Below are 57,671 nucleotides of genomic sequence, written 5' to 3'. Positions count from 1 at the left end.
TTGCGGCCACATGGCGTTCAAGTTCGGCAATGTTCTTGCTGACTGCGGCGGGCGACAAGCCCAACTGGCGCGATGCCGACGCGAAGCCGCCTTGTTCCACGACCTGCCGGAACACCTTCAATGCCGTCAGATGATCCATTGATTATTCACCATCAGTGAATGATATTGCGATTGGAATGGATATTATCGTATCGACCGGATTCAATTAGCCTGTGGGAATGGATCCGGCAACGCGAAAAACGGCGCCGCCCCCTTAACGACTGGACACTCCCATGAGCCGCAGTTCCGACCTTCTGCTGACCGCGCTGGCGCCCGCCATCTGGGGCAGCACCTACGTCGTCACCACCTTGATGCTGCCTGCGGACTATCCGTTGACCGTCGCCATGCTGCGCGCGCTGCCCGCGGGCATCCTGCTGCTGCTGGCGGTGCGTCAGTTGCCGCACGGCATCTGGTGGCTGCGCGCCTTCATCCTGGGCGCGCTGAATTTTTCGGTGTTCTGGGCGCTGTTGTTCGTTGCCGCGTACCGCCTGCCCGGCGGCGTGGCGGCCACATTGGGCGCGCTTCAGCCGCTGGGGGTGATCCTGCTGGCCCGCGCGCTGCTGGGTTCGCCCATCCGCAGCCTGTCCGTGGTTGCAGCGATCACCGGTCTGGCTGGCGTGGCGCTGCTGGTCCTGACGCCCAGGGCGGCCTTGGATCCGGTGGGCATTGCCGCCGGCTTGGCCAGCGCGGCATCGATGGCGTTGGGCACCGTGCTAAGCCGGCGTTGGCAGCCTCCTGTGTCGGCGTTGACATTCACATCCTGGCAGTTGTCCGCGGGCGGGATCCTGCTGTTGCCGGTGGCGTTGCTGGCCGAGCCCGCGTTGCCGCCGCTTACCGCCTTGAACGTGACGGGCCTGGCGTATCTGGGGCTGATCGGCGCCGCGTTGACCTACGTGCTGTGGTTCCGTGGCGTATCCAGGTTGGAACCCGCGGTGGTGTCGTCGCTGGGGTTTCTCAGCCCGATATCCGCAGTGTTGTTGGGCTGGAGCATATTGGGTCAAAGCCTGAGCGCCGCGCAAATGGCCGGCATGGCGATCGTGGTGGCCAGCGTCTGGTTAAGTCAGCGCGCGCAACGGCTGCCCGCCGCGCCGCTGGCCGTCAGGCCTGCGCCCTGAGCCGTGCGTCCCGGCCTGCGGATCAGGGGACGCACCCGCAGCGCCTGTACTGCTTTTTTTGTAACTCGCAACCCCGCATCGCATCTGAACTGATGGCTTTTCCCCTATGGCGGGTCGTGAAACCGCCTGCATTTCATACAACTGATCCGCTTTTTTAAGCGTTTTCTGAATCTGTACTAAGCAGTCTCCATATCCTAACTTCGTGCGGTAGGTTCAACACCCGCCTGCGCATGCCGTCTTGTGACGGTTGCCCGCGCCGGCGACGAAGTCAGGAAGACCGCTATGGATAGCGACGCGCTATTGCTTGCCCGAATACAGTTCGGCTTCACCATTTCTTTCCACATCGTTTTCCCCGCGATCACCATCGGGCTGGCCAGTTATCTGGCCGTGCTGGAAGGTCTGTGGCTGAAAACGCAAAAAACCGTCTATCGCGACCTTTACCATTTCTGGACCAAGATCTTCGCCGTCAACTTCGGCATGGGCGTCGTGTCCGGTCTGGTGATGGCTTATCAGTTCGGCACCAACTGGAGCTTCTTTTCCGATTTTGCGGGCAGCGTCACGGGGCCGCTCCTGGCCTACGAAGTGCTGACCGCCTTCTTTCTGGAAGCCGGGTTCCTGGGCGTGATGCTGTTCGGCTGGTCGCGCGTGGGCCCCGGCCTGCACTTTTTCTCGACCATCATGGTGGCGCTGGGCACGCTGGTGTCGGCCACCTGGATCCTGGCGTCCAACAGCTGGATGCAGACGCCCGCGGGCTACGAAATCCTGGACGGCCGCGTGGTGCCCACCGATTGGCTGGCCGTGATCTTCAATCCGTCCTTCCCCTACCGCCTGGCGCACATGGGCATCGCCGCCTTCCTGGCCACCGCGCTGATGGTAGGCGCGTCCGGCGCGTGGCACCTGCTGCGCGGCGACCGCAGCCCGGCCGTGAAGAAGATGTTCGCGATGGCAATGGGCATGCTGCTGCTGGTCGCGCCGCTGCAAGCCGTGGTGGGCGACATCCACGGCTTGAACACGCTGAAGCACCAGCCCGCCAAGATCGCGGCCATCGAAGGCCATTGGGAAAACGAGCCGGACGCGGGCGTGCCGCTGACGCTCTTCGGCATTCCCGACATGGAGCGCGAGGAAACGCGATACGCGGTGAACGTGCCGCGCCTGGGCAGCCTGATCCTCACGCACAGCTGGGACGGCCAGTTCCCCGGTTTGAAGTCGTATCCGCCCGAAGACCGGCCGAACGCGACCGTGGTGTTCTGGTCGTTCCGCGTCATGGCCGGGCTTGGCACGCTGATGATCCTGCTGGCGGGCTGGGCGCTGTGGACTCGCTGGCGCGGCCGGCTGTATGAATCGCGCGCGCTGCAACGCTTTGCGCTGTGGATGGGACCGTCTGGCATCGTGGCGATGCTGGCCGGCTGGTATGTCACCGAGATCGGCCGCCAGCCCTGGATCGTCTATGGCGTGATGCGCACGGCGGACGCGGCTACCCCCCACGGGCTGGGCGAACTGACACTGACGCTGACGTTGTTCGTGGTCGTGTACCTGCTGGTGTTCGGCGCCGGCGTGTCCTACATGCTGCGGCTGATCCGCATGGGTCCCAGCCCCGCGCCCGGCCACGCGCCGCTGTCCGGCGGGCCGGGCGAACCGCGCCAACCGTCTCGGCCGTTGTCCGCCGCATCCACCCTGGCGGGCGCCCAGCTCGCGCAACGCACGCAATCAGGAGTCTGAGGCCATGGGCATCGATCTTGCACTGATATGGGCCGTCATCATCCTGTTCGGCGTGATGATGTATGTGGTGATGGACGGCTTCGACCTGGGCATCGGCATTCTTTTCCCACTGATCCGCGACCGCGATGAACGCGATGTCATGGTCAACACGGTGGCGCCGGTGTGGGACGGCAACGAGACCTGGCTGGTGCTGGGCGGCGCCGGCCTGATGGCGGCATTTCCGTTGGCCTATTCCGTCATTCTCAGCGCGCTGCACCTGCCGCTGGTCTTCATGTTGCTGGGCCTGATCTTCCGCGGCGTGGCCTTCGAATTCCGCTTCAAGGCAGACGAACATCACCGCGCCTGGTGGGACCGCGCGTTCGTGTTCGGTTCCGTCTGCGCCACGTTCTTCCAAGGCGTGACGCTGGGCGCCTACATCGAGGGCATCCCGGTGGTTGATCGCGCGTACCACGGCGGCGCGTGGGACTGGATCAGTCCGTTTTCGATATTCACGGGCGTGGGTTTGCTGGCGGGGTACGCGCTGCTGGGCTGCACCTGGCTGATCATGAAGACCGAAGGCCGGTTGCACCGCCACATGTGCGATATCGCCCGGCCGCTGACGCTGGCGCTGCTGGCCGTGATCGCCGTGCTTAGCGTCTGGACGCCGCTGGCGCAGCCACAGATCGCGCAGCGGTGGTTCAGCCTGCCGAACATGTTCTGGTTCTTCCCGGTTCCGCTTCTGGTGGCGGCGGCCGGCTTCGACCTGATCCGCCGCGTGCGCAAGCTGCCTGCCGCTGGCCCGTTCCTGCTGTCGCTGTGCCTGGTGTTCCTGGCCTACAGCGGGTTGGGCATCAGCATCTGGCCCGCGATCATCCCGCCCGACGTATCGATCTGGGCGGCGTCTGCGCCACCGCAAAGCCTGGGCTTCGCATTGGTGGGAGCCTTGCTGATCATTCCCATTATCCTGATGTACACCGCCTGGTCGTACTACGTTTTTCGCGGCAAGGTCCGTACCGGCGAGGAGTTCCACTGATGAACGCGATGAACCGCCCCGCCCCCGCGCCGTCGTGGCGCAGCCGCCTGCTGTGGCTGGCGGCGATCTGGGCAGCCAGCGTGGCCGCGCTTGGCGTGACCGCCTACGCGCTGCGCCTTGTCATGCGCGCTATCGGGATGTCGCTCTGATTCCCATGAACACGGCCACAAAGAAACGGAGCTTTCATGAAGCGCTATGAACGCCTGACAGAAGACATCACCGCCTCGATCCGATCGGGGCTGCTGCAAGTGGGTGACCGCTTGCCCTCCGTGCGGCAAACCAGCACCAGCCGTGGGGTCAGCCCGTCGACGGTGTTCAAGGCCTATTACCTGCTGGAGGCGCGCGGGCTGATCCGGGCGCGGGACCGCTCCGGCTATTACGTCCTGCGCGACCCGCATGGCGCCCTGCCCGAACCCGACGCCCTGTCAACCGCCAGCGCGGGCCGCCACCCGGTGGATGTCAGCGACAACGTGCTGCAGGTGCTGAACGCCACCTTGCGCCGCGACATGGTCCCCTTCGGCTCGGCCTTCCCCAGCCCGTCGCTGCTGCCCTACGGACGCTTGGCCAAATTCATGGCGTCCACCGTGCAGCGGCTGGATCCGTGGGGGTCCATCGACGACCTCAGTCCCGGCGACGCCGCGCTGCGACGCGCCATCGCGCTGCGCTATCTGGCGGACGGCGTGTCCGTGCCGGTCGACGACATCATCATCACCAACGGCGCGCTGGACGCGTTGAACCTGAGCCTGGCCGCGGTCACGAACCCGGGCGACGCGGTGATCGTCGAATCCCCCACGTTCTACGCCGCGCTGCAATCGCTGGAACGCAATCAGCTGCACGCCATTGAAGTGGCGACGCATCCGCGCGAAGGCATCGACCTGCAAGCGCTGGAACAGGCCATTCTGCGACATCGGCCGCGCGCCTGCTGGCTGATGACGACCTTCCAGAATCCGCTGGGAAGCCTGATGCCCGACGGCAAGAAAGAGGCGCTGGTCAAGCTGCTGACCCGGCACGGCGTGGCCCTGATCGAAGACGACGTCTACGGCGAACTCTACTTCGGCGAAACGCGGCCACGTCCGGCCAAGGCCTTCGACAAAGAAGGCATCGTGATGCACTGCTCGTCGTTTTCGAAGACGCTGGCGCCGGGGTATCGCGTGGGCTGGGTGGCGGCCGGGCGCTACACGCGCAAGATCATGCGCAACAAGCTGACCACCAGCCTGGCGACCGCCGCGCCCACGCAAGCCGCCATCGCGGCCTATCTGGAAAAGGGCGGCTTCGACCGCCATCTGCGCCAGTTCCGCCAGGCGCTTGCCTTGCAGCAAGGCGAACTGCTGCAAGCCGTGGCCCGCTACTTTCCGAAGGGCACGCGCGCCACGCGGCCGTCCGGCGGCTATTTCGTGTGGGTGGAACTGCCGGCGCACATCGACACGCTGAAGGTTCACCGCGCCGCGCTGGACCATGGCATCAGCATCGCGCCCGGCCCGTTGTTCTCGTCGTCGGGGGCGTTCGGGAATTTCCTGCGACTGAACCACGGCCATCCGTGGAGCGTGGACCTGGAGCAAGGGATGGCGACGCTGGGCAAGCTGCTAGGCAGTGCGTGAGTCAGCTGATTAACAGGTTCAGGACATGAAATTCCGATTCTTGATACAGATCGAAACGGGGCCCAGCACAGCCATCCATTAGAGTTCGAGGCCTTTCATTTTCCAGCGGTGCCGCGTTGCGGCCCCTTGCCTATGACCGCCTCTTATCCTCGTGTTTTGCCGCGCTATGCGTTGGGCTGCTACGCCGGCGCGTTCGCCCTGCTTTACCTGTTCAGCGCCCAGTTGCTGGCCGCGCTGGACATCTGGCTGCTGCCTCGCAGCCTGTTGATCGAGATGCTGCGCTACCGCGCCATGTGGCTGGTCTTCTTCCTGACGCTGCCGGCCGTCGGCTATCTGCTGTGGCGCGGATCGGACCTGGTGGCCTGGTGGCGCGCGCCAGATGCACTGACGCTGGACAGCCACGCGCTGCACATCGGCCCACGCCAGCTGGCCTATGCCGATGTGGCGTCGATCCGCCATCAGCACAACCGCGACCATCTGGTGCTGACCACGCGCGCCGGCGAACGCGTGCGCATCCGCCTGGCGATCTGGGAAGACGGCTACGGGCTGGCCGACCAACTTGAAGAATCGATCGGCGGCAATCTGGAGGCCGTCACGCTGCGCCGGCTGCAGGCCCAGGACACCGTCGGCTTCGGCCCGCTGTCCATGAACGCTTCGGGACTGACCTACAAGGGCCAATTGATTCCGTGGGCCGCCATCGATTCCATCCGCACGCAGTCCGACAGTGAAGGCATGGAAACCGACGAGACGCTGATCATCGTCGCGCGCGGCAAGACGCACAAGATCGACCGTTCCAAGATCGTCAACGAACCGGTCATGCTGGCCTGTCTGCGCCAGTACCTGCCCGGCGCATAAGCCAACGTGCTTGCCGGCGTTGCGCCGGCCACGCATCCCATCATCTTCTTTCGTAGCCTCGACATGGAAATCTACAGCTCTACCGCCCGGCAATCCGAAACGCTTGCGGATCGACCGGTGTACTTTTCTCGCAATCGCCTGATCGCTGGCGCCGTCGTGTGGTTGCTGGCCACACTGGCCTTCGGCGCATTGACGTTGAATGCGCGCGGCAACACCGGCGGGATGGCGTTCTTCGGCGCCATCACCGCCATCGCCATCTGGCTGGTCGTCAAATGCCTGAAGCGCGCGTTCGGCCCCGCCACGCCGGTCATCACGTTCACCCGCGACGGCCTGAAACTGACGGACGGCACCGTCATTCCGTGGGGCGCCATCACCGAGAACACCTACGTCAACCAGAACTACGTGGGCATTCCGACCGCCAAGCAGATCCAGTTGAAGACGTCCCTGCCGGACAGGAAGCGCGTGCTGATTTCGGCGATGGCGCTGGAGATCGACGGCGACGAGTATCTGGCGCTGTGCGACGCGTATAAGGCGCGGTAACACCGACCGGCGGATAGAACGCCAACCCGGTGTTCCACGGCGCGCCTATCGCGCGGTGGGCGCAGAGGCGGCGCGTGCCACCTCGACCTCGCGCAGCAACGAGGCCGCATCCGGCCGCAGGGGCAGCACCAATCTGCCCTGGCGGTCGATCGCGCCCCACTCGCCGCCCGTCATGAAGCTGTGTTCGCCATCCGGCGTGAACGCCTTGCGGCAGCCTTCGCACACCACGGCCAGCCCGCCGCTGAACCGGTCGACCCATTCGTAGGGCGTGGCCAGCACGCGATTCAGCGCGGTGTCGTAATAGGCCATGCCGCCAGACCACGGGCCGCGCGTCAGGCCGGCTTCGAAATCATCGGCGGAATTATCGTAGGTCAGCACCGGCACCGACTTGCCATCGGGCCGCACCCAATGCCAGGACTGGTGCGCAAGCAGCGGCGACAGTCCGTCGAGGTTGAAGTCCATCGACCGCAGGATCTCGGGCCGGAGCACCAGCGCATCGCCGTCCAGGCGCGCGCAATGTTCGGCGGATTCGAGCATTCCACCGGTGTCCTTGCGGGCGTAGTAGCAAGTTAGATCAAAGGTGGCGGCATTGCCCGGAACAGCCGCCAGCAGCGAGAACAGCAGGGTCGTCAACATGCCGGGAATCCTAGCATGCGGTGGCAGGCAGCCCGGCGAGGGGCCGCCTGTCGCGGAGCCTCAATTCGCCGTCGCGCCCGAGTTCTTGACGGCTTGCGCCCACGTGGCGATTTCGGACTGGATGAACGTACCGAACGCCGCGGTGTTCACGCTGGACGCTTGCGCGCCCTCTTCCATCAGGCGCTGTTTGACCGCAGGTGCGGCCAGCGCCTTGCTTAGCGCCGTATTCAGCGTGGCCACCACCGCATCCGGCGTGCCGGCCGGCGCGACGATGCCATGCCACGATACCGCCTGGAAACCCGGCAGGCCGGATTCCGCCATCGTCGGCACGTCCGGCATCGCCGGCGAACGCTCGGGCGAGGTCACCGCAAGCGCGCGCAAGGTACCTGCCTTCACGTGCGGCAACACGCCGGGGATGGTGGTGAACATGAAATCGATCTGGCCGCCAATCAGGTCGGTAATGGCCGGGCTGCCGCCCTTGTAGGGAACGTGCGTGAATTGCAGCTTGGCGGCGCTCTTGAACATCTCGCCGGCCAGATGGCCCGGTGTGCCGGCACCCGCCGACCCCATGTTGATCTTGTCGCCCTGCGACTGGATGTAGGCGATCAATTCCTTGACGCTGGTTGCCTTCACGTTGGGGCCGATGACCAGCACGTTCGGCACGGTCGCCAGCAGCGTCACGGGCGTGAAGTCCTTCACCGCATCGTAAGAGATACGCGAATACAGGGATGGATTGATGCCGTGCGTGCTGGCGGTGGCCAGCAGCAGCGTGTAGCCGTCCGGTGCGGACGAGGCTACCTGCTTGGCGGCGATGGTGCCATTGGCACCGCCCTTGTTGTCGATGACGATGGTCTGGCCCAAGGTCTTGGCGGCTTCGGCCGCGATCGTGCGCGCCAGAATATCGGAGGTGCCCCCGGCCGAATGCGGCACCACCACGGTGATCGGCTTGACGGGGAAGGTTTGCGCCTGCGCGGCCGGCAGAGCCGGCGCCAGACAGGCAGCCAGCGCAACGCGCGCCAGCAGTCGGGTACGGAACATGAATGTCTCCTGGTTTGTATTCGAATGCGGCGCTTTCAAGAGGCGCCGTCATGCCCGCGATGGACGGCTCCGCTTAGTCGGATCCGAGTTGCAGTTTGTTGGGCTGGCGCTTTTCGATGGACCACTTCAGCAACGCCGCGCTCCGGTAGATGCCGTGCGCGAACTTGCCGTAAGGCAGCGTCAGGAACAGCGCCATCACCACGCCCAGGTGGATCGCCAACAACAGCGCCATCGCACTGCCATCGCGTCCGGCAAGCAGCGCCAGGCCCGTGGCGCTGGTCAGGAACAGCAGCATGATGAAGCCGCGGTCCATCGGCTTTTGCGCCGCGTCCCCTTGCTGCGGATGGCGCTTGAAGTTCAACCACAGCAACCCCGCCGGACCGATCAAGAGGCCGATGCCGCCCGCCGTGCCCAGCAGGACCGGGGCGCTCAGCAACGGATAGGGCGCCTGCTGGCCCAGCAGATAGTGGTAGAGCGTGGCCACGCAAGTGGCGGCAAAGCACAGCATGAAGCCGTAGAACGTGAAGTGGTGGAAGCGGCGGCGCCACAGCGTGAAAGCGTCGTCCGCGTTGTTGCAGCCCTTGCCGTGCCCGCCGTCCAGATAGCGCAGGCGCAACGCGTCGTGCGCCGCTTCCGCCACCGCCGCGCCCGAGGCCGCCCCCGGGCTGACGTTGCGCCAGAAGCGCGTAACGCCCACCCCAAGCGCCAGCATCGAAAACCCAAACACCACGCCGAACATCAGCGCCAGCGTGTTGTGGGGGAACACCGCGTAGAAGTTGCCGGCCATTGGTTCGTGGAACAAGCCGCCCGCCATCAGCACCGCCAGCACCAGGAACAGCGCCAGCCCGCCGGCCGTGGCCAGGGACAAGGCCAGGCCGTTGCGCTTGTACAGCGTGCCCAGCGCGGCGGGCCAGGCGTAGTCGGTATAGGTCTGCATGCGAACGCGGGCCATCGACTGCGGCACATTCACCGCGAATTCATGCGGCGGCGCATACTGACAGGCGTGCAAGCAGGCGCCACAGTTGTGGCAAAGATTGGCCAGGTAGTTCAAGTCGGCCTTGCCGAATTCCAGTCGGCGCGTCATCGCCGGGAACACCGCGCAGAACCCCTCGCAATAGCGACAGGCGTTGCAGATCTGCATGACGCGGGCAACTTCCGTCTCGTCGGCGGTCAGAAGATCGGCCTGGGGCGTTGCCTGCTTGCCGAGCCAGCGCACCGGCTGCTCGGCCATGGCGGGCGTGGCCTCGGCATGCGGGGTGGAAAACGACTGCGCTTCGCGAGCCAGGGCTTCAAGCTGCTTCATATCGTGCTCTTCGCAAGGGTCTGGGCGCGCGCGGCGGCGGCGGCCCGGGTGCCGGCAATACGGCCGAACGCGGTGCCGATGGACATGCCCACCCCCGCCGTGTAGCCCTTACCCAGCACATTGCCGGCCATCATTTCGCCGGCAACGAACAGGTTGTCGCTGGGCACATCGTTGAACCGGACCGCGGCGGTGTCGTCTACCTTCAGGCCCAGGTAGGTGAAGGTGATGCCCGGGCGCAGCGCATAGCCATAGAACGGCGCGGTATCGATCGGCCTGGCCCAGTGGGTCTTGGCGGGCGTTACGCCTTCGGTATGGCAATCGTCCAGCGCGGTATGGTCGAACGTGCCGACGCGGCAGGACGCGTTGTAGTCGCGCAGGGTTTTCTCGAACGTTGCCGGGTCCAGGCCCAGCTTGGCGGCCAGCTCCGGCAGGGTATTGGCCTGCACGCCCGGAAACACGGGCGGCATGAAGCGCCCGATGGCCTTTGCGTCGATGATGGAATAGGCGATCTGCCCGGGCTGCATGGCCGTCAGGCGGCCCCAGATGGCGTAGCGTTTGGGCCAGAAATCTTCGCCTTCGTCATAGAAGCGCACGGCGTCGCGGTTGACCACCACGCCCAGCGACACGCAGTCGATGCGCGTACAGATTCCGCCGTCGTACAGCGGCGCGCGCGCGTCGATCGCCACGCAATGCGATTGCGACGGATCGCCAATGCTGTCGGCGCCCGCATCCAGCATGAACTTCAGCAGCACGCCCATGTTGAAGCGCGTGCCGCGGATCAGGAAATTGTCGGCCGGCCATTCGCCGCGCTCGTTCTGGCCCCACGCTTCGCGCAGCCATTCCCGGTTGGATTCGAAGCCGCCGGCCGCCAGCACGCAGGCGCGCGCCTCGATGCGTTCCGCGCCGATGCGGGCCGCCTTGAAACGCCCTGCCTCCAGCTCCAGCGCATCGACCGGCGCGTTATAGCGGATTTGCACGCCCAAGGCCTCGGCGCTGCGGTAATAGGCGTTCACCAGCGCCTTGCCGCCCCCCATGAAAAACGCATTGGTGCGCGCCACGTGCAGCGCGCCCGACAGCGGCGGCTGGAAGTTCACGCCGTGACGGCGCATCCAGTCGCGACACGTCGACGATTCGCGGATGACCAGCCGCGCCAGATGTTCGTTGGTCAAGCCGCCGGTGACCTTGAGCAGGTCTTGCCAGTATTCCTCTTCGGGATAGGCGTCGGTCAGCACATCCTGCGGCGCATCGTGCATGCAACGCAGATTCCGCGTGTGCTGCGAATTCCCGCCGCGCCATTCCCGTGGCGCGGCTTCAAGCAGCATCACGCTTGCGCCGGCCTCGCGCGCCATCAGGGCCGCGCACAGCGCCGCATTGCCCCCTCCCACCACCAAGACGTCCACCATGCCATCGTCCCCAAATCAATGGGGCGACTGTACTCAGCGGCTGGCAGTTGCGATATCAGGCGGGCGTCAACGGGTGTTCACGATTCGTGAAGGGCCACGACCGCCCATTTTCCGTCGCGCGCCAGCGTGCGCGACACGTCCGCCAGCACCAGCCGGGCCGCCAGCCCGGCGGGCGAGAGTTCGTCGTCGGACAGGCTGGCCAGCAGATTGGGGCGAAACAGATGCGCGTCGTCAATGCGCGCCATGTGCAACTGCCCGGGCGCGATCCGCGCGGTGGCCGAGCTGGGCTGGATGGTGGCGGCATTGCCCAGCTGCACCACGTCCATCAGCAACGACAGACCGTCGACTTCCGCCACCACGCGCGGCGTCTGCCCCAATTGCTGGAAGGCATTGTTGACCAGCGCGCGCAGGCCGTGGCGGCCGCTGGGCAACACCAGCGGCAGATGGGCAATGGCGTCCAGCCGCGTCGTGTCGCCATCGGGCACACCCGGCATGTCGCGCCGGGCACAGAGGTACAGCGGTTCATCCAGGAGCGGCATGATGCTCCAGCGCCGCGCGGACTCGGCATGGAACACGATGGCCAGATCCAGCAGGCGGCCGTTAAGCATGTCGGCCAAGTGACCCGACAGGGCCTCGACCAGATGCAGGCGGATATCCGGATAGCGCTCGTTCATGGCTTGCAGGAAGGGCGCGCCAAGGATGGCCGCCGTGGTCGACGGCAGCCCTACGCTGACATGGCCGGCCAGCCGCGCCTGCTGGGCCGCCGTCACGGCATCGTCGGCGTGCCGCAAGGCAAGCTGGGCCTGCCGAAAGAACGCCAGCCCGGCGTCCGTCGGCACGACGCCGCTGGCGCTGCGTTGCAGCAGGCGGGTCGAGAGCTCGCCTTCCAGCCGGCTGATCTGCTGGCTGAGCGCGGACGTGACCATGCCCAGGGACATGGCCGCGCGGCCGATGCTGCCCGCTTCAACGACGCGGACGAAGTAACGCAGCTGGCGGAGTTCCATGGCGGCTGTTTGTCCGCGCCGTTATGCGGCCGGGATCGTCAGGCCCTTCACCACGGCCGGGCGGGCGACGAAGGCCTCGAGCACCCGAGCCACATTCTTGAACTGCGAGAACTCGACCAGATCGCCGGCGCCGTAGAAGCCGACCAGGTTGCGCACCCACGGCAGGATCGCGATGTCGGCAATGGTGTATTCATCGCCCATCACCCAATCGCGGCCTTGCAGGCGCTGGTCCAGCACGCCCAACAGGCGCTTGGACTCGGCCACGTAGCGGTCGCGCGGACGCTTGTCTTCGTATTCCTTGCCGGCGAACGTATGGAAGAAACCCAACTGGCCGAACATGGGCCCGATACCGCCCATCTGGAACATGATCCATTGCAGCGTCTCGTAGCGCCCCGCGGTGTCAGCCGGAATGAACCGTCCCGTCTTGCTGGCCAGGTAAATGAGGATGGCGCCGGATTCGAACAGCGCCAGCGGTTTACCGTCCGGGCCATTGGGGTCCAGGATGGCCGGAATCTTGTTATTCGGACTGATCGACAGGAATTCGGGCGTGAACTGGTCCTTCGTGTCGAAACTGACGCGGTGCGGCTCGTAGGGCAAGCCCAGTTCTTCCAGCAGGATCGAGACCTTCACGCCGTTGGGCGTGGGCAGCGAATACAGCTGGATGCGGTCGGGGTGGGCGGCGGGCCACTTCTTGGTGATGGCAAACGAATCAAGCGAGGTCATGCGGGGTTCTCCAGGCGGGCGGATGCTCTGCGGCGGGATGTGCGCGGTAATCCTAGCGCAAATCCCGGCGATTTCGCGAGATTTCCGGGTGGCCGGCCGGCTCAGCGCCGGCCCTTGCCCCTAGCGCAGCCGCCGGCCAGACAGGCGCCACAGGGCGGCCCGAAGCGCCGCCACGCCCAGCGCGATCGGCAGCACCAGCCGCCACTGCCCCAGGAAGAGTTCCCGCGTCGCTTCGCCAGGCGCCCAGGTATTGCCGAAAACCTGCGGCGAAGGCGGCGCCAGGTACACGGCGACCAGCGCGGCGGCCAATCCCGCCCCGGCCCGCCACGCGGCCGACTGGGGCGCCTTCATTCCCCGTTCGGCCGCGATCAAGGCCAGCAGGCCCGCCAGCCCCGCCAACACGGCGTCGGCATAGAAGTCGCGCGGTTCATAGACGTACGGCGCGTCCGGAATCACCCAGCCATAGGCGTCGGTGGTCAGCACCGAGGTCAGGCAGGCGCCAAAGATCGCCGCGGCGGCGGCCAGCAGCAGAAAGTCGCAAACACGGAGCAGGAACGTGGACATGGCAGGACGGTGTCGCCGCGCGGGAAAATGGATCGGCCGCAGCATGCCACAGGTCGCGGTCCGGCGCAGGCCTAGCACGTGGGCCGCTAGCGCAGCAGGCGCGCCTGGGCCTAACGCAGGTCTTCGGGGTTGATGGATGCGTCGCGCACGTACGGGTCGCCGGGGTCCGGCGAAAGCGACGCTGCGATGTCGGCGGGAAACGCCGGAATCCGGCTGGTCCGCATCACCGCCCACCGCATGAGGGTGTGCAGGCAGTTGAAAGGGATCATCGTGATGTACATCAGGGCGGGGCTTTGCGCGTCGTTGGCGAAGACCCGTTCCTTGCTGAACGCGAAGCTCTCGCGCCTGCCGTCCACCGGCATGCAGAATGTGACCTCCTGGATCACGGCCTGCGGCCCTTCCTCCATGTAGCGGCGCAGGAATTCCCAATGGGAATAGGCGTTCTCCTGCCGGCTGGTGGCAATGGCGAAGGCGAAGGTCTCGCGGACGGTCTGGCCGTCATCGTCCAGCACCAGCCCGCGAATGTCCCAGTTGAACGCACCGAACGGTCCCTTACCTTTTCCCAGCGTGAAATAGATTTTGTCCCACGGCGCCGACAATACGGTGCCGTCCAGGCGAAACACGTGCACCTGGCGATGCTTGCGATCCAGCATGATGGGGTAATGCGTCCAGCGGAACATTTCCTTGCCGGCCAACCAGGCCCCGGCTGCCGCCAATGCGGCCAGCATCGCCATGCTGATGAAGACCGCCTCCCAGAGGCCGTTCTCGTTGGGCAGGTCATCTACGACCAGGATCCAGGCAAGCATCAGAATGCCCCCCAGCCCAAAGCCCACCCCTATCGCGCCGAGCAACGCCACGAAGCCGCGCCATCCATACCAGCGGTCCACCGACACCAGGCTATTGGCGTTCATCGTCACGACGCAATGCTGGGCCAGCAGCGGAACATCCAGGCGCACTTTCTGGGCCAGGCGATGCTGCCGATCGAAATCCCCCAGTGGCCGGTCGTTCTGGAACGTTGAAATGAAACCGGTGAAGTCCATTGCGCGCGGCCCGGTTCAGTACCGGAAATAGCGCATGCCGTAATCCTTCCCATCGCCTGCGCGGCGCTTTTTCCTGGATATTTCACGCAAATTGATGCCGCCGGGATCGGCCCAGCCGAAGCCTTTGAAGATCGTCTCGGCCACCTGCGCGAAACCTTCCGTCTTGCGGCCCCCGCGCCACGCCAGGAAGCCGAACACCAGCACCAGGCCCGGCAGCAGATACATGGCATAGATTCCATAGGCATCCAACTGGTTCTGGATGCTGAACGTGCCCTTGAACAGCGCCAGCACCGCATCCAGGCACATCATGAAGATGAAAATCGCAGCGACGACAATGCCCCAGAACCGGAACGTAGACCGGTAGTGCGACCGGCGTCCCTCGATACAATGGGGATACACCGCCACCAGGGCATCGGCATCGCGCCGGACGCCATACGCCGTCCAGGCTTGGCCGTCGGGTTCCGCCACCACATCGACCGCATCGCCGTCCTGAAATGGAAACCGCCAGAACCAGCCACGCACGGATTCGCCGTTGACCTCGAACTCTACGAAATCCGCTGTTTCCGAAGTGTCCATCGTGGCGATGGCGATCCCCGCGCCCCCCATGTCTGCCAGGCCCGCCGACACGGCGGACGCGCCAACATCCTTGCCCATCTGGCTAAGGACGAAATCCCGATTGCGGCGCGACTTGCTCAGGCCGCTGATGGTTCCCGTGATCTTGCGGAGGGGATCGTTCGATTCCTTGGTCATCGTATTCCTTACACCACGTCAGCCAGGGCGGCGACGAAACCTTCTTCCTGCTTCTTGGGGTCGTCCACGGGCGTGCCGAAAGTCCGGCGGCCGAAAGCGCTGGTTTCGCACCACTCTTCCAGGGTGTCGGGCGTGAAGTACCACGCCAGCAACTGTATACCGACCAGCACCACCGCGATTTCCCAGCCCACCAGCAGACCGAGCACGCGGGCGACGGATGCGACGGCAACCCGCGCGGCGATGCCGTCCACCGCGATCACGACGACGTTCAGCCCCAAGCGCCGGCCCACGATCTTCAATAGGGGCGCGGAAGTGGCGATCGCCGTGATCACCGCAGCGCCCGCGGCGGTAAATCCAAGCGCTGATTTTATGCCGACCAGCACCATCAGCTTGTATTGCTTCTTTTCCCTGCGTTCGGTCGCTTCGTTGAAATCGATCGACGCAGTGATGAACGAGGCCCCTGCCCCGAGCATGCCGCCCATCAGCTTCCACTTCTGGAACCCGAAGGCTTTCTTTCCGGCCAATTGATACGGCACGATCGCAATGTCGATCACGGCAGCGCTCAACGTGGCGGCCGATGCGATCAGCTTCGCATACGTCGTGGTCGTCTTGTCGGTCGACGCGATGAGCTTCGTGAAATTCACGAGTTCAATCAAGCCGACCACGACCGTGATCCGCATGGTGGTCGCGCCATTGCGCCCGTTCGCGGGCCGAACCTTGCTCCACATGTCGCGCATGGCCTGGTGGCCGGGCTCTTTCGCAATGGCCTCGTTGGCCTCGAGGAATGTGCGTGCCGTGCGCAACCGTTGCAGCGCGACCTGGCGCGCCACTCCGTCGTAGCGGGCCTGTTGGCGCACCAGCGCCAGGGCGTCCGCGTCGCTGATGCCCGTGGACATCAGGAATATATTCTGGATGATCTTCTCGCCAACGTAATCGCCCAGGCCGTTCAGGCGCAGCCAACGGAATACCGTGTCCCCGGCCGTCATCATCAGCTTGTCGACACCCGCGTTCTTCATCGCGCGCGGCAAGGGCCCCAACTTCTGCGCATTGCTTTCGCCAACCAGCGAAACCGCTCGCTTGTAGTAGCCGGCAAAGGTCTTCAGGTTATTGGTTGCTCGTTCGACAATCGCCAGGCCCACGGACAGCAGCGTCTGCTTGCCCTTGACGGCCTCATCCACGGCGGCCGTGACCTGCGGTTTAAGCGCTTTCTGGTTCGCGGCCACCGCCCGCCAGAAGAGCGACCTTCGATCGCTGGCGTCCCGCCGCACTTCCACCAGCGTCTTCAGGTAGCGCGCCCCCGCTTCGCTGGCGCCGATGCCTTCCGTCATGTCGGCGACGACTTCAATGAACTCGTGGCCATCGTCTTCGACGTCTTCGCTGTAGTCCTCCAGCGTATCGAACAGAAGATCCCACTCCAGCCACTTGATCAGTTCCACCGTCCTGGCGTTTGCCAGCGTCGTCGCCGCCTCCTGGAACCTGTCGTAGTTTCCCTTGAAACGCCGCAGCTTGTCCCAATCGATATTGTCGTTGTAGCGATCCCAGGCTTGCCGGACGCGGTCCTGGCGATAGTTCTCCAGATTCTGGTCGCGCGTGCGGTCCGCCAGCGCGATCTCGGCGTCGTAGGCGTTGAAGTCCGCCTCTGCCTGCGCCCTGCCCGCCGCCGGCACGTACTGGTCCAGCAACAAGCCACGGCGGCGCTGGTACTCGGCGTTGGATATCACACCGTTCGAGCGCTCGTTCTCCAAGCCCGCAAGCGCCTGCTTGCCTGGCATATCCTGCACATTCTGGTTGATGATCTGATTGCGGCGCATCACCTCGTAGTGCCGGCTTCCGCTGCGCTGGCCAAGCTGCACGGCCTCGGCCGTGCGCCTTGCCGCGTCATCGGCCTTGCTTTCCAGCGCCGCCTTCGCACCCTCGATATTGCTGATTGCCGTGATCTCCAACGCGCGCTCTTCGCCGTACCGGGCTATCGCGCCCAGCGCATCGTTGCAGTAACCGTTGAGTTCGTCGGCGATGCCGATGGCGTCCCAGAGCGCCAAGGCCATCGGCCAGTAGCTGACGCCCATGGTGGGGTCGCCGCACTTGTCCAGCATCTGCGCCAGCAGCTGCTGAAGCACCAGGTCTTTTCGGTCGCCCACCGGCCGATTTCGGGGATACCAAGGCGTCTTCGTGAATTGCTCCGTCAACAACGCCTCATCGTAAGACCCGTCCGCCCGGCTCAGGACGCGCACGCGATCAAAGCCCGTGCATGGCAGTGCGGGCGGCTCTCCGGTCAAGCTGCTGAATTGATGGTCCCCGTACTCCAGAATTTTCTTGAAATTCGATTCGACGGCAAGGATGGACTGATGGTTCTTGGCCTCGCAGGTGCCCTGGGCCCAAACGGAAGGCTCGATCGCTTGCATCCGCGATGCGCGATGCGCGGGCGTGGCATAGCGCGCGCGCGTTTGAGGGCTCCATTTGTGTTCACTGTAGGCGAGCCATACCGTGCCGCACTGCTCCGGCTTTTCGATGACGATGTAATGCATGCGAAGCGGGTTGTGCCCCTGGCTTGCACATTTCATCGAGGGTTCGAGCCGGGCGCTGTCCGCATCGTCGCAGCGCCACAGCGTGCCGTCGGCGGTTACCGAATAGACTTCCCAGTAATTCGCCCCCTGCGGGCCTTTTTCATAGAAAAGGTACAGGAACCCCTGCCGCAGCGTGCGCGTCACGTATTTGTAGCGCGACGCGTCCAACTCCACGCCGGTCACGCGTTCACCACTGAAGTCGCTCAGGTCGGCCTGTGGAAAACTCGCCGGCACCACCGCATACCGCGTGGGAAGAATCGGCAAGCCGCCCGCCTGGCATACGCTACAAGCATTACTCATTCGTGTGTCCTAACCTGGAATGTGCGCGCGACTTGGCTGCCGGCAGTCATGCGCGATCGCCGCCCAGTCCGCATCCGTCAACGCCATGACAAGCCGCGAAAAGCCGATATCGCCGGGCCGGGCAGCCAGCATGTCCGCCACCGTCGGATGCCGGTCGAATTCGGGATGCACCGTCAGCGCGCGCAAGGCGATGGCCTCCCAATCGCGCAGATCATGCAGCCCGGCTTCGGCGCCTCGGCGCACGCAAGCGACGACCTGCTCCAACGTCTCTGGCAATATCTCGCCGGCCCTGGGCGCCACCGCGCGCCAGGCGCGGTTGACCGCGGCGAAAGTCCGGACCGTCCGCCATTGATCACCGTCCAAACGCATGGCCGAGCCCGTACGCGGCTCGTCGATGTCGTACCGGGCCAGCCGCCTCCAACGGTCGACATTCACCCAAAGGCCTGCCGGACCCAGCAAATCGGCTTTCTGCCGCCGGGAAGCCTGACGCCAGACCAGATCCAGCACCGCCGGATCGTGCAGCCGCAACAGGGTTCTTCCTCCGTCCGCACGGACCGCCAACAGGGTGCGCCCCAGGTGGCCGGCCAATGCCGTTGCGTCGCCCGCCCCGAATATCCATCCCCCTATCCGTCTGCCATCGCCCCTGCCCAAAGCGGCGGGCTCCCAATCGCTGATCGCCATGCCTGCGGCGGCGCGGCTGATGTCGGCATCGCGCGGACGCGCCAAATCCAATCCAATCAGGCGCGGCCATACGCGCGAGTCGATATCCGGGTGCGCCAGCCGCACCGGCGTCTCGCGCGCAGCCAGTTCGCCCGCCAGCCCTTCCCACTCCGGGTCGTCGGCGGGATCTCGCAGCAACGGGTCTATCAGCAGCAGGCAGCGGGAATCCCCACGGGAGGCTGCAAGCCGCTGCAAGGTCTCCGCCAATTCGATGCCCGACGTATAGGAATCCATGTTTGCGCATCCGTCCTAGAGATCGACCACGGCCGCGCCGGACGCCGCTGCGCTTTGCATCTTCAGTTGGCAACCTTGGAAGTCCCCCGAAGGCAGCATGTCGGGGATCGGCGCGGATTGCGGCCCGACCCAGTTATGCACGCCCGCCTTCAGTTCCACCTTGCCCGGGGCATGCAACTGGATGCCGCCCCCCTCGATGCGCAGATAGGCGCCGCCCGCCGTGGCCAGCACGCGCTTGGCCGCCTGGACCGTTACGCTGGCGTCCGCCGACGCGACGGTCACGGCCTTTTCGGCCGTCAACGTCATCTTGGCGTCCTGGCTATGCACCCGCAGCTTGCCGCCCGCCGCGTGCAGTCGCAGCCCGCTTTCCTTGACGGGCCGGCCGCCGGACGCCGCAAGCCCCATGGTGTACAGGACCGCGCCCGCGGCCACGCCCATCGCCAGATTGGCGCTGCTGGCCCAGTTCACGTCCGGCGCCACCTGGGCGAAGGTCTTGCCCGCCACCAGGAAGGCATCGGCGGGCGTGTACTGGCCGATGCCGCTGGGCGCGCTGACCTGGATGTGCGGCTCTCCATAGGCCGCCACCGCCACGCCGGCCGTGTTCGGGTCGTCCTGCGTGGTCTCCACCACGTCCAGGATGTGGGCCAGCGCCTCTTGCGCGGGCAGTGTCTGGGGGTCGTCCTTCAAGATCGCCTTTTGCCTGACCGCGGTCTCGGCAAGCTCTTTGGCGGCCGTCATCGCGGTCTTGACCTGTTTGGCCGCTTCGGCGCTGTCCAACAGCGCGCCATCGGCGTTTTCGCGCAGGTCGGCGCTGATCAGCAGGCCCGAGCCGCCGCGCACCGCCACCGCTTCCTTGGTGGACAGTTCGGCGCCGAAGCCCAGATCATCGAGCCGCTCGTTGTCGCGTTGCTGTTTGATATGGCCCAGGTTCAAACGGCTGTCCGCCTGCGTGGTGGACGCGGTCAACCGCGACTGGCCCGGCGTATCGTCCTGGAGCAGCTGGTTGTATCCCCCCGTGCCCGTCCCGCTGTCGGACAATGCCTGGGTCTTGAACCCGGACATCACCACGTTGTGCGCATGGCCGTCCTGGCCCCCGGCGAACCACGCGGGCGCGTTGCCCGTTGCGTTGGCGCCGCCCGCTTGCACCTGATTGTGCGGCGCGTCTTCGGCGCCCTCGCCGTTGTACAGCGCTCCCACCACGACGGGCCGGTCGATATCGCCGTGCAGGAATTCCACCAGCACCTCTTGCCCCACTCTGGGCACGAAATGGCCGCCCCAGTCGCCGCCGGCCACCGGCTCCGCCACGCGGACCCAGGTGCCCAGCTCGTCCTTGGCGGGCGCGTTTTCGTCACCTGACGGATGCGCCAGACGGCTGCTGGAGGCTTTGCCCCGTTGCCAGTGGAACTGCACTTTGATCCGATGGTCGCGATCCGTCAGCACCGGGGCCTCAGCGCCCACCACCAGCGCCGTCTGCGCGCCGAACACCGTGGGGCGCGGATGCACCCGCGCGCCATGACCGTCCACCGTCACGGGACGGAACTCGGTGTCGATGCCGATGCAGGTGAAGCGGTTGCGGTAGAACTCCTCGTCCGCCTCCGCGGCGCCCGATTCGCGGACGGCGCGGCCCAGGTCGGCATCAAAGTTGTTGCGCGCCCGGTGCGTCATGGCGATCACCACGTAGGCAGGTTGCGCGTCTTGCTGATAATGGCCGGTAAGTTCGAACCGTTGCCCGGGCGCCAGCGTGCGCACCGTGCCGGCGCCCTCCACGCAGTCCTGGCGCGCCCGCAGCGCGGCCAGGGCATTGTGCGCCAGCCGTTCGCCCTGGGCGCTGTCCTCGTAGGCGTATTGCCCCGGGTAGTCGTGGTGCACCAGTTCCCTGTCGTTGGCCAGCTTGCCGGCGGCGGCCTGCGCGGACACGGGGCGCGCCTGAGCGCCGCGGTAGTCCCAACTGGCCAGCCGCACGCCGTTGGTCTGCCAACGCTGGCGCCGGCTCCACTGCTGGATGCTGTCTTCGGTTTCGGTGACATCCGCACGGGCAAAACGCACACTGGCTTGCGGCCCGGGCTTGAAGGCGCCGTTGTGGTCGGCGATGACCAGGGTGTGGCCGTCGGCCTCATGCTCTACCCAATAGAAGAGCCCCTCTTCGGCCAGCAACCGTTCCACGAACGCATAGTCGGTCTCGCGGTATTGGATCGTCAGGCTGCGCTTGGCGTAGCTGGCGCGGTCCCGCAGGTCCCAGCGCCATTGGGGCGCCAGCACGCCGCTGCCCTTGTAGTCGGCGAAGATGCTCTCGACGATCTCGAACACCGTCCGGTCCTGGTACGCAAAGCTATCGTGCCGCTGGCGCAGGAAAGCCAGCCACGGCTCCACGGTCAGGCCGTACCGCGCCATGCCGCCATTGGCGCCTTGATACGCGGCGCCGGTCACGTGGCCGTGCCACAGACGGGGCTGGCTGCGGTCAAGCGCGGTTTGCAGCCGCAGCGTCACCGGCTGGCCCAGCAGGGCCTTCAGCGGAATATGCGCGTCTTCGGACAATGCCGTCAGGTCCAGGCGGAAACCGCCGTCCGACAGGCTTTCGACGCCCGCCAGCGTTTCGGCCACCAGCTTGTTGGGCCCCAGTGGCGTGCTTAGATCGAGCAGCCGATTGGCCTGATCGGCGGCGGCGGCGGGCAGGCGGGAGAGAGACGCGGAATCGGGAGGCATGGCTTGGGTTCCGGAATCAGGCCAGGCGATAGCGGAAATCGCCGTTCTTGCCCGCCGTCACGCGGATACGCGCGATTGCCTCGCCCTGCGCCATGCGGCCCAGGACCTGTTCGGCAATCTGCGGCAGCAGCGTGCCGTTAAGAATGTGATCGACGTTGCGCGCGCCGGTATCGACTTCGGTGCAGCGCGCCAGCACTGCCTCGACCAGCGCATCGTCCCACTCGAACGCCGCGCGGTGGTTGGCCTGCACGCGCGCGGCGATGCGGCCAAGCTTCAGGCCGATGATGCGCACCAGCGCGTCGTCGTCGATTGGATAGTAGGCAACGGTTTTCATGCGGCCCAGGAAGGCGGGCTTGAAGGCCTTGTACAACTGCGGCGCAAGCAGGGCCTGCAGCGCCTCGGCATCAGGCCGTTCGGCCGCGCTTTTGTTCAGGCAGGCCTGCATGATGGCCGATGAGCCCACGTTGGACGTCAGGATGATGAGCGTATTGCGGAAGTCGATCTCGCGGCCTTCGGCGTCGTCCATCACCCCTTTGTCGAACACCTGGAAGAACAGCTCAAGCACATCCGGATGGGCCTTCTCGATCTCGTCCAGCAAGACCACGCTGTAGGGCTGGCGACGCACGGCTTCGGTCAGCACGCCGCCTTCGCCATACCCGACGTAGCCCGGTGGCGAGCCCTTCAGCCCCGACACGCTGTGCGCCTCCTGGTATTCGCTCATGTTGATGGTGACCAGCTTGCGCTCGCCGCCATACAGCACGTCGGCCACGGCCAGCGCGGTTTCGGTCTTGCCGACGCCCGACGGCCCGACGAACAGGAACACACCCTTGGGTTTGTTGGGGTCCTCCAATCCGGCGCGCGCCGTTCGCACACGCTGCGCAATCGCATGCAACGCGTGGTCCTGCCCGATCACGCGTTCCGCCAGCAACGGCTGCAGTTCCAGCACCGTTCGGATTTCGTCGTTCACCATGCGGCCCAGCGGAATGCCGGTCCAGGCCGACACGATCTCGGCGATGACCTGGGCGTCGACGAACGCGGGCACCAGCGGGGCGTCGCCTTGCAGCGTGCGCAATTGTTGTTGCAGTTCGGCCAGCTGCGCCTGGCCCGGCGAAAGTTCCGCCTTGGCTGGCCGCCGCTTGCCTGCGGGCTCAGGCGTTGCCGGAACGCCCGCGGCTTCCAGTTCCTCGCGCAGCGCATGGATCTGACGGACCAGCTCGCTTTCTTGCGCTAATCGCGCTTCGGCCTCTGCCAGCGTCTGCCGCACGGCAGCCATTTCCTCGTCCAGATCTCGCAGGCGAGCGGCGGGGCCGCCTGCCGCGGCCTCGCGATGCAGCGCCGCGCGCTCGGTGTCCAACCGCGCCAGGCGATGGCGCGCATCGTCGATCAAGGCCGGCGTGGCGCTGCGGCCTAACGCCACCCTGGCGCACGCCGTGTCCAGCACGCTAACCGCCTTGTCGGGTAATTGCCGGCCGCTGATGTAGCGGTGCGACAGGCGGGCCGCGGCCACGATGGCCTCGTCCAGCACACGCACGCCGAAGTGGCCTTCCATCAGCGGCGCCATGCCGCGCAGCATGCTGGCAGCCAGCGCCTCACTGGGCTCTTCCACCTTGACGACCTGGAAGCGGCGGGCCAGCGCCGCGTCCTTTTCAAAGTACTTTTTGTATTCGCTCCAGGTGGTGGCCGCGATGGTACGCAATTCGCCGCGCGCCAACGCCGGCTTGAGCAGGTTGGCGGCGTCGTTCTGGCCCGCCTGGCCGCCCGCGCCGATCATCGTGTGCGCTTCGTCAATGAACAGGATGACAGGCGTCGGGCTTTGCTTGACCTCGTCGATCACGTGCTTCAGGCGGTTTTCGAATTCGCCCTTGACGCTGGCGCCGGCCTGCAACAGGCCCAGGTCCAGCGTGCGCAGCGCCACGCCCGCCAGCGAAGGCGGAACGTCGCCCGCCACGATGCGCAGCGCCAGCCCCTCGACCACCGCCGTCTTACCCACGCCGGCCTCGCCAGTCAGGATGGGGTTGTTCTGGCGACGCCGCGTCAGAATGTCGATCATCTGGCGGATTTCGGCGTCACGGCCGATCACGGGGTCTATCCTGCCCTCGCGCGCACGCTCCGTCAGATTGGCGGTGTATTGATCCAGCGCCGGCGTCTTGGACAAGGCGGCGGCCGGCGCGGCGGCATCCTGGCCGGGGGGGCCATCGGCGCCGTCGCCCAGCGCAACGGCCTGGCCGGCCTCTTCCGAACCGGCCGTCAACGCCGCGAAGTCATGCTTCAGCGCATCCAGCCGAAACGACTCGAACAAGCGCGACCCGCGCCGCGCTAGCGCCGCCAGATCGGGCTCCGTCAACAGCGCCAGCAGCAGATGACCGGAGCGGATGCGCGTGGTCTGCGTATCCAGCGACGCAATCAGCCAGGCGTGTTCGAACAACTTGGGCAAGTGCGGAGAAAAAACCGGTGTGCGCGTATTGCCGTTCTTAAAGCCCCGGATCTCGGTGTTGAGGTCCGCTTCCAGCACCGACGCTTCGATGCCGCTGCGCCGCGCCACCATGCTGAAGTCGCTGGCGGGCCGCTCAAGCAGGGCCAGGAACAGATGCTCAAGATCCACTTCATAGTGCCCTTGCGCCATGCACAGGCTTGCGGCGCGTTCGGCGGCCTGGCGGCAGGTCTGGTTCAGCTTCGCGATCAGGGTTTTTAGCGGAATGGCCATGTTCTCGTTCGTCGTGTTCTCAATGGATGGTGTGCAGTTCGTAGCTGGCATCGTCGCGGTCGGCGTCGACAGGGGCGGTGCAAAGGAAGGAATTCCAGCCCAGGCGGGCCCCCTCGCCCTCACCGCCCAGCACGCTGCCGGCCACATCCGCCTGGGCCATGATCAGCCGCACCTCGTATTCGAAGCTCATGCCGCCAAACATCGTCAGCAACTTTTCCAGCGCCTGCGCGCGCGCGCCGCCGGGCAGGAAATCCGCGAACGCGGTTCGCGACAAAGGGCCGATCCACAAGCGGATGCGCAGGTCGCGCTGCCAGATGCGGTCGCCAGCCATCGCGGATACGCCCAGCACCGCGCCCGGCATGCCCAACTGCGTGCGGTGCTCGGGCGGCACGTGATACCAGCGCCCGACGAACTGTTCCACCCGCATGTCCACCTGGAAGTAGTCGCACAGCACCCGCTGCAGGAATGCCGCCGACACCGGCCGCTGCCGCGCGGCGGCGGCGTAGTGCGCCAGCGATTCGTCGAACACCTGCCCGTCGCCCTGGTGCAGGCGGTCGCGCAGCGCGGGATGGCCGATACCGCCCAGCGCCAGCAGCAGCGGCAGATAGTGGTGGTCCTGCTCGGTTTCGTGGCGCATCGGCATGCGGTACTTCTTCCATGCCGCGTAGAAGAGCGCCGCCGCCCGGTTCGAGAAGATGTCGAAGAAGGCGCGCGCGCCGCGATCGCGCTTGGCGCTCTCGCGGTGGCTCAGAATCTCGGAGTAATGCAGCGGCAACGCACCTTGCCCGCCCAGCAGGCCGAAGAAGGCGGGCTCGATTTCCACCCGCCCCAGCTTGCCCTCGGCCAGCGCAGCCAGGCGCGACGCGGTGTCCTCCAGTGGCACGCCGTCCTTGTCGTACGCCATCAACGCCGCGATCTCGCTTGCTGGAAAGCCCAGTGACGATGAGTTCAGGAAGCGCAGGTGGGCAGGCACCGCATTTTTCGCGCGCGTGCCTTCCTGGCGAGCGAACCACAGTTCCAGGACCCGGACGGCCTGGAAGAATTTGAAGCGCTGCGGCTCGGCCAGCAGCGATTCGATTACGCTAGGATCGCGTCGCCGTTGCACGGGGGGCACCGTAAGATTTCTTCCGCGCCACGGCGCGACAACACGACCAGCTGCACGAAGCTGTTGGCGTGCACGTACAGGCCGAAGAAGCGGTTGATCACCGCCACGAAGGCATGCAGGCTGGTTCCGACGAAGTTGTCTTCATTGATCGTCAGGCGGATCTCGATGCCGCGCACGAAGGTGGCGAACGGCTCGCCCGGCATCCAGTGCGTTGCAGGTTTGTAGTCCAACCCCACCAGGCCTTCGATCTGCCGCGCAGCCACCGCCGCATGCGACAAGTCGTACAGCCGCAGTGTCTCTTTCAAGGCGGGCAAGCCGCTTTGCACCAGCGACAGGTGATTCAGCGCCAGATGCGAGATCAAGCGCCAATGCGCGGCGCGGCCCTGCTGAAATCGATGGGTATGCGTCGGCCGGCGGAGCATGCGGATTTCGCGAGCGACGGACCCACCTTCCAGGAACAGGTCGCCGCCCGACTGGCCCACCGCCAGATGCGCGGGCAGGTCGCGATTGGTGCAGGTCAGGTCCAGGCTAAGGGTCTCGGTCTGCGGCACCGAAGGATCAAAATCGATATCGACGATGGACATCTCCATCTCGTAGCCGGGGCTGCGTTCCGCCACCATCGAATCGCGCCGCGCCGTCCAGTAGTGGCTTGCGCGCTCTGGCGTTTCACCATGGTGCAGCGAGTAGAACGGACGGAACTCCACCACCGAATCGCCCTGCGCGTTCTGCCGGACCTGCCGGACACGATCGATCGAATACACCTCATAGCCATAGGCGCGCCGGGCGTCCGCCACCACGGGATAGGACGCCGCCGCATGGGTCACGCGGATGGGGTCGGCGCGCTGCGCGAACAAATTGACGACCGGCGTGCATCCCAGCCGGAAATGGTCGGGCGACGCCGATTCCAGCAAGCGCGCCGTGTTGGAATCGGCGCGCAGGCCCTTGACGGGCAGATGCAGCGTGAATTCGCGCGCCGTGCCTGCCGCGCGCCGCAACGCGGCCAGGTCGATATCGACGAAATTGAACTTCTCGGCGAAGACGAAATACTCGGCCAGCAACCGGTAGGCCGGGTGCGAACTGGCCGGAAAATCGATCAGCGCGTCGTTTTCCGCCAGCCCCACTTGCGCCAGCGGCACCTCATCCAGGCGGTGCCAGCGGCCGGGTAGCGTTTCGATATAGGCAGCAGCCGTGCGCAGGAACAGGCAATCACGCAACGCGGCCACAAACGACGGTTCGCCATGCAGGTACACGCGCAGCGTGTCCAGGGCCAGATTCGAGAAATTCTGCGTCTCGGCCAGGCACGCCAGCGTCAGCGACAGCCGGCCCGTTACGCCGGCCGGCAGCGACGTCGACGAAGGCGCGTTGGCCGTGGACGCGAAACTGGCGCGGCGGATGGCCACCGGCGCCAACGTGACGTCGTATGCGGTGCGAAAGCGGCAGGCCACGCCTCGCACGGGATGGGATTTCAGCTCCGTGCCGCGCGGCATCCGCACCGGCGCCGTCAGTTGGGCCGCCACGCCACCCATATCGAACTGCGCCACCGAACACGATGGGAATGGACGCAGGTAATGCGGATACATCACCTCGAACAGCGCTTCCGTGAATTCCGGATAGTCGTCGTCCAGCTTCTTGTTGATGCGCGCGCCGAGCAAGGCGAACGACTCGATCATCCGCTCCACGTGCGGGTCTTCGCACGTTTCGCCCGACAAGCCGAGCCGCGCCGCGATCTTGGGATAGCGCTGCGCGAAATCGCGTGACGACCCGCGCAAGAAACCCAGTTCGCGTTCGTAATAGGGCAGCAGTTCTTCCATCTTTCCCTTCCCTCTTCGGCGGCGTGCCGCCCGCGCCCGTGTACGTTGTTGTCTATCCGGCGACGGCCGCAGCCTTGGCCCATCCCTTGCTGACGGAATACTGCAAGGTGGACGGCTGCAACGTCGCGTCGAACGTCACCGGCTCGTGTGCCGGACCTACATCCAGCATCGCGGTGATCGCGAAATACAGCACCGATGTCGCGCGGCTGTCCACCTGCAGCACGACCCTTACGTGCGTCAGCCGCGGCTCATGCCGCGCGATGGCCTGCTCCAGAGACCGGCAAATGAACTCACGGTCGTAGTGGCTGGCCAGGCTGAGCCCCGAGAAATCCGACAGCCCATAGGTCAGGATCGACCGCTGGCAATTGGGGTAGCGCTTCAGCGATTCTTCCGTGAAGACCATGCGCGTGTTCAACAGGGCTTCGATGTCGCGCGCGACCGTTTCCTTGATTTCTTCCACCGACAAGCGTCGCAAGGCATGCGGCGTCTGCCCGTCGCCGTCGAACAATTTGTCGAACAGGCTCGGCTCGAATCCTTTCATCACGGACCTCCGTTCAGCGCAAACCGCGCGCCCGGCAAGGGGCGCGGCATGCGCTGCCTACGCGGTCGCGTTCAGACCGAATACGTCTTGTCGTTCTTGGTCAGGCTCCACGCGCCCTGGGCGTTGCCGCCCTGGTTGCCGCCCACCTTCTGCTGCGTGTATTTCCACTGGACGGCGGCATACTTCAGCGAAAAGGATTCGTGCGGCAGACCTTCGCTGACGACTTCCGGCGCCACGCGCGAAATGATCACGTACTTGAGCTTGATCTCCAGGTACTTGACGCGGTTGCCTTCCCCGTCGGCACGCAGGAAATCAATCGTCACTTCGTCGAAAGTCGTACCGCCGGAGGCGTGCTGATACAGCAGCGGGCTGACGACATCCAGATCTTTGGTGAAGACCATTTCGCCATGCTCGGTGCGCTCGGCGGTGTGGCCGCCCGAGGTCGAGGCCGTGGCCGAACGCGGCTGGATGATCTCGTGGCGCCACGAGCCGACTTCGATCCAGTCCGGGTGGTCCTTGTCCTGGGACTCGCCTTTAAGCGCAGGATTGCCAAATTTGACGTAAATGTCCTTCATTCATAGCCTCTCAAGTTGAAAAACCGCTTATCGGACGGGCGATCAGGACTTCTGGGCCTGGGCGGGAAGCTCCGCGACCAGGCGCAACGAAATCGAAAGCTCGTCGAGCTGAAAGTGGGGCCGCAGAAACGCCACGGCCCGGAACACGCCGGGGCGACCCGGCACTTCGGCGACTTGCACCGAGGCTTCCCGCAACGGGAATTGCGCTTTCTGTTCCTGGCTGGCGTTGTCGTCCAGCAGGACATACTGCGAGACCCAGCGGTTCAGGAAACTTTCGACCGACTGCGCGGACGCAAAGCTGCCGATCTTGTCGCGCATCATGGCCTTCAGGTAGTGGGCCACGCGCGACACCGAAAAGATGTATTGCAACTGGGCCGACAGCACTGCATTGGCGTTGGCGCTATCGGTGTTGTATTTCTTCGCCTTCTGCACCGACTGCGCGCCGAAAAAGGCCGCGTAGTCGGAGTTCTTGCAGTGGACCAGCGGGATCAGGCCCAAGTCGCTCAGTTCCTTTTCGCGCCGATCGGTAATCGCGATTTCGGTCGGGCACTTGAGCGCAATTTCGCCATCGTCGGTCTTGAAGGTATGGGTGGGCAGGTTCTCCACCAGGCCGCCCCCTTCCACGCCACGGATGGCCGCGCACCAGCCGAAGTCGGCGAATGCGGCGGTCAGGCGCGCGCCGAACGCCCAGGCAGCGTTGCACCACAGGTACTTGGCGTGGTCCGTGCCGTCCACGTCTTCGACGAAGTTAAAGCCTTCCACCGACGTGCCCTCCTTCGGGTCGTACGGCAGGCGGCCCAGGAAGCGCGGCATGGTCAGGCCGACATAGCGGGAGTCTTCCGAATCCCGGAAACTGCGCCACTTGGTGTATTCAACGGTATCGAACACCTTGGCCAGGTCGCGCGGGCGGCCCAGGTCAGCAAAGCTGTCCAGGCCCAGCAGTTCGGGCGACGCCGACGCGATGAACGGCGCGTGCGACGCGGCGGCCACGTGCGACATCTGCTCGATGAAATACATGTCTTCGGGCTGGCGCGTAATCTCGAAGTTGCCCAGCAGCGCGCCGAAGGGCGAGCCACCAAACGTGCCGAACTCTTCTTCGTAAACCTTCTTGAACATCAAGCTCTGGTCGAAGTCGATGGCGGTCTGGAAGTCGCGCACCAGATCGCGCTTGGTCACGTTCAGCACCTTAATCTTCAGCATCGGGCCGGTATTGCTCTCCTGGCACAGGTAGTGCAGGCCGCGCCAGGTACTTTCCAGCTTCTGGAATTCGGCGCCGTGCATGACTTCGCTGAGCTGCGCGGAAATCAGGCGGTCCAATTCAGCGACGCGCGCGTCCAGCATGGCCGACAGGTTGTCCGACACCACCACGGTGCCCTTCATGACTTCACGGGCAAGTTCGCCGATCAGATCTTTGGCGCGGTCGTGTTCGGCGGTGGATTTGGCCACCCGGCTCTGTTCCACAATCTGGTCGAGCAGGCCCGAATCGGCCTCGGCGGCTTGAGCGGCCGAGTTCTGCGCGGCGGCGGAATTACTCATGGCTGCCTCCCTTGCCGTTCTTGCCGGCTTCACTGGTCAGTTGCTGCAATTTTTCAGTGCTGCTGAGCACCTCGCCCAACAGATCTTCCAGCCGGTCGTTGCCGGCAAGCTTGTTGCGCAGGTCGGCCAGCTTGGTGCGGATGTCCAGCAGCTCTTTAAGCGGTTCAATCTGCTGCACCACGGCTTCCGGCCGGAAATCTTCCACGGAACGGAATTTCAGGTCCACGCCGAAGGTGCCGCCCTCGTCCGTCAGGCGGTTCTTGACGCGGTAGGCCGCGCGCGGCTCCAACCCGCTCATCACGTCATCGAAGTTGTCCACGTCGATGTTGACGAACTTGCGGTCTTTCAGTCGCGGCAACTCTGCTTCGGATTGCGCGCTGAAGTCGCCCACCACCCCCACGACGAACGGAAGCTCTTTCTGTTCAATCGCATCGCCCTTCTCAACGTCATAAGTCAGTTGGACGCGCGGCGGGCGCACTTTCTGGAGTCGTTTCTGAACGCTTTCTTTCTTAGCCATGAGGGCTCCCAGCGAGGTGCGTGTTGGTTAGGCTGACAAGGCCGGTGGCGCCGGCGCCCGAGAGCCGGTCAGGGTTTGAGAAGGTTGCCGAACGGATCCGGCGCGCGTCCGCCGGTAGCGGCGGGCGTGGCCGGCGTCGTCGCGGATGGCGCGGCGGGTGCCTGGTTCGGAGGAGATGCAACGGGTGACGCGGTTCTGGCGGGCGTCGCCGTGACGGGCGCAGCGGTAGACGGCGAGCCGGCATCCGCGGCGGGCGGCTCAACCCGCTTGACGGGTTGGCGCGACCGCGCGGGCGGCTTGCGTCCTTCGGGGAACAGGACGTCCTGCCCCAGGGTTTCGCGCATCGCGGCGGCCAGCGCCACCGCGTCGGTGCGGGCATTGCCCGCCAGCAGCGCATCCGCGCGCAGATCCGCCAGCGACTGCATGGCCACGCGCAGCCCGCCCACGGCACGCACCGTCTTGGCGGTGAAATCTTCAGGGTCGCGGTTCAGGGCTTCGTCTGCCGCCACGATCGCTTCGCCGTACTTCTGCTCATCGAAACGGATCTTCGCGATGTACGACCAGGGCTCGCCTCGCGAGGGATTGCGCTGCGCGATCTCCTCGAACTCCGCCACGGCCTGGTCGCCTCCCTTCGAGGCAAGGCTCTGCGTGGCCTGCGTGATGGATTGCTTGAATTCGGCGTCGGTCTGCGGTTTGACGGAGGCGGCACAGCCTGTCATCAAAGCCACCATTCCGCCGATCAGAAAGAGACGAGAAAGTTGCATTTTCTGGGCACGTGGGGTTGTAACCAAGGCCGCGTATTTCAACAACTTTTTGTTAGTACACCACTACAGTGATTAACTCGATGTAACTCTGCGCGAAACGTCGCCTAACGTGCTGCGATCTTCATACTGCCGCAATGTTCCGGTATAAAGAGCCATGTCAAAACATCTCAATTTATCGCGATGCTTGGCGGCCTTTTCGCTGATTGCGGCCAGCTCGGCAATCAGCGGTTGCGCGGCCGTTTCGGCGATCGGCGCGGTGGCCGGAATGACCGGCAGCGCGCTCGACATCACGGGCCTGAAAAAGGACCCGAATGCGCCGATCGACGTGAAATTGGCGATCCATGCCGGAGAAAATTTGAATGCGAGCAGTGGTCAACCCATGGCCATCGTTACGAAAACATACTATTTGAAGAATGCCGAGGCATTCCTGCGCGCGCCGCTCACACAATTGGTTGATACTGCGCAGGAAAAGGCGGCACTGGGCGATAGCCTCGTCGCTTCACGCGAGGTCATCCTGACACCCGGACAGCGCTACGAGAACGTGGAAAAAGTGCCCAAGGGCGCCACGTATATCGCAGTGGCCGCCTTGTTCTACGCGCCTGCGCCGCAGCGCTGGAAATATGTGTTTGAAGTGAAGTCCGCCGAGGACTCCGGCATTGTCTTGGGCGCCCATGCCTGCGCGATGACCGTCGCGACCGGCAAGATCGTGTTGCCCCCCGGGGTGCCTGAATTCGATCCGTCCCGCCTCGCTTCGGTGCAGTGTCCGAACTGAAGGCAGTTGCAACCCACGTCACTACGAAACGCCCGCTACCTATATATCTATAAGAGCCAGCCAACGTGAGTTATTCAGCGAAAGTCCTATGGGGTGAGGGCCTGTTTCTGCGGCCCCAGCATTTTCAGCGGCAAGACGCCTATCACGAGGCCCGCCTGGCCGAAATGAGCCGCGCGCTGCATCCCTACTCATGGGGCCTGCGCACCGTGCGGTTCGACGCCGCGGCCTTGGCCAACGGCATGCTGCGCGCCACCGAACTGTCGGCCATTTTTCCTGACGGCGAAATCTACAACGCGCCCCACAACGACGACTTGCCGCCAGCCGTGGCGCTGGACGGCCTGGATGGCGCGAGCGACGCGGTGTTCTATCTGGCGTTGCATCCCATGAAGGATATTGGCGGCAACTACCGGGACGGCGCGCAAGGCCCGGGCTTCGACGCCCGCTACGCACATCAAGACAGCCCGGCGCCCGACCTCTACACCAACGCCAGCACCGCCAGCCTTGCCTTCCTGCGCAAGAACGTGCGGCTGTTGTCCGAACACGAGCCCCGCGACGCGCTGCTGACCATCCCCGTCGCCCGCGTGCGCCGCACCGCCAGCGCAGGCTATGAACTGGACACCGGCTATATCGCGCCGAGCCTGACCGTGCAGGCCTGCGGCGCGCTGTTCGAACAGTTGCGCCGGCTGCTGGATGCGCTGCAGGCCAAGGTCAATGCGCTGTACGGTTTTCACCGCGAACCCAGCAAGAACATCATCGAATTCCGCTCCGGCGACGTGGCGTCGTTCTGGCTGCTGCACACGGCCAATGAAGCCTATTCGGCGCTGTCTCACCTGTTCCATAACCCGCAACTACACCCCGAGCGCCTGTTCCAGGAAATGCTGCGCCTGGCCGGCGCGCTGATGACGTTCTCGAAGGTGCATACGCTGGTCGACCTGCCCGCGTACCGCCACGACCAGCCCGGCGCCGCCTTCGCGAAACTGGACGACATTCTGCGAGACCTGCTGGACACGGTCATTTCGACCCGCTATTTCTCGGTGGTCCTCGACGAGGTGCGGCCGTCGTTCCACGTCGGCCGGCTGGATTCCGGCAAGCTCGACGAAACCACCGCGCTGTACCTGTCCGTGTCGGCCGCCACGCCGGCCAGCGAACTGGCCGAGACCGTGCCGCTGCGCTTCAAGGTCGGCGCGCCCGACGATGTGGAAAAACTGGTGCTTTCCGCCATGCCCGGCGTGCAGTTGGTCTACACGCCGCAAGTGCCGCCCGCCGTGCCCGTCAAACCAGGCGCCTGCTATTTCACCCTGCAAACGCGCGGGTCGCTCTACGACCGCATGCTGCAGGCACGAAGCATCGCGATCTATGCCCCGTCCGGCATCCCCGAACTGAAGCTGGACCTGATCGCCGTCACCCGTTAACCGCTGTCCACCGAAAGAGCCCGCCATGACCGCCGACGCGCCCTCTCTGATGCCCGGAACCCCGCTTCCTCCCCGTGCCGCCGACTTCTACGGTTCACGGCCCGCGAAGTCTCTGCTGGACCTGCTGTACGACGGATTCCTGATGCTGTTCCTGCTCAAGAGCGGACAGCAGCCCGCCAGCGCGGCGTCTTTCTCGGCGCGCGTGCAGCAGTTCCTGGCGGACTTCGAGCGCACCGCGAAGAAGCTGGAAATTCCTGCCGAAGACGTCTACGCCACCAAGTACGCGTTCTGCGCCGCCGTGGACGAAACCGTGCTGAATTCCGGATTCTCGATCCGCGATGCATGGATGCTGCAACCCCTGCAATTGACGCTGTTCGGCGAACAACTGGCAGGCGAGAATTTCTTCGCCCGTCTTGAAGACCTGCGCGCGCAAGGCGCACCCCGGCTGCAGTCCCTGGAAGTGTTCTACATGTGCCTGCTGCTGGGCTTCCAGGGCAAGTACATGATCGAGGGCCAGGAGAAGCTTGGCTACCTGACGGCGCGCCTGGGCGACGAAATCGCGTTGTTGCGCGGCAAGCGCGCGGGCTTCGCGCCGCACTGGGCGCTGCCCGACAAGATCGCGCACACCTTGAAGCGCGATGTTCCGCTGTGGAGCATCGGCGCCATCTTCGCGCTGCTGGGTTTGCTGGCGTATCTGGGCATGAGCCATTTCCTGAACGGCGACATGCAGACGGCGATGGCCCCGTATCACGACATCGTCAAACTCGGCCCGCGCGCCGCTCACCTGACCATCTCGCTTCCCTGACGGTCCACCCCGGACGGCCACGCACCATGATCGATCGCTCTTTCTCGCCTGCGGGCTACAGCAGCCTGGACGCCGCCGCCTTGTCCCAGAACGCGCGCCTGCTTCAAGTGCGCACGCCGCTGGGCGACACGCTGACGGCCGAGCGCATGCGCCTGCAAGAAGGTGTCTCGGAACTCTTCGCGTTGACCCTGGACTGCCTGGCCCCCTCGGCCGAGCTGGACGTGGAACCGCTGCTGGGCAAGGAAATCAGCGTGGACCTGCTGCTGGCCGACGGCAGCCGCCGCCGCTGGCATGCCGTCGTGGAAGGGGTAGACGCATTGGGGGCAGACGGCGGCCTGGCGCGTTACCGGCTGCACGCCGCGCCCTGGCTGGCGACCCTGCGCCTGCGCCGCGACAGCTTTCTTTATCAGGACAAATCGGCCACCGACATCCTGAGCGAGATCTTCGCGGACTATCCCTTGGCGTCGTTTTCCTTCGACATCACCGAGCCGCTGGCGCCCCGCCCGATCCGCACGCAATATCGCGAAACCGATCTGGCTTTCGTGCTGCGCCTGATGGCGGAGTCGGGGCTGAGTTTCCGCTTCGACCACCAGCAAGGCGATGGCCAGGATGGCAGCGGCACAGGCGGCGCGCAGCATCGCCTTGTCGTGTTCGACGCCGGCGCCGCGCGCCCGGAGAATCCAGCGTCGCCCCTGCGTTTCCATCGCGCCGACGCCACCGAATCCGAGGACAGCATTTTGCGTTTCGGCGCGGCGCGCAGCGTCCAGCCAAATCGCGTCACTCGTGTCGCCTGGAACGAGCGAGCCCTGCTTGCGCATGGGGCCGAAGCCCGGTCGGACCTGGACGTGGGCGCAGTGCCGCCCTTGGAAGACTACGATTTCGACGGCCACGGCCGCTACACGGACGATGCCGGCGCCGAAGCCCTAGCGGCACGCAGCCTGCAAGCGCATGAATCGCGCACGGTGCGGTTCGACGGCGGCGGCACCGCGCGGCAGATGATGCCGGGCCACACGTTCGCCCTGACGCAGCACGACCGCTATGCGGAAGGTTCGGGCCAGGCGTTGGACGAAATGGGAGGCAACCGCTACACGCTGCTGCGCGTAACGCACGAAGCCGTCAACAACCTGGGCGCCCAGGCCGCGCAGGTACTGGACGCGCCGGACCTGGAACGCGGCGCGTACCGCAACACGTTCAGCGCCGTGCCCGCGGCGGCCACGCTGTTGCCGGGCTGGCGCGCCAAGCCCACCGCGCCGGAAGGCGTGACGGCCGTGGTCGTGACGGCGCAGGACGCCCCCATCACCTCGGGCCGCGACCTGCGGGTCAAAGTCCAATTCCCCTGGCAGCGCGGCAAGCGCCCGTTGTCCGGCGGCCTGCCCCACCGCAGCCATGGGGACGATGCCGGCAATGCGCCTGGCGACGACAGCTCGGGCACGTGGCTGCGCGTCACCGGCGCGCAGGCGGGTCCCAATTGGGGCGCGCACCACTTGCCACGCCAAGGCACCGAAGTGGTGGTCGAATTCCTGGACGGCGACATCGATCAGCCGGTCGTGGTCGCGCAGTTGTATAACGACGCCGATTTACCCCCGTGGTCGGCCGGCGTGAACGCCGAGGCCAACCACCCCGGCACGCTGAGCGGCTGGCACAGCCAGGGCCTGGATGGCCAAGGCCACAGCCAATGGCTGTTCGACGACACGGCGGGCCAGGTCCGCACGCGGCTATCCAGTTCAATCGCGGCTTCACAACTGGGCTTGGGCTATCTGGTCAAGCAGGCGCCAGACGACTCCAATCGCGGCGAATGGCGCGGCACTGGTTTCGAACTGCGCTCGGACGCGTGGACCGTGGTTCGATCAGGGCAAGGCATGCTGCTGTCGGCCAATGCGCAAACGAATGCCCGATCCACGCTGGCGGACGCCCCCCAAGCGTTGGCGCTCATGCGGGGCGCGCAGCATGCCGCCCAGCGCATCAACGCAGCCACCACACAGCGCCAGGCGCGGTCACTGGCCGCGACCGACACATTTGATGCGCTGATCGAGGCCGTGGACCCCAAGGCGAAAGGGCGCTATCCGGCCAATGTGGGTGGCCAGCAAGCGGTCAAAGCCGCCAACGGCGAACGCAGCGGCACGGACCCCGTCGAACGTATCGATGGCGCGCGCATGCTGATCGACGCGCCTGCATCGCTGAACTTTGCCACCCCCGCGTCGGCCATCGTGCACGCCAGCGAAAACCTGCACGTCACCGCGCAGGCCGACGGCCATGTCGCCGCACGCCAGACCTTCGCCAGCGCATCGGGACGCGCGACCAGCCTGTTCGTGCAGGACGGCGGCATCCGCGCCATCGCGGCCAATGCGCCAGTGTCGATACACGCGCATACCGACATGCTGGAACTGTTGGCCGGACAAGACGTCACCATCACGTCGACCACGGACAGCATCGAGATCCTGGCGAACCAGCGCATCACCCTGCAGGCGGGTGGCGGCAGCATCGTCATGGACGGCGCCGATATCGTGTTCAAGGGGCCGGGCATGTTCTCGGTCAAAGGCGCGTCGCACAATCTGATCGGTCCGGCCAGCGACGCAGCGGCCTTGCCGGCGCTGCCCTCCACCCAGGTGGGTGACGTGATGCTGGTGAAGGCTGAACTCGTGCACCGGCCCGAGCAAATGCTGCAAGCCCTGGCGGGATCCGGCCAGGCCGTCAACGCTGCCGGGGCATCCGACGCGCTGGCTGGCACTGCCGCGGCCACCACAGCCTCTACAGGCGCTTCGAGCGCTGCGGCGGCAGGTGGGATAGGAGCGACGCTGGCCAAGGGCGCCAGCGCCGTATCCAGCGGTCTGGCATCCCTGCAGGACAGCGCGTCGGGCATGCTCGACCGCGCCAAGTCGATGGCCAGCGATGCGCTCAAGCCCATCCAGGACATTGCCACCCGGGCGAATGACGCGGTGGCCTCGGTGCAGCAGACCGGTACGGGCATGATGTCCGCCGCGGCCGGCAAGGCGGGCGACATGGCTGGCGCCGCCATCGGCAGCACCGGAGCCGGCCAGATGGCCAGCAGCGCCATCGCCAACGCGACGCCGTCGCTGATGGCCGGTGCGGCGCCGTCGCTAATGGGCGGAGCTACCCCGTCACTAATGGGCGGTGCGACGCCGTCGCTGATGGCTGGCGCCGCGCCGTCGTTGACGGAAGGCGCGGCGGGCGCATTGGCGTCGGCGATGCCGGCGTCGGTCACGCAGGCCGCCGGTGCCGCCGCCCGGGCCAGCGGCATGGCGGCGCAAGCCGGCGATATGGCCGCGCAGGCGGGCAACATGGCCTCGACGTTGTCGGCCGCCTCCGGCCTGGCCGCGGCGGGCGGCTCGCAGGGCGGCGTCGGCGCGGCGATCCAGCCCCTGATGACGCAGGCGATGAACGCCATGGGCGACAAGGGCGCAACGCTCGGGTCCGCCGTCAACACGCTGTTGGCCATGCCGGACGTCAACGCAGACAACATCCCGGCGGTGGCCGGCGCGATCCTGAGCACGCCCGGCCTTAGCGATTCCGCCATTCCCACCGTGGTGGGCGCGATCCTCCAGTCGCCCAGCGTGACCAGCATCACGCTCCCCAAGGTGGCCGAGACCATCATGAATATCCCGGCCGTGGCGAATTCGCCCTATCCGGGCCTGGTCCGCCGCGCCATGGACGCGGCAGGCATCGGGCTGCCGGGCACCGCGACGCGGCCCGCCGGCCAGGACGGCACGGGCGGCGCGAGCGGTCCGGCGGACGGTGGCGACGCCCCGGGCGGCACGCTCGCCGTGTCGACCTACCGCAGCCAGAGCGGCGCGCAATTGCAGTACGTGAACCTGAAGACCTCGGAAGCGCGCTGGAACGACGGCCAGGCGCTGAACAGCCTGGACCGCCAGACCAACCGGCCCAAGATCCGCGTGTCGTTCAATCGCCGCGGAGAGCACCGGTTCACGGTCAAAGTCATGGCCCGCCGGACCAACGCCGTCTATACGGCCCGCGAACGCGATCGGCAGCCCCTGTACCGCGACCCCGACCAGTCCACCTACCAGTACGTGACCGATCCCGACGGCACAAAGGTCGTCGACAACATCACGTTGCCCGCCGCGGGCTTGAACAGCTATCTGTTCGAGGTTCTGAACGACCAGAACCAGACGGTCATGACCGAGATGATCGAAACCGTGCGCCGCATGTACATCCAGGAGATCCGCATGCCCGGCCCGGAAAACATGGAGCGTCGCTACGGCTTCCAGCCGACCGCCGACGAATACGCGCGCCATGGCATCGACGTGCTGCAACTGCCCTACGTACAGACGCGCGGCGACGCCAATTCGGATGTCTGGACGGACGAAGGCGACGCGCGGATGCGCCAGCTGGTGCAGTCGGTCTATCCGCGCTCGGAGGGCGCCCGGCACGAGCCCTACACCATCGCGGTCTGCCATATCGACCGGTTGGCGGCGCAATGGCCCATCGCACCGCTGATCATCCGCGCCAACGCCGGCCCCGGCGTGGGCGACGTTGAAATGGACCTGCTTGGCCCCGACGGCAACCCCGCCTACCTCTGGTTGAACATCGACCCGAACGACGATTGGTTCCTGGAGTGCCTGTTTGAATATACGGATGCCGCAGGGACGGTCAAACGGGCCGTGGTGCCGAAGGATCGCGTCACGCCGATCGCGGGCGACGCCAGCGAACCCAGTGCGTGCCCGAGCGTCAGGGTACGCATGGCGGGCCTGTTGCCCGTGCCCACGTCGGGCCGGATCATTCTGCGCGTCAAGCTCTTGGAGAGCGCCGCTGGTGGCGTGGCCTTCCTGGGCACCAACATCCTGGGCGTCGCCGTGCGCACACCCTGGCAGCTGGCGACGATGGCGTACCAGCAGGAAACGCTGGTCCACGAGATGGGCCACTTGCTGGGCATGACGCCCAGCGGGCCGGAATGGGCCAACGCCAACGAAGGCGGCGAACTGTATGACGCGTCGAAGCTGGACGGAGGACGCTACTTCTATTCGGACGCGGGCAACCACTGCCACTTCGGCCTGCCTGCCAACCAGGCCAATTCCAGCAACGTCGGCGCATGCGTGATGTTCGGCGGCGACTGCCAGAGCATCCGCTTCTGCCCGTCGTGCTCGGAAGCCGTACGCAAGGTGGACATGTCCAATGGCTGGACCACGTCCTGACGCGTGGCGCCGCTTCCCGGCGCGCGCCTTTGTCCTGCTGTTCACCGCCGCCGCCTGGGCATTCACCCCGGCAGCGTCCGCCCAACCCCCATCCGTCACGCCGCAGAAGACCATGAATTCCGACTGGACCGAACCCGCTTCCTTCGCATCCGTGCCGATCAACAGCATGCGCGACCATGCCTGCATGCCCGCCAACGATGGCTACGACGAACAGCTCCACATCGCGGCGCCTGCCCGCGTCTGGCCGCAGGGGCCCGGCGTGCTGGTCATTCCCGTGTGTGTGCGCGGCATCGTGCCTGCCGTGCAGCACCCGACCTTGCCGCGCATCGTGGCGACCGATCTTGAAACACGCAAGGCCTACGATGAGGTGGCGTTCGAATACAAGCTGCCGACACGTCCCGGCGTCGAGGTCGACACCATCGCAAGCTCGCGCCCGCCACGGGGGAAACCCGTCGCACCGGGCATGAGCGTCGGCACGCAGTTCAGCACGGACCTGGCGGCCCGCGCCGGGCTACCGGCCAGCCCGGCCAAGTATGAGGTGTATGTCGAGTCCAACGGCTTGCGGTCGAACACCGTCACGATCGAAGTGCTGCCGCCGCGGTAGGCGCGGCCTGATCAGCCGTTCTTGTCACCCGGCGGCGTCCCGGCCGCCCTGATGCGCGCTATCTGGGCTTGCGACATGGCACCGGCGGCGGCGCCAAAGTCGCCCGGCTTCCGACCCGGCTTGGCCAACATCGCCGCCACGTCGGGATCGGCATCAAAGTTCGACGCCACCGTGAAATACAGGAACATGTACTGCTGCAGGTAGCGGGCCCTTGCCCTGCGGCAGATCGGTCGGCGGAAAATGAACGTGAGCCTCTTTGTTGAAGATCACCTCATCCAGTTTTCCATCAAACATGTGCTTTTGAGCCAGAGCCCCATCGGCACCACGCCATTTCACCGTGAACTCCGTGCCATTCAAGGTATAGCAACACGTTCCCGATCCTTCTCCGCCACCCACGCCCATCGCACCGGAAGTCGCCGTATGTCCGTCGCTATCGATAATCTGTATGGTGTCGATGTCCCAGGGCGTGTAGTTGAAGGCGACGAACGTCAAACCCCGGTAACCAGGCTCATCGGTACAACCCGACAGCAGTCCAAGCCCCGCCAGCAAGACGATCAGCCCTTTGTTCATCCTTCCCCCCTGAATAGCGCTTCCTTGTGATGACCCCGATGGCCTAGCGATTCGGCCTGGTGCTTTCGATGAACTGCCGCAGCTCCGCTTCGGTTGCCTCTCCGGGCTCGGGTAGCCCTTGCAAGAAATCCGGTGCCCCCGGGCTCGTCGGGCCGGGCTGCACACGTACTTCACCCCCAGGCAGGAAAATCGCCCAGGCATAGCCGCTGTGAAACGGTTGGTAGGGCAAGACTGGAGCATCCCGCGCGGCCAGATCGTTTTCCCCCCGCTCGAACATCGAATCGGAGTTCCACTCGATCCGCATCGTCATGCCAGGCTTCCACTGGGAGGGAATTGAAACGCAGCAGGTGCCCGAGGTATAGGCACGGCCTCGGACGCCCCCCGCCCAGCCTTGATTGATGTAGACGGGAGCCAGCGCTTCATTCAGGTAATTGATGATCCCCAACCGCACCCCGATAGTCTCGGGAATCGGCATCGGCTGCGCCTGCGCGATCGCTCCCGCAAGACCGGAAGCGCTCATGCACAGCCACAGCATCCCTTTGATGCCAAACCGGAGCAAGCGAAGTCCGAGCGGCCAGAACGTTGGCGATTGCGATGTCTGCATGATCGGCATCCTGTGGGAAATTGAGTCGCCTTTTTTCCCGGTCTATCCGGCGACCTTATCGCCTGGCGGCGTTCCCGTCGCCTTTAGTCGGGCGACCGTCTCCGGGGAAAGGGATTCGACAGCCGCCGCGAAATCTCCGGGTTTCCTGCCGGGACTTGCCAGTAAAGCGGCAATATCCGGATCCGAATCAAAGTTCGATGCCACCGTGAAATACAGGAACATGTACTGCTGCAGGTCCCGCCTGTCTTCAAGTCGGTATTTGATCCAGGCCGTCTTGGCGACTTTTGCCAGCACGCGCTGCACTTCATAGATATCACGATACGCGTTCAGGGCGTCGCGATGCTGCCTGTACAGCCATCGAGTCGTTTCAATAATCGGAATCCGCGTTTGCCCAAGCAACTTTCGGCTAAGCGCGATTTCGACGTGCTCGTCGGGATAGATATGCAGCTCCAGGTACAGCGGCGCGTCCCCCGGCGGCAAATCGGATGCGGGAAAATGCACGCGGGCTTCCTTGTGAAAAAACAGCTCGTCCATTTTTCCGTCATAGAGGTGCCGGATCGCCTCTTCGCCGTCCAGACCCGACCACTTCACGGAAAAATCGGTACCTCGCAACGTGAAGCAGCAGGTGACGGTGCCCTCTCCACCGCCAGGACCGATCGACCCTGTGCCCGCAGAACGGCTTTCGCTGTCGGTGATCTGAACGGCATCCAGGTCCCAGGGCGTGTAGTTATACGCCACGAACGAAAATCCTTGGTAGCTTGGTTCGCCATTGCAGCCGGTCAGCAAGCCACCCAAGACCAGTGCCGCTATCACGTGCCTACGCATACTCACCAGCGCGCCTCCGGGGTTGGCCACGTCACCTACGCTCAAGGCGCGCAGGCGTCAGCCCTTCCAGGTTCGCGCGCATCTTCTCCGTGCGCGCCACGTTTTCAAGATCCGCCTTCATCTTCGCGTCCTCGGACTTATAGTTGGTCTTGCCGAAGATATCCTTGTCGCGTACTCGGAAATACATCGACGTGCTGGCCAGCAAATGATCAGGCCAGCTGCTCAGCATCGCGTCGTGCACCAGGAAGTCGAACAGCGCCATGACCTTTTCGGGCAGGGGGTTAGTGCCCGCGCTGGCTTCCCGCCATACCGTCAGCAAGCGTTGCTGCATGGCGCGCTTCGCCTTCATGTCGGCCAGCGGATCCTTCGGCTTGGCATCCTCGTCGACGGTGCCGCCATTACGCCGCGTTATCTCGTCGCGCACTCTTGCCGGCTCGTTCATGATGGCGGTGACCTGTTCGATGCGTCGCACGCGCTCGGGGTCGGTGCGAGCCACCTCCGCCCGATACCTTTCCAGCTCGGCATCTTCATTTTCCGCCTTCTCGAGCGCCCGATATTCTTCTTCCAGTCGCTGCCACAACGGCTTGAAGCGCTTGGGCGGAAGCTCGCCGCGGCTGGCGTCGGCAGTTGCCCGACGCTCATCCTTCAGGGCTTCCAGTTCTTTCAGGCGAGCCGTATTCTCCGGCTTGGCCCGTTCCTCTCTTGACATCGCGCTGACGCGGCGGAATTCTTCGTCGTAGGCCTGTTGCGGCGTGAAGAAGTCCCGATCCTGGATCCACTTTTCCGCAGGGTCCGACAGTTCGCTTTTGAAGACGGGGTCTTGGTATCTGACCGCGAGCCAGCGCAGGAAAACCTCCATGTGCGGCAGAAAATCCACGCCTGGTTCGTACTTCACCACGCCACGATAGGCGTCCACCAGTTCTGTGATTTGGTAGCTTTTCCCGCCATCCGCGAGGGCGGCCGACATCGAGAATTTCGCGAAAGTCAGGGGCCGCTTATCAAACAGCTGTTCGATGCTGTAAAGGGCGGCACCGTTCGACATCGCCAAGTTCAGCATGTCCCGTAGCGGAACCCGCGACAATTCGCCGCGCGCGCCGAGCGATCCCTCTGGACTGACGCCCGTCACATCCCCGCTCGAGCCGGGATATAGAAACTGTTCGCCTCGGGTCTTCTCCAAGCTGTCCAGACGCTGGTTCGCGCGCAGTTCATGGCCGGCGGCAAAATGGACGCATTTTTGCACCGCCGCAGGGACGGTCAGCGTGCGGTCTTTGTGGGTTTGCTTCAGCAGATCGGTAAACGGCAGGAACCCAAGAAAGGTGCTTTCATCCATGATCGAAGACACGGAATCCAACAGTCCCAGGAACCGGATATGGATCTCGGCCTCGGGTGCGCCGTTTTCCCCGGGAATCACCAGGTCCTTGTCGTTCCGGCGCCGGTACTTCTTGACCACGTCGTTGACGAACTGGCGGGCCATGACTCCGCCCCGATCACCTCCGAAAACCGAAATTTCGATGCGGCGCACGTTGTTCATTTCCGCGCTGACCGCCTCATGCGCCGACTTGAGCTGCCGCAGCGCAGCGTCCACGCGGACGTCCACGCCCGTTCCCATCAGGTAGGCCACGGTCTCATTGTCGCGGATGATCGGCACCCCTTCCATCGCCGTAGACTTGACGACTTCCTTGCCAGCGGTCCAGGCCACCTTAAGCGGATTCTTCTTGAATCCAGACCAGAACCCCCGGATGGTTCCCTTAGCCCGGTTGACCAGACGTTCGGGGTCCCAGGCATTCCAGATCCGCACAACTTTGTCGGGAAGCGTCTTGACGTCTTTCACCACGTCGGTATACGCCTTCACCATCGGCTGGAAGGAACCCTCCTTGATCATTTTTTGCGTCGCGCTGCGCAGCCGCTTCAAGGCGTCGTGCTCGGGGATCTCGTCCAGTCGCGTCATGTTCTTGGCGGCGCTCTTGGCGTTCTTGCCCGCTTCGCTCAGCAGTTTTCCGCCCGCCACGGTGGCGCCATAGATGAGGTCGTCGTTCTTCGCGTCCTCATTCAGTTCGGTCCCCAGACCCGAATAGTAGAAACGGAACCAGTATTGCTTGACCGGGCGATCCTCGTCATCATGCGCATAGTGCGCTTCCCAGAGCCGGCTGATATTGGAATAAAACGTTGGGTGCTTGCCATCGGCGTCCCGACTACGGCCAAACCCGTCAAAGAAAAAGCCGATGCGCACGATCGCACCGCATTCCTGGCAGTCGTCCTTGGGATATGCGGCCTCGCTCTCGGCGATCTTCTTCAGCACCGAAGCCGGCGTGCGGTCGATAGGCGACAATTCACCAGCGTCGGGGTTAGCCATTCTTGTCTCCTGGCGGCGTTCCCGCCGCCTTTAGCTGCGCGATTTTCTCTTGCGGCATTCCTTGCACGGCAACAGCGAACTCCCCGGGCTTGCGGCCGGGCTTTGCCAGCATCGCGGCAATCTCGGGGTTCGTGTCGAAATTCGATGCAACCGTGAAATACAGGAACATGTACTGCCGCATATCCTGGGCGTCCTCGATGCGATACTTAACCCATGCCCTCTTGGCGACTTTGGCGACCACGCGCCGGAGTTCCGAGCTGCTTCGATAATCTCCCAATGCGTCGCGGTGCTGCGCATACAACCAGCGCGTGGCGTCGACAATGGGAATTCGCACCTGGCCCAGCAGCTTTCGGCTGAGCGCTATTTCCATGTGCTCGTCGGGATAGATGTGCAGTTCGAGATAAAGCGGTCCATCCCCCGCTGGCATCTCCGCAGGCGGGAAATGGACCGGCGTTTCTTTATTGAAAATGACTTCTTCCAACTTGCCGTCGAACATGTGCTTTCTGGCCAATTCGCCGTCCGCGCCGCGCCATTCCACCTTGAAGTCGCTGCCCGTCAAGGTATAGCAGCATGTCACCGAGCCCTCGCCCCCGCCGGCTCCGATCGAACCCGAGACCGCCGAATTGCCTTTACCGTCCTTCACTTCGACCCTGTCCAGGTCCCAGGGCGTGTAGTTGTACGTCACGAAGGAGAATCCCTGGTAGTTCGGTTCGCTGTTGCAGCCGGCCAATAATCCCAGCCACATCAACAAGACAAGCAACCCCTTACGCATTCCAACCCCCTAAAGCACCTGCATTGATCTTTGCCACCAGGTTGCGCCGGCGCCTATACCGCGCCACGGCCATGCGCCTGCTCGGCACGCAGCAGCGCATCCCATACCTCGTCCGGCACATCAGCCAGCGCCTGCGACAGCCCCGGTCCGCTTTCCTTGAACCTCCGCAACATCGGGGCGATGGCCTCGTGCTCGTCAAAACGCGGTGAAATGGTAATGCCCCACGCCACGTAGTCCAGCATGTCGCGTTCGGTGGCGATCCCGTAGGATCGCGCCCTTTCCATCTGCGCCACTACCTGCGTGTAGAGCGCGTCCTGGCGCAGGCCGCCCCCCAAAACACCCAAATAGAGCCGGCGGATCTGTACCGCCAACTTGTCCGGGTAGTCCATGTCCAGCAGCGCCTGGTGTTGTGCCAGCGTAAAGGCCTGCTGGCGGGAGTCTCGAGCGCTCTGCCGCATGTCGCCGCCTGCCCCTGCCCATTGCGCGACCGAACCGTTGCGCCGCACGTAGCGCAACTGATGCACGGGCCCCAGGAAATGCTCGCGCTCCTCATCCGTCCACACCTGAAATGCCCTGTCCAGAATGCGGCTGTCATAGAAATGCAAGTAGTACTCGCGCCCATCCGGCAGGCCGTATTCGCCGTAATAGGCGTAGTGGGCCATCAAATCGGCCAGTGGCCACGCGGATACGATGTGCGTCACCGCGAACTCGCCGCCATCGGCCTCATGCAGCTTCCCAAGCAGGCGCAGCAGCTCCGAGGTGCGGGGCGCCTGCTTGCCGCGCGCGAGCTCGAAACGGCTCAGGTCATCAACCTGGATCAACAACGGCGCGATCTCGTCGTACACCGCCAGGTCCGTGCCCACCCAGACGGAACCATAGCTAAGATCCGCGCAAGCCTTGACCGGCCGGGCAAGCTCCGTGCGGCCGCGAAAATCCACCAGCACATACGTATTCGGCGCCGTGCCGGTTGCGGACGCCAGCGTTTCCGCCTGCGCCAGCGTGTCATTCAGCCGTTCTTCCCAACCGCCCATGCCGGCCTCCACCTTAGACCTTGTCGGTGATGGACTGCACGCCATCATGGGCATCCAGCACGCACTGCTTGCAGACGGTGAACTGCGGGAACGCATAGGGCATGCGGTCCGGTCCCGCGAACTGCTTGTTGCCCGTCTTCACATCGATGCGGCCCGGCGCGGTCACGGTGATGTTGCCGCCCTCCAGCACGATGCTGGCGCCCGCCGCGTTCGCGATGCGGATGCGTTTGGGCGCGGCATAGTCGACGGCCGTCTGCGCGCTGCCAATCGTGATGTCTTTCTGCGCCTGGACGCGCAGGATGTCGTGCTGCGCCTGCACATCCACGTCGCCTGTCGCCGAAATCAGGTCCAGCCCCGAATCGGCGCCGCCTTGCTGCAAGCCCGCGACGATCCCCAGGCCCTGCCCCGTATGCAGGCGTAATGCGCCCATCACGGCCAGGTTCTGGTCTTTTCCCGATGACCAATGCACCGAGTCGCCCGCCACGTACTGCATGTGCTGCCCCGCTATCTGCGCCAGTCCCGCCCGGGCGGCCATCAGCACCACCGGGTCGGTGGAATGCGGGACCTTGCCCTGGGCGGCCTGCGTATGCTTGGCCGAGGCGTCGGGCGGCGCCGGCGCCAGGCCGTCCGCGGCGACGGTGCCGGACGTGATGCGGTGCATCGCCGCCAGCGGCGCCCGCTCGGCGTCCGGCACGCTGGCGGCGGGCCCTTTGGTGCCCAGCACCGTGGCCAGCCGCATGCCCTGATGAGCGCCCACGACCGAGTCCAGCGATCGGGCCATCTGATCCGTCTGGCTGGCCAGGGCCAGCAAGCCAGCCGCATCGCCTGCCGCGCTGGCGTTGCCGTCGGTGGCGTAGGTGCTGAGCAGCACGCCCGCCCCGCCGCGCACGGCGCCGTAGCCATCGGTGCGCAACTCCGCGCCCAGGCCACGCAGCCCCCCGCGGTAGTTGCCTGCCTGATGGATCAGATGGCCCAGGTTCAGTTCGCTGGATCCCTGGGTGCTCTTGATCTGCGTGCGCAGTTGGTCGTCGGTATCGTCGAAGACGATCTGGTTGTAGCCCGCTCCGCCGAACTCCTTGCTCTTGAAACCGGTCAGCGCGGCGGCATTGCGGTGGTTCTCGTCGCCGCCGGCCGCGCCGTGCCAGGCCGGCGCATTGCCCGCCGCCAGGTTCGCCTGCGCGCTGGGCATGCCGTCCCGCGCCGCGGCGTAGACCTGCGTATCGGCCTGGCCGCCCGGACGCCCGCCCGGTGTGGCCGGCGTGCCGCCTTCGCCGCGCCCGTTGTATAGCGCGCCGATCACCACGGGCTGATCGACATCGTCGTCCAGGAAGCGCACCAGCACTTCTTGACCGATGCGCGGCACGAAGCTCATGCCCATGCCAGCGCCTGACTGACGCTGCGCCACGCGCACCCAACGGCTCTTGGCTTCTCCGTCCTTGCCCTCGGCTTGCCAATGGAAACGGACACGCACGTCACCGCGGTGGTTCCTGAGTATCTCGTCCTGTCCCTTGACCTGCGTGGCGCCTTCCGCATCCGTCACGATCGCCGTGTGCACGCCGTGAACCGACGGCGCGCCAGCCAGGCGAGCGCCGCGCGTCTGCGGCAGCTGGGGCCGCCACGGGCGATCGCAACGCACGGCGTCGAAACGGTTCGCGTAGCCGACCTCGTGCGCCTTGGCCAGCACGGCCGCATCGGGGGCCGGCCCAACGGTGTCGTCCCGCTCCGCGCCCGGCGCCGCGATGGCATCGTCGTCCAGCATCAAATGCGCGTCCAGTCCGCCCAGCCGCTGCGCCAGCGACGCGCGGGTCTCGGGTGGAAGGTTATTGATGCCGACGTGCTCGACACGGTCCAGCGCGAAGACGGGCTCGAAGCCCGCTTCGTTGACGGGGCCTAGCGACGACATGGCTTGCAACGTGAAACGCGTGCCGGAACGGAAGGTGCGCACGCCGCCCTGGCCGACGAAGATCTCGGCCTGCGCGCGCACCGCTTCCATGGCCAATGCCGCCTGGCGCTTGGCCTGGGCCTCGTCGGCAACGCCGCCGTGGCCCAGCGGCTCGTACCATTCCAGTCCAGCGGCATCGTCGTTGCCGTTGGCCGGGTTGACCAGCGCCTCGGCCGCGATGGCGCGCTTGCTGCTGGGGTGCCAGCCCAGCACCGTGATGCGGTCCGGAATACGACGGCGGCGGCGCGCAATGGCCTGCACCGTGTCGCGCGCTTCGGTGGCGCCTGCCCGATGGAAACGAACGCCGCCGCTGGCCGATTCCGCGTCCTCGTCCAGGTTTCGGCTATCCGCGAAGATCAGCACGGCATGCTTCGCGGGCACGTCGGCGGCCTCGACCACCGTCCAACCCAGCCCGGCTTCAGCCAACAGCCGGCTGATGAATTCATAGTCGGTCTCGCGGTATTGCGTCACATACGGACGCGGCGCCAGATCGGCCAGCACCTGGTCCACGCCGGGCGCAATACGCGTAACGTAACCTTCGTAGCCGTCCAGCACATGACGCACGACGTCCAGCACCGGCTTGTCTTCGAACAGGCGGCTTGCGCGCTGCTGCGTGGCCAGCCACAACCATGGCACGACCGTCAGCCGATAGCGCGCCAGGCCCGCGTCGCCGGACAGCAGCTCGGCCTCGCGGATCAGGCCGCTGCGGCTGATCTCGCTGCCATCGGCGCGCGTCGTCCACAACGTCACCGGGCGTGAAATCATGTCGTGAAGCGCCAGGCCGGCGTTGTCGGACAGCGCCACAATGCGCAGTTGCGCCACGCCGGACAGGGCCTCACGCGCCACCCAGCCTTCCACTTGCAACGCGGCGAGCGCGCCTTCACCCTCAAGGCGGTACAGGCGGGCGGCGGAACTGAACAGACCGTTCGTCGCTGTGGAATCCATCACGGAAGAACCTTCATCAAGGACGCATCAGGGCTCGGTGTGAGCTTGGGCATTGGGGCATTCCGCAGCGGTGCCCCAATGACCCGCGCATACGCGCAAGCGGCATTGCTCGCTTTCCAGGAAGCCCAGCTTGCGGCATTCCGCCAGCCGCGCCGACAACGGCGAGCCCGGCAATTCACGTATGAAAATGCCATCGCTCTTATAGACCTTGGTGCCTGGCGGCGAGGCCGGCGGCAAGCCGTAAGACATCAATGTGGCCAGCAGCGCGGCATCGCTATCGCTGCGCGGAGCCGGCTTGCCACGCGCGGCGGAAGCCTTGGCGGTGGCCGCCGGATCACGTGCGTGCTCGGCGCGCTGCACCGTGGGGCCCGGCGCCTTGGCGCTAGCGGAATGGGGCGCCGCGGATACGGCGGCGGGCTTGGGCGCAGCCTCGGTCACAGCCAGCGCGGACAGCGGATTGGTGGGCTCGCCCGCATCGCGGTCGCGGTCCCGCGTCAGCTGCGCCAAGGGATGGTCTTCCACGATCGTGGCCGCGTTGGAGGCCGGTGGCTCGGGCACGCTGGGCGCGGGCGCCATCGCGGCAGTTGGCAATACGGATTGAGCGCGCGCTGAAGCGTCCGGCGCACCGGTCGGCGCGTCTGCCCTGGCCACCACATCGGGCAAGGCCGGCGTGTCGAATACCGCCCACATTCCCGCGCCCACGACGCAGAGCAACAGCAGCAGCAACACCCACATCGGCCCCTTGGATCGACGTTTGGGCGCCAGGTGTTTGACCTCGGCATCGGGCACGCGCCCTTCCAGCGCGGCGAGTATGCGCGACGATTCGCGCGCCTCGTCTGGAGAAGCGCGCCCGGCTAGCAAACTTGGAATAGAGGTCGGTGTGCGCGATCTTTTTTCGTCTTCTGCCATGCAAGGTCCCGTGTCGGCGAAGGGCCCACGGACCCCTCGTAACCAAGGTGATCGAGAATACCCGAGCCACGCATTTTGATCATCGATTCTTGTTACGATTCCTAAGGCACGGACGCTGTTTGCAACGCCCAAGCGCTTGCCTCAATCCCAAATAGAACAAAAGATTACGCCTTCGTGATTGAGGGATACCGTTGCTACTCCTGCTGCCCCTTTATTTTCTGCTTGCGATAGGCGTATCGGCGCTGCTCGTCTTCCCGTCTTTTCGCATGGGAACGGCGCGAAGCGTCCGCGCGTTGGCGCTGGGCGTACGCCGGGCGCTGGCCCGTCGCGCGGGTGAGGCGGCGGGTGTCGTGGGGGGCTCCGCGCAGGGCGTGCGAACGGGTTTGGGAAAGGCGGGAACCACGTTCTCGGCCTATCGCTGGCAGATCGCCGGGGGGCTGGCAGTCGTGTTGCTTCCGTCACTTTTTGCTTTCGTCATGCGACACAATCACACATTTTTTTACGAGGACCGAACGGCAGGTCCGGACCCCAGAATCCAGGCGTTATTGACCGGTGAACGGCTGGTTCCACCGCCCCCGCTACCCCCCGAAATATTCACCACGCGCGAAGTCGAATTGGTACGCCCGAACCTGGGTGGCGCCAGCCGCGACTGGAACCTGCTTGATGCCGATTACCGCCAACGGCTCTTGGCCGCATACCGGGTGATGCGCGAAGAACACGGCTATGAAATGGTGCTGATCGAAGGCTATCGGAGCCCGGAGCGGCAGACCGAGCTGGCGGCTAAGGGGTCGCACGTGACCAATGCCGGCGCCTACCAGAGCTATCACCAATATGGCCTTGCCGCGGACAGCGCATTCCTGCGCGACGGCAAGGTCGTCGTGTCGGAGAAAGACCCGTGGGCCATGCGGGGCTACGAACTGTTCGGCCAGACCGCCGAACGCGTCGGATTGACGTGGGGCGGACGCTGGAAGCTGATGGACTTCGGTCACACCGAACTGCGTCGCGCGGGCGTCATGCGGCGCGGCGCCGGAGCCTCGCCATGATGCCGTCATGCCGCCACGTCAGCATGCAACGAACGCCGCCTTCGCGCGGCCCCGCAACCGCTATTTTCATGGAGCCTCATGACCCGCGTGCTTAAAACCGGCCTCGTGCTGGCCATGGTCTTCGGCGTCGTCTGGCTGGCCGTCATCATCTGGTGGCAGGAGTCGCACACGCTGCCCACCGGCGTGGATATCGGCTTGTACCTGTTCGCCTTGCCGCTGGCGCTGATCGCGGCGGGATGGGCGGGCAAGCGCATCGTGCGGGCGCGGCGCGAAGCCCGCGCCAACCCGGCGCCGGCCGCCACCGATGGCGACGGGCAAACCGCCCCCGCCACGCCAGCGACGGCTCGCCTGGTCGTGCTGGCCAGCACCGCGCGCGCCGCGCTGGGCAACGACCCCGCGTCCATCCATGCCGCGGTGGCCGAACAGCAGCGCCCTGCGCTGGATGCGTCCTTGATAAACGCCAAGGGCTTTCCCATCTTCGCCGCGCGCGCGGCACATCTGGACACGGAGTTACTGCGCGACGCGGCAGCGGGGCAGCAGGCTCCCAAAGTGGCCCTGGCCGAGGACATCGTCCGGGCCACCGCGTTGCTGGGCGATGTCGTCCAGACCCTGTCGCAAGAAGCCCGCGCACGGGTGCTGGACAGCGGCACGCCGGAACGCGACGACGCGTGGCCGCTGCTGCAATTGGAATTGGCGCTGCCCGTGCAATGGCCTGAAGCGGCACGCGACCATGCCTGCAAGCTGGCGCGCGCGGCGGCCGTCTGGCCAGAATCCCGTCTTGGCATGCGCCCCCACGCCGCGAAAAATGCGCTGGACAGCGATAGCCTGCTGCGCCAGCTGGCCCAGGAACCGTTGACGCCCGCCATCGCCACGCTGCGCATTGTGGCCGCGGCCGATTCCTACATCGACGCGAATCGCGTGCAGGACTGGGAGCAACAAGGCGCGCTGGCCGGCAACGCCACGCCGCAGGGCCGCATCCCCGGCGAAGCCGCGGCCGGACTGCTCGTGGACCTGGCCTTGGGCAGGCAGGACGCCGGCACGCCGGTTGCGCCGCCAGACGGCGCAATGACATTGACGTTGTCACCCACGGCGCAACGCGCCACCGCGGCCGATGCGCGGGGCGCCATCAACGAACCCATGCTGGCGGCGTTGGCGACGCAGTTTCTGGAACGGCACGCGCAACCCGCAGACGCGATCGCCGCGATGGTCAGCGACGCCGATCATCGCGGCAGCCGCCCGCTGGAAGCGGCCGGATTGGCCAGTACGCTGTTTCCCAAGCTGGACCCGAACCAGGACTGCCTGGCCGTCGGCGCCGCGTGCGGCTACACCGGCGCGGCCTCACACCTGTTGACCCTTGTCGTGGCCAACGAGGCCTGCGCCCAAATGGAAGGCCCCGTGCTTGTCGTGTTGACCCAGGACCCCGCGCTACGCGCATGCGCGCTTGTTGCTCCCGCGCTTTCCCCCTCCGCCTGACCCACAAAAAAACAGTCAAAAATCATGCGTAGCCCCTCAGGTTTCTTTTCCGGAATATCCAGCGCGCTCAGCGAAGGCCGGCATTGGTCGTCGCGCCTTCTGGCCAATCCGCGCACCTTCATGGCGATCGGCCTGCTGGCCTTGGTGGTGTTCCTGTTCCTGTTTGCCGACACCGTCGAGATCGGCCTGACCTGGGCCGCCATCGCCCTGGGCATTTTCCTGTTCCTGTGGCTGTGCGTGTTCGTGTGGCGCCGCCGGCGCACGCGCCATGCCAACAAGAAACTGGGCGACATGCTGGAGCAGCAGGCGCAGACCGGCGCCGCCGCCAACCGTGGCGAGGTGGATGCGCTGCGCGCCCGGCTGACGCAGGCCGTGCGCACCATCAAGACGTCGAAGATCGGCCAGGTGTCGGGCAATGAAGCCCTGTATGAACTGCCCTGGTACATCGTGATCGGCAACCCGGCCGCCGGAAAAAGCAGCGCGGTGATCAATTCGGGCCTGCAATTCCCGTTCGCCGACAAGAACGGCGCGGCCGTGCGCGGCGTGGGCGGCACACGCAACTGCGACTGGTTTTTCACCACCGAAGGTATCTTGCTGGACACGGCCGGCCGCTACTCGGTGCACGAAGAAGACCGCAACGAGTGGATGGGGTTCCTGGACCTGCTTAAGCGCCATCGTCCCAAGGCGCCCATCAACGGCATCATCGTCGCCGCCAGCATCGAAGAACTGACGGGCTCGGGTCCCGAATTCGCGATCAACCTGGCCAAGAACCTGCGCCAGCGCGTGCAGGAGCTGACGGACCGGCTTGAGGTGTTCGCGCCGGTCTACATCATCTTCACCAAGGCCGACCTGATCTCCGGCTTCAGCGAGTTCTTCTCGGACTACGACCAGCACGAACGCGACCGCGTCTGGGGCGCCACCCTGCCCTACGGCGCGGAAGAGAACCGCGACGTACTGGCGCTGTTCGACGAGCGCTTCGACGAGTTGTACGAAGGCTTGAAGGAAATGGGTACCGCCCAGATCTCGTTGCGCAGCAACCGCGAGCTGCCCCCCGGCCTGTTGACCTTCCCGCTGGAATTCGCCGGCATCAAGCCCGCGTTGCGGACCTTCCTGTCCACCCTATTCGAAACCAATCCGTTCCAGTACAAGCCCGTGTTCCGCGGCTTCTACTTCACCAGCGCCTTGCAGGAAGGCGTATCGCAAAGCACTTCCACCGAGCGGCTGGCCGAACGTTTCGACCTGCACCCCGCCCAGCGGGCGCAAGCGCGCAACGTGTCGTCGCACAATGGATTCTTCCTGCGCGACCTGTTTTCCAGTGTCATCTTCGCCGACAAGAAACTCGTGCGCCAGCACGCCAGCCCGGCCAAGACCCGCATGCGCTACCTGACCTTTTTTGGTCTGGTGTTGGCGCTAGGCCTGGTGTTGGGCGGTTGGAGCTGGTCGTACCTGGGCAACCGGCAACTGGCGCAGAACGTGCAGGCCGACATGGACAAGGTGGTGCGCCTGCAAAGCGAACGCACCGACCTGCAAAGCCGGCTGGAAGCCATGGAGATCCTGCAGGACCGCATCGAACAGCTGGACCGCTATTCGTCCAGCCGGCCGTGGTCGCTGGGGCTGGGCCTGTACCAGGGCGACGTGCTGAAGGAACGCCTGCTGGCCGAGTACTACAACGGCGCTCGCCAATTCATGCTGACGCCCGTGAAGGCCAGCCTGGAGGACTTCCTGGCCAAGGTGGACATCTCGGCCGCCGCGGCCGCCACCGGCGGCACGCCGCAGCCCGCGCCGCAGGCAGCCCGTGCGTCGCACAACGCGGGTGGCGACACCCTGTTCCAGGATGCCTCGCCCACCAACGCGGATGACGCCTACAACGCGCTGAAGACGTACCTGATGATGGCCAACCATCAGCACGTGGATCCCACGCACCTGTCGGATCAGATCACGCGCTTCTGGCGCGGCTGGCTGGAGACCAACCGCGGCGCGATGCCGCGCGACCAGTTGATCCGCAGCGCCGAACGCCTGATCTCGTTCTACGTCAGCCGCGCGCCGGACGCCGGCTGGCCGCAGATCGACACCAATCTGGCCTTGGTCGAGAAGACGCGCGGCAGCCTGCGCTCGGTCATGCAGGGCATGCCGGCCCGCGAACGCGCCTACGCCACATTGAAAGCGCGCGCCGCAACGCGTTTCCAGACCATGACCGTGGCGCGCATCGTCGGCGAAAACGATGCCGGCGTGGTGGCGGGCAGCTACGCCATTCCGGGCACGTTCACCCGCGAAGCCTGGGAGCAATACATCCAGCCCGCCATCGGCGAAGCGGCCAAGAAGGAGGTGCAGACCAGCGACTGGGTACTGGGTGTGAACGCCCGCGACGATCTGACCCTGGAAGGCAGCCCCGAACAGATCCAGAAGAGCCTGGCGACGATGTACAAGACGGAGTACGCGGAGGAATGGCAGAAGTTCCTGCGCGGCGTGACGATCAAGCCGTTCACCAGTTTCGACCAATCGGTCGCGGCGATGAACCGCCTGGGCGACCCGCAGACGTCCCCCATCGCCAAGCTCATCAACACGACCTACGAGCAGACGTCCTGGGACAACCCCTCGCTGATCAACGCCGGGCTGCAACAGGCGCAAAGTGGCGTGGTGGGCTGGTTCAAGCGCGTGATCCTGCGCCAGACGCCCCCCGCGCCGGCAGCGGCCGCCGCCAACGGCGAGGCGATGCCCATGGGCCCGGTCGGCCGCGAGTTTTCGGACGTGGCGCGCCTGGTGGTCACGCGTGAAAACCAGTCGCTGCTGGGCAACTACATGGGCGCGTTGTCGAAAATCCGCACGCGCTTCAACCTGCTGAACAACCAGGGCGACCCCGGCCCCGGCGCGCTGACACTGATGCGCCAGACGCTGGAAGGCAAGGACTCGGAACTGGCGGATGCCCTGAAGCTGGTGGATGAGCAGATGCTGGCCGGCATGAGCCCCACGCAGCGCGAAACGTTGCGCCCGCTTTTGGTGCGCCCGCTGATCCAGGCCTATTCGGTCACCATGCAACCCGCCGAATCCGAACTGAACAAGGTCTGGAACGCGCAGGTCTATCAACCCTTCAACCAGACGCTGGCGGAAAAATACCCCTTCGCCGGCCGCGCCAGCGTCGAAGCCAGCAGCGACGAGATCGGCCAGGTCTTTGGCCCCCAAGGCAGCATCGCGAAATACGTCAACGACACGCTGGGGCCGCTGACCGTGCGTCGCGGCGACATCCTGACCGCACGCACCTGGGGCGACATGGGCGTCAGCCTGCAGCCGACCTTCACGGCCAATTTCGCGCAATGGGTCGCGCCCCTGTCGGGTGGCGCGGCGGGCGCCGGCGCGGCCAGCCAGCCGCAGACGCTATTCCAGATCCAGCCCAAGCCGGCGGGCGGCGTCACGGAATACACCATCGAGATCGACGGCCAGCAACTGCGCTACCGCAACACGCCGCCGCAGTGGGTGAACTTCGTCTGGCCCAACGCGCAAGGCGCGCCCGGCGCCCGCATCACCGCCACAACGTTCGACGGCAGCGTCGTCGAGATCGTCAACGAGCCGGGCCGGTTCGGCCTGGAACGCCTGATCTCTACCGCCCAGCGCACGTCCAACCCCGATGGCAGCTTCAACATGAGCTGGGGCAAGTCCAATGTGACCGTACCCGTCAAGCTGCGCATCATCAGCAACGCCCAGGCGCCCGGCGCCGGCGGCAGCGAGCCCGGCAGCCAGGGCTTGCGCAACCTGCGACTGCCCTCCTCCGTGGTGGGCACGTCCCCCGAACCCTCCGCCCAGCCGCGACCCGGAGCGCCGCAATGAGCAACGTGCAGTCCCCCCTGTTCCGAACGGCCTACTTCGGCAAGATCCCCACGCGCGGCGATTTCGTGAAGAACACGTCGCACCCGCAGTTGATGGCCACGCTGGATGCGTGGGTCGCCAACACCATGGAGATCCTGGCGCAAGAGCCGCATTGGAAGGCGCTATACGACGACACCGAGCCCACCCCCTTCGCCATCCTGGGATCGCGCGGGAAACTGGCCATCGCCGGCCATCTGCAACCCAGCCGGGACCAGTCGGGACGGCGGTTTCCGTTTCTGTCGGCAACCTCGGTTGAAGTGCAGCGGCCGCTGGAGTTCATCGCGCGCAGCCCCATCGCGTTCAGCAGGATGTGGAACCGCATGAGCGGCGCGGCCGGCATGCTGATGACCGATGCCGATCCCAGCGCGGCCCTGCAGCAGTTGAACGAACTGGAAGGCGAAATCCGCACGGCCGCCGACGACGGCTTTGACGCCTTCGTGGACTTGCAGACGATTGAGCGGCTGGAGGCCATGCTTCGCGGAAACGGCCACGCCGCCAGCCTGCACGACATCATCCTGGCGCTGGGCATCTTGCTGGAACCCGTGATGTCCAGCGGCTCGTCGCAACTGGACAAGGGGCTGGCCCTGCCCCTGCCGGACGACCCGCTCTACATGAACCTGGTGGCGGCGTACTGGATGACGCTGATCGCACCGTTCCTGTCGCGCGCGGATTTCGAGATCACCCTCTTTATCGGCCGCATCGCCGGCAAGCACCGGCTGGTGACCGGGTTCCGTGGCGCGTCGCCGCAGACGCTGGCCAGCCTGCTGTCCACCCCGCAGGCGTTTGCCGAACAGCACATCGTGCTGGAAGACGCGCCCTGGGTGCGCAACCACGTTTCGGCCAGCCACGGCTTGGCCAAGCTTTCCAGCTATCTGGATCAACCGCGGCTGTCCTTGCGCATGGCGCTGGACACTTTCCGCGAAGTCTTCACCGGAGCCTGACCATGCGTGTCTCTCTCCTGATCATGGCGGCGCTGTTTTCATGCGCCGCGGCGGCGCAGGACGGCGCAACGGTCGTTCCCGCCAACGTCGTGCCGCAGCCCGGCCAGGTGGTCGCCAGCGGTTCAGTGCCCGACGAGGCCACCAAGGCCGACGTGCTGGCGCGGCTGCAGCAGGTCTACGGCGTGGGCAATGTCATCGACCAGATCGACGTGGGGGGGGGGGGGGGGG

General features: G+C 65.4%; 46 protein-coding genes and 1 pseudogene (1 of these 47 cut by a window edge). 17 read left to right on the top strand and 30 right to left on the bottom strand.

Annotated features, from left to right (window positions below):
* Positions 1 to 139 carry the 5' end (the start) of a LysR family transcriptional regulator gene (locus ACE039_RS27315; RefSeq protein WP_485823874.1) on the bottom strand. It extends 758 nt beyond the left edge of the window, so only the first 139 of its 897 coding nucleotides appear in the window; the start codon lies at positions 137 to 139; its stop codon lies beyond the left edge, outside the window.
* A gap of 133 nt (positions 140 to 272) precedes the next feature.
* Here ACE039_RS27315 and ACE039_RS27310 point away from each other — a divergent pair, with 133 nt between their 5' ends.
* The 7 genes from ACE039_RS27310 to ACE039_RS27280 all read left to right on the top strand — a co-directional run bounded on the left by ACE039_RS27310 (position 273) and on the right by ACE039_RS27280 (position 6,878).
* A complete protein-coding gene (locus ACE039_RS27310) occupies positions 273 to 1,154 on the top strand; it encodes an EamA family transporter (RefSeq protein ID WP_485823873.1) in 882 nt (293 codons plus the stop codon).
* Between the two features lie 282 nt (positions 1,155 to 1,436).
* On the top strand, positions 1,437 to 2,873 hold the full coding sequence (locus ACE039_RS27305) for a cytochrome ubiquinol oxidase subunit I (RefSeq protein WP_485823872.1): 1,437 nt from the start codon (positions 1,437 to 1,439) through the stop codon (positions 2,871 to 2,873).
* 4 nt (positions 2,874 to 2,877) lie between these two features.
* Positions 2,878 to 3,885 (top strand): cytochrome d ubiquinol oxidase subunit II, encoded by a 1,008-nt coding sequence (cydB, locus tag ACE039_RS27300; protein WP_313459188.1) that lies wholly within the window; start codon positions 2,878 to 2,880, stop codon positions 3,883 to 3,885.
* Positions 3,885 to 4,034, top strand: coding sequence for a DUF2474 family protein (locus ACE039_RS27295; RefSeq protein ID WP_105556995.1), 150 nt, complete (start codon positions 3,885 to 3,887; stop codon positions 4,032 to 4,034). The genes cydB and ACE039_RS27295 overlap by 1 nt, the downstream gene beginning before the upstream one ends.
* A gap of 36 nt (positions 4,035 to 4,070) precedes the next feature.
* Positions 4,071 to 5,483, top strand: coding sequence for an aminotransferase-like domain-containing protein (locus ACE039_RS27290; protein WP_485823871.1), 1,413 nt, complete (start codon positions 4,071 to 4,073; stop codon positions 5,481 to 5,483).
* 132 nt (positions 5,484 to 5,615) lie between these two features.
* Complete coding sequence (locus ACE039_RS27285; protein ID WP_105556997.1) at positions 5,616 to 6,338, top strand: hypothetical protein; 723 nt, start codon at positions 5,616 to 5,618, stop codon at positions 6,336 to 6,338.
* 6 nt (positions 6,339 to 6,344) lie between these two features.
* Positions 6,345 to 6,878, top strand: coding sequence for a hypothetical protein (locus tag ACE039_RS27280; protein ID WP_485823870.1), 534 nt, complete (start codon positions 6,345 to 6,347; stop codon positions 6,876 to 6,878).
* Positions 6,879 to 6,923: 45 nt separating this feature from the next.
* Here the strand turns inward: ACE039_RS27280 and ACE039_RS27275 are convergent, their stop codons facing one another.
* The 20 genes from ACE039_RS27275 to ACE039_RS27180 form a co-directional block, all read right to left on the bottom strand.
* Positions 6,924 to 7,514 (bottom strand): hypothetical protein, encoded by a 591-nt coding sequence (locus ACE039_RS27275; protein ID WP_485823869.1) that lies wholly within the window; start codon positions 7,512 to 7,514, stop codon positions 6,924 to 6,926.
* Between the two features lie 60 nt (positions 7,515 to 7,574).
* Entirely contained in the window at positions 7,575 to 8,552 is a 978-nt protein-coding gene (locus ACE039_RS27270) for a Bug family tripartite tricarboxylate transporter substrate binding protein (RefSeq protein ID WP_485823868.1), read from the bottom strand.
* A 73-nt stretch (positions 8,553 to 8,625) separates the two neighbouring features.
* A complete protein-coding gene (gene tcuB / locus ACE039_RS27265) occupies positions 8,626 to 9,855 on the bottom strand; it encodes a tricarballylate utilization 4Fe-4S protein TcuB (RefSeq protein WP_448711718.1) in 1,230 nt (409 codons plus the stop codon).
* Positions 9,852 to 11,258 carry an FAD-dependent tricarballylate dehydrogenase TcuA gene (gene tcuA / locus ACE039_RS27260; RefSeq protein WP_485823867.1) on the bottom strand — a complete coding sequence of 469 codons (1,407 nt, stop codon included), beginning with the start codon at positions 11,256 to 11,258 and terminating at the stop codon, positions 9,852 to 9,854. The genes tcuB and tcuA overlap by 4 nt, the downstream gene beginning before the upstream one ends.
* A gap of 77 nt (positions 11,259 to 11,335) precedes the next feature.
* The gene (locus ACE039_RS27255) at positions 11,336 to 12,262 is read right to left on the bottom strand and encodes a LysR family transcriptional regulator (protein ID WP_485823866.1); all 927 of its coding nucleotides are present in this window, start codon (positions 12,260 to 12,262) and stop codon (positions 11,336 to 11,338) included.
* Positions 12,263 to 12,283: 21 nt separating this feature from the next.
* Entirely contained in the window at positions 12,284 to 12,985 is a 702-nt protein-coding gene (locus ACE039_RS27250) for a glutathione S-transferase N-terminal domain-containing protein (protein ID WP_416027864.1), read from the bottom strand.
* A 120-nt stretch (positions 12,986 to 13,105) separates the two neighbouring features.
* Positions 13,106 to 13,549, bottom strand: a complete 444-nt coding sequence (locus ACE039_RS27245; protein WP_485823865.1) for a hypothetical protein — start codon at positions 13,547 to 13,549, stop codon at positions 13,106 to 13,108.
* A 110-nt stretch (positions 13,550 to 13,659) separates the two neighbouring features.
* The gene (locus tag ACE039_RS27240; protein ID WP_485823864.1) at positions 13,660 to 14,589 is read right to left on the bottom strand and encodes a DUF6708 domain-containing protein; all 930 of its coding nucleotides are present in this window, start codon (positions 14,587 to 14,589) and stop codon (positions 13,660 to 13,662) included.
* A 15-nt stretch (positions 14,590 to 14,604) separates the two neighbouring features.
* Positions 14,605 to 15,339: a putative type VI secretion system effector gene (locus ACE039_RS27235; RefSeq protein ID WP_485823863.1), complete on the bottom strand. Its 735-nt coding sequence runs from the start codon at positions 15,337 to 15,339 to the stop codon at positions 14,605 to 14,607.
* An 8-nt stretch (positions 15,340 to 15,347) separates the two neighbouring features.
* The gene (locus tag ACE039_RS27230; protein WP_485823862.1) at positions 15,348 to 18,203 is read right to left on the bottom strand and encodes a T6SS effector BTH_I2691 family protein; all 2,856 of its coding nucleotides are present in this window, start codon (positions 18,201 to 18,203) and stop codon (positions 15,348 to 15,350) included.
* A 9-nt stretch (positions 18,204 to 18,212) separates the two neighbouring features.
* Positions 18,213 to 19,157, bottom strand: a complete 945-nt coding sequence (locus tag ACE039_RS27225; RefSeq protein ID WP_485823861.1) for a DUF4123 domain-containing protein — start codon at positions 19,155 to 19,157, stop codon at positions 18,213 to 18,215.
* 15 nt (positions 19,158 to 19,172) lie between these two features.
* Entirely contained in the window at positions 19,173 to 21,860 is a 2,688-nt protein-coding gene (locus ACE039_RS27220; protein WP_485823860.1) for a type VI secretion system Vgr family protein, read from the bottom strand.
* A 16-nt stretch (positions 21,861 to 21,876) separates the two neighbouring features.
* Positions 21,877 to 24,564: a type VI secretion system ATPase TssH gene (gene tssH / locus ACE039_RS27215; protein WP_485823859.1), complete on the bottom strand. Its 2,688-nt coding sequence runs from the start codon at positions 24,562 to 24,564 to the stop codon at positions 21,877 to 21,879.
* A 19-nt stretch (positions 24,565 to 24,583) separates the two neighbouring features.
* Positions 24,584 to 25,678, bottom strand: a complete 1,095-nt coding sequence (gene tssG, locus ACE039_RS27210) for a type VI secretion system baseplate subunit TssG (RefSeq protein ID WP_199196790.1) — start codon at positions 25,676 to 25,678, stop codon at positions 24,584 to 24,586.
* On the bottom strand, positions 25,642 to 27,480 hold the full coding sequence (tssF, locus tag ACE039_RS27205) for a type VI secretion system baseplate subunit TssF (RefSeq protein ID WP_485823858.1): 1,839 nt from the start codon (positions 27,478 to 27,480) through the stop codon (positions 25,642 to 25,644). Before tssF ends, tssG begins: the two co-directional genes overlap by 37 nt.
* Positions 27,481 to 27,532: 52 nt before the next feature.
* Complete coding sequence (tssE, locus tag ACE039_RS27200) at positions 27,533 to 28,021, bottom strand: type VI secretion system baseplate subunit TssE (protein ID WP_105557013.1); 489 nt, start codon at positions 28,019 to 28,021, stop codon at positions 27,533 to 27,535.
* Between the two features lie 71 nt (positions 28,022 to 28,092).
* A complete protein-coding gene (locus tag ACE039_RS27195) occupies positions 28,093 to 28,596 on the bottom strand; it encodes an Hcp family type VI secretion system effector (RefSeq protein WP_006395404.1) in 504 nt (167 codons plus the stop codon).
* Positions 28,597 to 28,638: 42 nt separating this feature from the next.
* The gene (gene tssC / locus ACE039_RS27190) at positions 28,639 to 30,132 is read right to left on the bottom strand and encodes a type VI secretion system contractile sheath large subunit (protein ID WP_105557014.1); all 1,494 of its coding nucleotides are present in this window, start codon (positions 30,130 to 30,132) and stop codon (positions 28,639 to 28,641) included.
* Positions 30,125 to 30,649, bottom strand: a complete 525-nt coding sequence (gene tssB / locus ACE039_RS27185) for a type VI secretion system contractile sheath small subunit (RefSeq protein WP_105557015.1) — start codon at positions 30,647 to 30,649, stop codon at positions 30,125 to 30,127. Before tssB ends, tssC begins: the two co-directional genes overlap by 8 nt.
* Positions 30,650 to 30,717: 68 nt before the next feature.
* On the bottom strand, positions 30,718 to 31,413 hold the full coding sequence (locus ACE039_RS27180) for a tetratricopeptide repeat protein (RefSeq protein WP_485823857.1): 696 nt from the start codon (positions 31,411 to 31,413) through the stop codon (positions 30,718 to 30,720).
* 154 nt (positions 31,414 to 31,567) lie between these two features.
* Here ACE039_RS27180 and tssJ point away from each other — a divergent pair, with 154 nt between their 5' ends.
* The 5 genes from tssJ (at position 31,568) to ACE039_RS27155 (ending at position 40,174) form a co-directional block, all read left to right on the top strand.
* On the top strand, positions 31,568 to 32,185 hold the full coding sequence (gene tssJ, locus ACE039_RS27175; RefSeq protein ID WP_105557017.1) for a type VI secretion system lipoprotein TssJ: 618 nt from the start codon (positions 31,568 to 31,570) through the stop codon (positions 32,183 to 32,185).
* Positions 32,186 to 32,250: 65 nt separating this feature from the next.
* Positions 32,251 to 33,597 carry a type VI secretion system baseplate subunit TssK gene (tssK, locus tag ACE039_RS27170; RefSeq protein WP_448711744.1) on the top strand — a complete coding sequence of 449 codons (1,347 nt, stop codon included), beginning with the start codon at positions 32,251 to 32,253 and terminating at the stop codon, positions 33,595 to 33,597.
* 25 nt (positions 33,598 to 33,622) lie between these two features.
* Positions 33,623 to 34,402 (top strand): type IVB secretion system protein IcmH/DotU, encoded by a 780-nt coding sequence (icmH, locus tag ACE039_RS27165; RefSeq protein ID WP_404976728.1) that lies wholly within the window; start codon positions 33,623 to 33,625, stop codon positions 34,400 to 34,402.
* A gap of 26 nt (positions 34,403 to 34,428) precedes the next feature.
* Positions 34,429 to 39,570 carry a type VI secretion system tip protein TssI/VgrG gene (gene tssI, locus ACE039_RS27160; protein WP_485823856.1) on the top strand — a complete coding sequence of 1,714 codons (5,142 nt, stop codon included), beginning with the start codon at positions 34,429 to 34,431 and terminating at the stop codon, positions 39,568 to 39,570.
* Positions 39,551 to 40,174, top strand: a complete 624-nt coding sequence (locus tag ACE039_RS27155) for a hypothetical protein (RefSeq protein WP_485823855.1) — start codon at positions 39,551 to 39,553, stop codon at positions 40,172 to 40,174. The genes tssI and ACE039_RS27155 overlap by 20 nt, the downstream gene beginning before the upstream one ends.
* 11 nt (positions 40,175 to 40,185) lie before the next feature.
* Here ACE039_RS27155 and ACE039_RS27150 read toward each other — a convergent pair whose 3' ends face one another.
* Genes ACE039_RS27150 through ACE039_RS27110 form a run of 9 tightly spaced genes read right to left on the bottom strand, consistent with a single transcriptional unit; the run spans position 40,186 to position 50,005 of the window.
* A complete protein-coding gene (locus ACE039_RS27150; protein ID WP_448711749.1) occupies positions 40,186 to 40,362 on the bottom strand; it encodes a hypothetical protein in 177 nt (58 codons plus the stop codon).
* Positions 40,328 to 40,744 carry a hypothetical protein gene (locus ACE039_RS27145; protein WP_485823854.1) on the bottom strand — a complete coding sequence of 139 codons (417 nt, stop codon included), beginning with the start codon at positions 40,742 to 40,744 and terminating at the stop codon, positions 40,328 to 40,330. Before ACE039_RS27145 ends, ACE039_RS27150 begins: the two co-directional genes overlap by 35 nt.
* Positions 40,745 to 40,787: 43 nt before the next feature.
* Entirely contained in the window at positions 40,788 to 41,348 is a 561-nt protein-coding gene (locus ACE039_RS27140; RefSeq protein ID WP_448711753.1) for a DUF3304 domain-containing protein, read from the bottom strand.
* Positions 41,349 to 41,390: 42 nt separating this feature from the next.
* Complete coding sequence (locus ACE039_RS27135; protein WP_485820853.1) at positions 41,391 to 42,161, bottom strand: DUF3304 domain-containing protein; 771 nt, start codon at positions 42,159 to 42,161, stop codon at positions 41,391 to 41,393.
* Between the two features lie 43 nt (positions 42,162 to 42,204).
* Positions 42,205 to 44,526 (bottom strand): DUF2235 domain-containing protein, encoded by a 2,322-nt coding sequence (locus ACE039_RS27130; RefSeq protein WP_485823853.1) that lies wholly within the window; start codon positions 44,524 to 44,526, stop codon positions 42,205 to 42,207.
* Positions 44,519 to 45,298, bottom strand: a complete 780-nt coding sequence (locus ACE039_RS27125) for a DUF3304 domain-containing protein (RefSeq protein ID WP_105557025.1) — start codon at positions 45,296 to 45,298, stop codon at positions 44,519 to 44,521. Before ACE039_RS27125 ends, ACE039_RS27130 begins: the two co-directional genes overlap by 8 nt.
* Before the next feature lie 53 nt (positions 45,299 to 45,351).
* Positions 45,352 to 46,329: a DUF4123 domain-containing protein gene (locus ACE039_RS27120; RefSeq protein ID WP_485823852.1), complete on the bottom strand. Its 978-nt coding sequence runs from the start codon at positions 46,327 to 46,329 to the stop codon at positions 45,352 to 45,354.
* Between the two features lie 13 nt (positions 46,330 to 46,342).
* Complete coding sequence (locus ACE039_RS27115; protein WP_485824087.1) at positions 46,343 to 49,216, bottom strand: type VI secretion system Vgr family protein; 2,874 nt, start codon at positions 49,214 to 49,216, stop codon at positions 46,343 to 46,345.
* Between the two features lie 27 nt (positions 49,217 to 49,243).
* Complete coding sequence (locus tag ACE039_RS27110; protein ID WP_485823851.1) at positions 49,244 to 50,005, bottom strand: hypothetical protein; 762 nt, start codon at positions 50,003 to 50,005, stop codon at positions 49,244 to 49,246.
* Positions 50,006 to 50,316: 311 nt separating this feature from the next.
* On the opposite strand from ACE039_RS27110, the gene ACE039_RS27105 reads away from it, so the two are divergent.
* The 5 genes and pseudogenes from ACE039_RS27105 to ACE039_RS27085 form a co-directional block, all read left to right on the top strand.
* Complete coding sequence (locus ACE039_RS27105; RefSeq protein WP_313463349.1) at positions 50,317 to 51,168, top strand: M15 family metallopeptidase; 852 nt, start codon at positions 50,317 to 50,319, stop codon at positions 51,166 to 51,168.
* A gap of 78 nt (positions 51,169 to 51,246) precedes the next feature.
* Positions 51,247 to 52,641 (top strand): hypothetical protein, encoded by a 1,395-nt coding sequence (locus ACE039_RS27100; RefSeq protein WP_485823850.1) that lies wholly within the window; start codon positions 51,247 to 51,249, stop codon positions 52,639 to 52,641.
* A 120-nt stretch (positions 52,642 to 52,761) separates the two neighbouring features.
* Positions 52,762 to 56,463, top strand: coding sequence for a type VI secretion system membrane subunit TssM (gene tssM / locus ACE039_RS27095; RefSeq protein ID WP_485824086.1), 3,702 nt, complete (start codon positions 52,762 to 52,764; stop codon positions 56,461 to 56,463).
* A complete protein-coding gene (tagF, locus tag ACE039_RS27090) occupies positions 56,460 to 57,443 on the top strand; it encodes a type VI secretion system-associated protein TagF (protein ID WP_105557031.1) in 984 nt (327 codons plus the stop codon). The genes tssM and tagF overlap by 4 nt, the downstream gene beginning before the upstream one ends.
* A gap of 2 nt (positions 57,444 to 57,445) precedes the next feature.
* Positions 57,446 to 57,671 (top strand): annotated as a pseudogene (locus ACE039_RS27085) (OmpA family protein); the annotation flags it as partial.

The sequence above is a fragment of the Achromobacter maghribensis genome (assembly GCF_057334215.1).
The sequence above is the reverse complement of the archived record's forward strand: the minus strand, read 5'-3'. Positions and strand labels throughout refer to the sequence as shown.

Coding starts and splice junctions, on each gene's coding strand:
- cydB (WP_313459188.1), top strand. CDS start 2,878: ATGGGCATCGATCTTGCACTGATATGGGCCGTCATCATCCTGTTCGGC.
- ACE039_RS27250 (WP_416027864.1), bottom strand. CDS start 12,985: ATGACCTCGCTTGATTCGTTTGCCATCACCAAGAAGTGGCCCGCCGCC.
- tcuA (WP_485823867.1), bottom strand. CDS start 11,258: ATGGTGGACGTCTTGGTGGTGGGAGGGGGCAATGCGGCGCTGTGCGCG.
- ACE039_RS27115 (WP_485824087.1), bottom strand. CDS start 49,216: ATGGATTCCACAGCGACGAACGGTCTGTTCAGTTCCGCCGCCCGCCTG.
- ACE039_RS27240 (WP_485823864.1), bottom strand. CDS start 14,589: ATGGACTTCACCGGTTTCATTTCAACGTTCCAGAACGACCGGCCACTG.
- tssB (WP_105557015.1), bottom strand. CDS start 30,649: ATGGCTAAGAAAGAAAGCGTTCAGAAACGACTCCAGAAAGTGCGCCCG.
- ACE039_RS27275 (WP_485823869.1), bottom strand. CDS start 7,514: ATGTTGACGACCCTGCTGTTCTCGCTGCTGGCGGCTGTTCCGGGCAAT.
- ACE039_RS27245 (WP_485823865.1), bottom strand. CDS start 13,549: ATGTCCACGTTCCTGCTCCGTGTTTGCGACTTTCTGCTGCTGGCCGCC.
- tssC (WP_105557014.1), bottom strand. CDS start 30,132: ATGAGTAATTCCGCCGCCGCGCAGAACTCGGCCGCTCAAGCCGCCGAG.
- ACE039_RS27305 (WP_485823872.1), top strand. CDS start 1,437: ATGGATAGCGACGCGCTATTGCTTGCCCGAATACAGTTCGGCTTCACC.
- icmH (WP_404976728.1), top strand. CDS start 33,623: ATGACCGCCGACGCGCCCTCTCTGATGCCCGGAACCCCGCTTCCTCCC.
- tssI (WP_485823856.1), top strand. CDS start 34,429: ATGATCGATCGCTCTTTCTCGCCTGCGGGCTACAGCAGCCTGGACGCC.
- ACE039_RS27220 (WP_485823860.1), bottom strand. CDS start 21,860: ATGCCTCCCGATTCCGCGTCTCTCTCCCGCCTGCCCGCCGCCGCCGCC.
- ACE039_RS27195 (WP_006395404.1), bottom strand. CDS start 28,596: ATGAAGGACATTTACGTCAAATTTGGCAATCCTGCGCTTAAAGGCGAG.
- ACE039_RS27120 (WP_485823852.1), bottom strand. CDS start 46,329: ATGGGCGGTTGGGAAGAACGGCTGAATGACACGCTGGCGCAGGCGGAA.
- ACE039_RS27145 (WP_485823854.1), bottom strand. CDS start 40,744: ATGAACAAAGGGCTGATCGTCTTGCTGGCGGGGCTTGGACTGCTGTCG.
- ACE039_RS27310 (WP_485823873.1), top strand. CDS start 273: ATGAGCCGCAGTTCCGACCTTCTGCTGACCGCGCTGGCGCCCGCCATC.
- ACE039_RS27225 (WP_485823861.1), bottom strand. CDS start 19,157: ATGGATTCCTATACGTCGGGCATCGAATTGGCGGAGACCTTGCAGCGG.
- ACE039_RS27285 (WP_105556997.1), top strand. CDS start 5,616: ATGACCGCCTCTTATCCTCGTGTTTTGCCGCGCTATGCGTTGGGCTGC.
- tssJ (WP_105557017.1), top strand. CDS start 31,568: ATGTCAAAACATCTCAATTTATCGCGATGCTTGGCGGCCTTTTCGCTG.
- tssH (WP_485823859.1), bottom strand. CDS start 24,564: ATGGCCATTCCGCTAAAAACCCTGATCGCGAAGCTGAACCAGACCTGC.
- tssM (WP_485824086.1), top strand. CDS start 52,762: ATGGCGATCGGCCTGCTGGCCTTGGTGGTGTTCCTGTTCCTGTTTGCC.
- tagF (WP_105557031.1), top strand. CDS start 56,460: ATGAGCAACGTGCAGTCCCCCCTGTTCCGAACGGCCTACTTCGGCAAG.
- ACE039_RS27130 (WP_485823853.1), bottom strand. CDS start 44,526: ATGGCTAACCCCGACGCTGGTGAATTGTCGCCTATCGACCGCACGCCG.
- ACE039_RS27140 (WP_448711753.1), bottom strand. CDS start 41,348: ATGCAGACATCGCAATCGCCAACGTTCTGGCCGCTCGGACTTCGCTTG.
- ACE039_RS27150 (WP_448711749.1), bottom strand. CDS start 40,362: ATGTTCCTGTATTTCACGGTGGCGTCGAACTTTGATGCCGATCCCGAC.
- ACE039_RS27295 (WP_105556995.1), top strand. CDS start 3,885: ATGAACGCGATGAACCGCCCCGCCCCCGCGCCGTCGTGGCGCAGCCGC.
- ACE039_RS27155 (WP_485823855.1), top strand. CDS start 39,551: ATGGCTGGACCACGTCCTGACGCGTGGCGCCGCTTCCCGGCGCGCGCC.
- ACE039_RS27235 (WP_485823863.1), bottom strand. CDS start 15,339: ATGACCAAGGAATCGAACGATCCCCTCCGCAAGATCACGGGAACCATC.
- ACE039_RS27230 (WP_485823862.1), bottom strand. CDS start 18,203: ATGAGTAATGCTTGTAGCGTATGCCAGGCGGGCGGCTTGCCGATTCTT.
- ACE039_RS27180 (WP_485823857.1), bottom strand. CDS start 31,413: ATGCAACTTTCTCGTCTCTTTCTGATCGGCGGAATGGTGGCTTTGATG.
- ACE039_RS27100 (WP_485823850.1), top strand. CDS start 51,247: ATGACCCGCGTGCTTAAAACCGGCCTCGTGCTGGCCATGGTCTTCGGC.
- tssF (WP_485823858.1), bottom strand. CDS start 27,480: ATGGAAGAACTGCTGCCCTATTACGAACGCGAACTGGGTTTCTTGCGC.
- tcuB (WP_448711718.1), bottom strand. CDS start 9,855: ATGAAGCAGCTTGAAGCCCTGGCTCGCGAAGCGCAGTCGTTTTCCACC.
- ACE039_RS27270 (WP_485823868.1), bottom strand. CDS start 8,552: ATGTTCCGTACCCGACTGCTGGCGCGCGTTGCGCTGGCTGCCTGTCTG.
- ACE039_RS27255 (WP_485823866.1), bottom strand. CDS start 12,262: ATGGAACTCCGCCAGCTGCGTTACTTCGTCCGCGTCGTTGAAGCGGGC.
- ACE039_RS27125 (WP_105557025.1), bottom strand. CDS start 45,298: ATGCGTAAGGGGTTGCTTGTCTTGTTGATGTGGCTGGGATTATTGGCC.
- tssE (WP_105557013.1), bottom strand. CDS start 28,021: ATGAAAGGATTCGAGCCGAGCCTGTTCGACAAATTGTTCGACGGCGAC.
- ACE039_RS27290 (WP_485823871.1), top strand. CDS start 4,071: ATGAAGCGCTATGAACGCCTGACAGAAGACATCACCGCCTCGATCCGA.